This window comes from Kitasatospora sp. NPDC022785 (genome assembly GCF_055561295.1).
The window spans coordinates 1-54418 of sequence record NZ_JBVHHB010000022.1; the positions used below are offsets into that span (position 1 = coordinate 1).

General features: G+C 74.1%; 56 protein-coding genes and 1 pseudogene (1 of these 57 cut by a window edge). 28 read left to right on the forward strand and 29 right to left on the reverse strand.

Translation table 11 applies throughout. The features are described from left to right. Positions 1–355: 355 nt before the first annotated feature. Positions 356–985: a DinB family protein gene (locus ACZ3YO_RS28580; RefSeq protein WP_465574768.1), complete on the forward strand. Its 630-nt coding sequence runs from the start codon at positions 356–358 to the stop codon at positions 983–985. Positions 986–1004: 19 nt separating this feature from the next. On the opposite strand, the gene ACZ3YO_RS28585 is transcribed toward ACZ3YO_RS28580, so the two are convergent. Continuing rightward, positions 1005–1589 (reverse strand): pyridoxamine 5'-phosphate oxidase family protein, encoded by a 585-nt coding sequence (locus ACZ3YO_RS28585; RefSeq protein WP_465549565.1) that lies wholly within the window; start codon positions 1587–1589, stop codon positions 1005–1007. Between the two features lie 226 nt (positions 1590–1815). Beyond that, positions 1816–2250, reverse strand: coding sequence for a CBS domain-containing protein (locus ACZ3YO_RS28590; protein WP_396323446.1), 435 nt, complete (start codon positions 2248–2250; stop codon positions 1816–1818). Positions 2251–2389: 139 nt separating this feature from the next. On the opposite strand from ACZ3YO_RS28590, the gene ACZ3YO_RS28595 reads away from it, so the two are divergent. The 4 genes and pseudogenes from ACZ3YO_RS28595 to ACZ3YO_RS28610 all read left to right on the forward strand — a co-directional run bounded on the left by ACZ3YO_RS28595 (position 2390) and on the right by ACZ3YO_RS28610 (position 5864). Continuing rightward, complete coding sequence (locus ACZ3YO_RS28595) at positions 2390–3274, forward strand: helix-turn-helix domain-containing protein (RefSeq protein WP_465574772.1); 885 nt, start codon at positions 2390–2392, stop codon at positions 3272–3274. Positions 3275–3319: 45 nt separating this feature from the next. After that, positions 3320–3742: a VOC family protein gene (locus ACZ3YO_RS28600; protein WP_465549561.1), complete on the forward strand. Its 423-nt coding sequence runs from the start codon at positions 3320–3322 to the stop codon at positions 3740–3742. 292 nt (positions 3743–4034) lie between these two features. Continuing rightward, a pseudogene (gene ligD / locus ACZ3YO_RS28605) lies at positions 4035–4916 on the forward strand (non-homologous end-joining DNA ligase); the annotation flags it as partial. Positions 4917–5012: 96 nt separating this feature from the next. Continuing rightward, positions 5013–5864 carry an ATP-dependent DNA ligase gene (locus tag ACZ3YO_RS28610; RefSeq protein WP_465575177.1) on the forward strand — a complete coding sequence of 284 codons (852 nt, stop codon included), beginning with the start codon at positions 5013–5015 and terminating at the stop codon, positions 5862–5864. A 32-nt stretch (positions 5865–5896) separates the two neighbouring features. Here the strand turns inward: ACZ3YO_RS28610 and ACZ3YO_RS28615 are convergent, their stop codons facing one another. The 6 genes from ACZ3YO_RS28615 to ACZ3YO_RS28640 form a co-directional block, all read right to left on the reverse strand. Beyond that, on the reverse strand, positions 5897–6547 hold the full coding sequence (locus ACZ3YO_RS28615) for a type 1 glutamine amidotransferase domain-containing protein (RefSeq protein WP_465574775.1): 651 nt from the start codon (positions 6545–6547) through the stop codon (positions 5897–5899). Positions 6548–6553: 6 nt separating this feature from the next. Continuing rightward, positions 6554–6964 (reverse strand): hypothetical protein, encoded by a 411-nt coding sequence (locus ACZ3YO_RS28620; protein ID WP_465574778.1) that lies wholly within the window; start codon positions 6962–6964, stop codon positions 6554–6556. Positions 6965–6969: 5 nt separating this feature from the next. Then, positions 6970–7419, reverse strand: a complete 450-nt coding sequence (locus ACZ3YO_RS28625; protein WP_465549553.1) for a hypothetical protein — start codon at positions 7417–7419, stop codon at positions 6970–6972. Positions 7420–7488: 69 nt separating this feature from the next. Further along, the gene (locus ACZ3YO_RS28630; RefSeq protein ID WP_465574781.1) at positions 7489–7971 is read right to left on the reverse strand and encodes an HAD family hydrolase; all 483 of its coding nucleotides are present in this window, start codon (positions 7969–7971) and stop codon (positions 7489–7491) included. Between the two features lie 279 nt (positions 7972–8250). After that, positions 8251–8850, reverse strand: a complete 600-nt coding sequence (locus ACZ3YO_RS28635) for a GNAT family N-acetyltransferase (RefSeq protein ID WP_465574784.1) — start codon at positions 8848–8850, stop codon at positions 8251–8253. Between the two features lie 282 nt (positions 8851–9132). Continuing rightward, a complete protein-coding gene (locus ACZ3YO_RS28640) occupies positions 9133–9804 on the reverse strand; it encodes a TNT domain-containing protein (protein ID WP_465574787.1) in 672 nt (223 codons plus the stop codon). Between the two features lie 356 nt (positions 9805–10160). Here ACZ3YO_RS28640 and ACZ3YO_RS28645 point away from each other — a divergent pair, with 356 nt between their 5' ends. Next, positions 10161–10559 (forward strand): hypothetical protein, encoded by a 399-nt coding sequence (locus ACZ3YO_RS28645; RefSeq protein ID WP_465574790.1) that lies wholly within the window; start codon positions 10161–10163, stop codon positions 10557–10559. A gap of 15 nt (positions 10560–10574) precedes the next feature. Here the strand turns inward: ACZ3YO_RS28645 and ACZ3YO_RS28650 are convergent, their stop codons facing one another. Beyond that, positions 10575–11897 carry a geranylgeranyl reductase family protein gene (locus ACZ3YO_RS28650; RefSeq protein ID WP_465574793.1) on the reverse strand — a complete coding sequence of 441 codons (1323 nt, stop codon included), beginning with the start codon at positions 11895–11897 and terminating at the stop codon, positions 10575–10577. A gap of 170 nt (positions 11898–12067) precedes the next feature. Next, positions 12068–13081 (reverse strand): ABC transporter substrate-binding protein, encoded by a 1014-nt coding sequence (locus tag ACZ3YO_RS28655; protein ID WP_465574796.1) that lies wholly within the window; start codon positions 13079–13081, stop codon positions 12068–12070. 471 nt (positions 13082–13552) lie between these two features. Between ACZ3YO_RS28655 and ACZ3YO_RS28660 the strand changes: the two genes are divergently transcribed. Continuing rightward, on the forward strand, positions 13553–14611 hold the full coding sequence (locus tag ACZ3YO_RS28660) for an LPXTG cell wall anchor domain-containing protein (protein WP_465574799.1): 1059 nt from the start codon (positions 13553–13555) through the stop codon (positions 14609–14611). A gap of 134 nt (positions 14612–14745) precedes the next feature. On the opposite strand, the gene ACZ3YO_RS28665 is transcribed toward ACZ3YO_RS28660, so the two are convergent. From ACZ3YO_RS28665 to ACZ3YO_RS28675, 3 genes are all read right to left on the reverse strand, one after another. Continuing rightward, on the reverse strand, positions 14746–15846 hold the full coding sequence (locus ACZ3YO_RS28665; protein ID WP_465574802.1) for a calcium:cation antiporter: 1101 nt from the start codon (positions 15844–15846) through the stop codon (positions 14746–14748). A gap of 176 nt (positions 15847–16022) precedes the next feature. Further along, the gene (locus ACZ3YO_RS28670; RefSeq protein WP_465574804.1) at positions 16023–17615 is read right to left on the reverse strand and encodes a serine/threonine-protein kinase; all 1593 of its coding nucleotides are present in this window, start codon (positions 17613–17615) and stop codon (positions 16023–16025) included. A gap of 7 nt (positions 17616–17622) precedes the next feature. Continuing rightward, on the reverse strand, positions 17623–18459 hold the full coding sequence (locus ACZ3YO_RS28675; RefSeq protein WP_465574807.1) for a serine/threonine protein kinase: 837 nt from the start codon (positions 18457–18459) through the stop codon (positions 17623–17625). Between the two features lie 264 nt (positions 18460–18723). Here ACZ3YO_RS28675 and ACZ3YO_RS28680 point away from each other — a divergent pair, with 264 nt between their 5' ends. The 4 genes from ACZ3YO_RS28680 to ACZ3YO_RS28695 all read left to right on the forward strand — a co-directional run bounded on the left by ACZ3YO_RS28680 (position 18724) and on the right by ACZ3YO_RS28695 (position 23010). Further along, on the forward strand, positions 18724–19689 hold the full coding sequence (locus tag ACZ3YO_RS28680; protein ID WP_465574809.1) for an SDR family NAD(P)-dependent oxidoreductase: 966 nt from the start codon (positions 18724–18726) through the stop codon (positions 19687–19689). A gap of 217 nt (positions 19690–19906) precedes the next feature. After that, positions 19907–20317, forward strand: a complete 411-nt coding sequence (locus tag ACZ3YO_RS28685; protein WP_465574811.1) for a hypothetical protein — start codon at positions 19907–19909, stop codon at positions 20315–20317. 425 nt (positions 20318–20742) lie between these two features. After that, positions 20743–21870 (forward strand): polysaccharide deacetylase family protein, encoded by a 1128-nt coding sequence (locus tag ACZ3YO_RS28690; RefSeq protein WP_465574814.1) that lies wholly within the window; start codon positions 20743–20745, stop codon positions 21868–21870. A gap of 21 nt (positions 21871–21891) precedes the next feature. Further along, entirely contained in the window at positions 21892–23010 is a 1119-nt protein-coding gene (locus ACZ3YO_RS28695; RefSeq protein WP_465574816.1) for a GNAT family N-acetyltransferase, read from the forward strand. 19 nt (positions 23011–23029) lie between these two features. Here the strand turns inward: ACZ3YO_RS28695 and ACZ3YO_RS28700 are convergent, their stop codons facing one another. The 5 genes from ACZ3YO_RS28700 to ACZ3YO_RS28720 form a co-directional block, all read right to left on the reverse strand. After that, positions 23030–23734: a hypothetical protein gene (locus ACZ3YO_RS28700; RefSeq protein ID WP_465574819.1), complete on the reverse strand. Its 705-nt coding sequence runs from the start codon at positions 23732–23734 to the stop codon at positions 23030–23032. Positions 23735–23850: 116 nt separating this feature from the next. After that, positions 23851–24984, reverse strand: coding sequence for an aminotransferase class I/II-fold pyridoxal phosphate-dependent enzyme (locus ACZ3YO_RS28705; RefSeq protein ID WP_465574822.1), 1134 nt, complete (start codon positions 24982–24984; stop codon positions 23851–23853). After that, positions 24981–25748: a helix-turn-helix transcriptional regulator gene (locus tag ACZ3YO_RS28710; RefSeq protein ID WP_465574837.1), complete on the reverse strand. Its 768-nt coding sequence runs from the start codon at positions 25746–25748 to the stop codon at positions 24981–24983. The genes ACZ3YO_RS28705 and ACZ3YO_RS28710 overlap by 4 nt, the downstream gene beginning before the upstream one ends. Positions 25749–25836: 88 nt before the next feature. Next, a complete protein-coding gene (locus ACZ3YO_RS28715; protein WP_465574848.1) occupies positions 25837–27495 on the reverse strand; it encodes a YVTN family beta-propeller repeat protein in 1659 nt (552 codons plus the stop codon). Between the two features lie 211 nt (positions 27496–27706). Further along, entirely contained in the window at positions 27707–28648 is a 942-nt protein-coding gene (locus tag ACZ3YO_RS28720) for an NHL repeat-containing protein (RefSeq protein WP_465574851.1), read from the reverse strand. A gap of 258 nt (positions 28649–28906) precedes the next feature. On the opposite strand from ACZ3YO_RS28720, the gene ACZ3YO_RS28725 reads away from it, so the two are divergent. The 3 genes from ACZ3YO_RS28725 to ACZ3YO_RS28735 all read left to right on the forward strand — a co-directional run bounded on the left by ACZ3YO_RS28725 (position 28907) and on the right by ACZ3YO_RS28735 (position 32362). Beyond that, entirely contained in the window at positions 28907–29455 is a 549-nt protein-coding gene (locus tag ACZ3YO_RS28725) for a hypothetical protein (RefSeq protein ID WP_465574854.1), read from the forward strand. 213 nt (positions 29456–29668) lie between these two features. Continuing rightward, positions 29669–31294 carry an FAD-dependent monooxygenase gene (locus ACZ3YO_RS28730; protein WP_465574856.1) on the forward strand — a complete coding sequence of 542 codons (1626 nt, stop codon included), beginning with the start codon at positions 29669–29671 and terminating at the stop codon, positions 31292–31294. A gap of 606 nt (positions 31295–31900) precedes the next feature. Further along, entirely contained in the window at positions 31901–32362 is a 462-nt protein-coding gene (locus tag ACZ3YO_RS28735; protein WP_465574859.1) for a glycine-rich domain-containing protein, read from the forward strand. 157 nt (positions 32363–32519) lie between these two features. On the opposite strand, the gene ACZ3YO_RS28740 is transcribed toward ACZ3YO_RS28735, so the two are convergent. Both ACZ3YO_RS28740 and ACZ3YO_RS28745 read right to left on the reverse strand, forming a co-directional pair. Beyond that, positions 32520–32726 carry a DUF397 domain-containing protein gene (locus tag ACZ3YO_RS28740; protein WP_465574861.1) on the reverse strand — a complete coding sequence of 69 codons (207 nt, stop codon included), beginning with the start codon at positions 32724–32726 and terminating at the stop codon, positions 32520–32522. Then, positions 32716–33549: a helix-turn-helix domain-containing protein gene (locus ACZ3YO_RS28745; protein ID WP_465574864.1), complete on the reverse strand. Its 834-nt coding sequence runs from the start codon at positions 33547–33549 to the stop codon at positions 32716–32718. Before ACZ3YO_RS28745 ends, ACZ3YO_RS28740 begins: the two co-directional genes overlap by 11 nt. A 124-nt stretch (positions 33550–33673) precedes the next feature. Here ACZ3YO_RS28745 and ACZ3YO_RS28750 point away from each other — a divergent pair, with 124 nt between their 5' ends. Together ACZ3YO_RS28750 and ACZ3YO_RS28755 are read left to right on the forward strand one after the other, a co-directional pair. Beyond that, positions 33674–33928 carry a hypothetical protein gene (locus ACZ3YO_RS28750; protein ID WP_465574866.1) on the forward strand — a complete coding sequence of 85 codons (255 nt, stop codon included), beginning with the start codon at positions 33674–33676 and terminating at the stop codon, positions 33926–33928. Then, positions 33925–34692 (forward strand): NUDIX domain-containing protein, encoded by a 768-nt coding sequence (locus ACZ3YO_RS28755; protein ID WP_465574868.1) that lies wholly within the window; start codon positions 33925–33927, stop codon positions 34690–34692. The genes ACZ3YO_RS28750 and ACZ3YO_RS28755 overlap by 4 nt, the downstream gene beginning before the upstream one ends. Before the next feature lie 451 nt (positions 34693–35143). On the opposite strand, the gene ACZ3YO_RS28760 is transcribed toward ACZ3YO_RS28755, so the two are convergent. After that, positions 35144–35809 carry a hypothetical protein gene (locus tag ACZ3YO_RS28760; RefSeq protein ID WP_465574870.1) on the reverse strand — a complete coding sequence of 222 codons (666 nt, stop codon included), beginning with the start codon at positions 35807–35809 and terminating at the stop codon, positions 35144–35146. 408 nt (positions 35810–36217) lie between these two features. Here ACZ3YO_RS28760 and ACZ3YO_RS28765 point away from each other — a divergent pair, with 408 nt between their 5' ends. Together ACZ3YO_RS28765 and infA are read left to right on the forward strand one after the other, a co-directional pair. Beyond that, positions 36218–37015, forward strand: a complete 798-nt coding sequence (locus ACZ3YO_RS28765) for a GNAT family N-acetyltransferase (RefSeq protein WP_465574872.1) — start codon at positions 36218–36220, stop codon at positions 37013–37015. Between the two features lie 41 nt (positions 37016–37056). Next, a complete protein-coding gene (infA, locus tag ACZ3YO_RS28770; protein ID WP_396323412.1) occupies positions 37057–37281 on the forward strand; it encodes a translation initiation factor IF-1 in 225 nt (74 codons plus the stop codon). Positions 37282–37568: 287 nt separating this feature from the next. Here the strand turns inward: infA and ACZ3YO_RS28775 are convergent, their stop codons facing one another. After that, on the reverse strand, positions 37569–38525 hold the full coding sequence (locus ACZ3YO_RS28775) for a helix-turn-helix transcriptional regulator (protein ID WP_465574876.1): 957 nt from the start codon (positions 38523–38525) through the stop codon (positions 37569–37571). Between the two features lie 118 nt (positions 38526–38643). Here ACZ3YO_RS28775 and ACZ3YO_RS28780 point away from each other — a divergent pair, with 118 nt between their 5' ends. Further along, positions 38644–39714, forward strand: coding sequence for a zinc-binding dehydrogenase (locus tag ACZ3YO_RS28780; RefSeq protein ID WP_465574878.1), 1071 nt, complete (start codon positions 38644–38646; stop codon positions 39712–39714). 82 nt (positions 39715–39796) lie between these two features. Next, positions 39797–40246: a DNA glycosylase AlkZ-like family protein gene (locus ACZ3YO_RS28785; protein WP_465574880.1), complete on the forward strand. Its 450-nt coding sequence runs from the start codon at positions 39797–39799 to the stop codon at positions 40244–40246. A gap of 71 nt (positions 40247–40317) precedes the next feature. Here ACZ3YO_RS28785 and ACZ3YO_RS28790 read toward each other — a convergent pair whose 3' ends face one another. Then, the gene (locus ACZ3YO_RS28790) at positions 40318–40875 is read right to left on the reverse strand and encodes a TetR/AcrR family transcriptional regulator (protein WP_465574883.1); all 558 of its coding nucleotides are present in this window, start codon (positions 40873–40875) and stop codon (positions 40318–40320) included. Between the two features lie 127 nt (positions 40876–41002). On the opposite strand from ACZ3YO_RS28790, the gene ACZ3YO_RS28795 reads away from it, so the two are divergent. Continuing rightward, the gene (locus ACZ3YO_RS28795) at positions 41003–41614 is read left to right on the forward strand and encodes a DUF2867 domain-containing protein (protein WP_465574886.1); all 612 of its coding nucleotides are present in this window, start codon (positions 41003–41005) and stop codon (positions 41612–41614) included. Positions 41615–41725: 111 nt separating this feature from the next. On the opposite strand, the gene ACZ3YO_RS28800 is transcribed toward ACZ3YO_RS28795, so the two are convergent. Continuing rightward, positions 41726–42889: a saccharopine dehydrogenase family protein gene (locus ACZ3YO_RS28800; RefSeq protein ID WP_465574889.1), complete on the reverse strand. Its 1164-nt coding sequence runs from the start codon at positions 42887–42889 to the stop codon at positions 41726–41728. Further along, positions 42886–43956: an alpha/beta hydrolase family protein gene (locus ACZ3YO_RS28805; protein WP_465574891.1), complete on the reverse strand. Its 1071-nt coding sequence runs from the start codon at positions 43954–43956 to the stop codon at positions 42886–42888. The genes ACZ3YO_RS28800 and ACZ3YO_RS28805 overlap by 4 nt, the downstream gene beginning before the upstream one ends. 90 nt (positions 43957–44046) lie before the next feature. Here ACZ3YO_RS28805 and ACZ3YO_RS28810 point away from each other — a divergent pair, with 90 nt between their 5' ends. Further along, positions 44047–44973: a PaaX family transcriptional regulator C-terminal domain-containing protein gene (locus tag ACZ3YO_RS28810; RefSeq protein WP_465574893.1), complete on the forward strand. Its 927-nt coding sequence runs from the start codon at positions 44047–44049 to the stop codon at positions 44971–44973. 213 nt (positions 44974–45186) lie between these two features. Here ACZ3YO_RS28810 and ACZ3YO_RS28815 read toward each other — a convergent pair whose 3' ends face one another. After that, positions 45187–46305, reverse strand: coding sequence for a DUF3103 family protein (locus ACZ3YO_RS28815; protein ID WP_465574896.1), 1119 nt, complete (start codon positions 46303–46305; stop codon positions 45187–45189). A gap of 499 nt (positions 46306–46804) precedes the next feature. On the opposite strand from ACZ3YO_RS28815, the gene ACZ3YO_RS28820 reads away from it, so the two are divergent. From ACZ3YO_RS28820 to ACZ3YO_RS28830, 3 genes are read left to right on the forward strand one after another with little or no spacing between them, the layout of a single operon-like run. Further along, complete coding sequence (locus tag ACZ3YO_RS28820; protein WP_465574898.1) at positions 46805–47566, forward strand: (Fe-S)-binding protein; 762 nt, start codon at positions 46805–46807, stop codon at positions 47564–47566. A 20-nt stretch (positions 47567–47586) separates the two neighbouring features. Then, entirely contained in the window at positions 47587–48981 is a 1395-nt protein-coding gene (locus ACZ3YO_RS28825; RefSeq protein ID WP_465575180.1) for a lactate utilization protein B, read from the forward strand. Beyond that, entirely contained in the window at positions 48978–49646 is a 669-nt protein-coding gene (locus tag ACZ3YO_RS28830) for a LutC/YkgG family protein (protein ID WP_465574901.1), read from the forward strand. The genes ACZ3YO_RS28825 and ACZ3YO_RS28830 overlap by 4 nt, the downstream gene beginning before the upstream one ends. A 6-nt stretch (positions 49647–49652) precedes the next feature. Here the strand turns inward: ACZ3YO_RS28830 and ddaH are convergent, their stop codons facing one another. Continuing rightward, positions 49653–50480, reverse strand: a complete 828-nt coding sequence (gene ddaH, locus ACZ3YO_RS28835) for a dimethylargininase (protein WP_465574904.1) — start codon at positions 50478–50480, stop codon at positions 49653–49655. A gap of 317 nt (positions 50481–50797) precedes the next feature. Between ddaH and ACZ3YO_RS28840 the strand changes: the two genes are divergently transcribed. Continuing rightward, entirely contained in the window at positions 50798–51580 is a 783-nt protein-coding gene (locus ACZ3YO_RS28840) for an SGNH/GDSL hydrolase family protein (RefSeq protein WP_465574906.1), read from the forward strand. Between the two features lie 7 nt (positions 51581–51587). On the opposite strand, the gene ACZ3YO_RS28845 is transcribed toward ACZ3YO_RS28840, so the two are convergent. Then, positions 51588–52043 carry a ribosomal maturation YjgA family protein gene (locus tag ACZ3YO_RS28845; protein ID WP_465574909.1) on the reverse strand — a complete coding sequence of 152 codons (456 nt, stop codon included), beginning with the start codon at positions 52041–52043 and terminating at the stop codon, positions 51588–51590. A 146-nt stretch (positions 52044–52189) separates the two neighbouring features. Here ACZ3YO_RS28845 and ACZ3YO_RS28850 point away from each other — a divergent pair, with 146 nt between their 5' ends. Beyond that, positions 52190–52447: a LapA family protein gene (locus ACZ3YO_RS28850; RefSeq protein WP_465549457.1), complete on the forward strand. Its 258-nt coding sequence runs from the start codon at positions 52190–52192 to the stop codon at positions 52445–52447. A gap of 362 nt (positions 52448–52809) precedes the next feature. Then, complete coding sequence (locus ACZ3YO_RS28855; RefSeq protein ID WP_465574913.1) at positions 52810–54270, forward strand: DUF2252 domain-containing protein; 1461 nt, start codon at positions 52810–52812, stop codon at positions 54268–54270. 112 nt (positions 54271–54382) lie between these two features. Here the strand turns inward: ACZ3YO_RS28855 and ACZ3YO_RS28860 are convergent, their stop codons facing one another. Then, positions 54383–54418, reverse strand: the end of a protein-coding gene (locus ACZ3YO_RS28860; RefSeq protein WP_465574915.1) for an alpha/beta fold hydrolase. It continues 663 nt past the right edge of the window; only the last 36 of its 699 coding nucleotides appear in the window; its start codon lies off the right edge, out of view; it ends in the stop codon at positions 54383–54385.

Here is a 54418-nt window from a genome sequence, read left to right on the forward strand (position 1 = left end):
CCTCGCCGCCCAGGGCCCCGGCGCCTGGCCCGTCTGCTCCGTCAAGGCCGGCCTCACCAAGTAACACCCCACCGGCACCAACCAGGCGGCACCCCGGCCGGCACCCCACCAGCCAGCCCGCCACCCCGACGTCCACCCGACGTCAGCCCCACGACAACGCCGCTGCACCCGACCGAACACCCACGGTCCGGGACAGCGGCGTCGCGGCGTTCCAAGCACCTACCGGGCCGCACGGACACCGGCACCGGGCAAATAACCCGTCGCGGTGCGGCAGTTGCTGTGGCAGGGTGCGGGCGGGTCCCGGAATCGCCGGCCCCGGCCCGGAGCCGATCAGCGTCTACCGTGGGAGCGCCCGATGACGATGCCGCCACGCATGGTCCCCCTACTCCAGCAGTACGACTTCGCCCGCGGGCGCCTCGCCGACCGCCTGGCCGGACCGGTCGTGAACAGCGGCAACGGCACGGACGTCCCGGTCGGTGCGATGACGGACGACGAGTACCTGTGGGAGCCGGTCGCCGGCTGCTGGTCGGTCCGGCGCCACGCCGACGGTCCCGGGGCACGCGCGACCCTGCTCGTCGGCAAGGGCCCGTGGGGCCGCGACACCGCCCCCGCCCCGCACCCGGTGCCGCCGCCCTTCACCACCCTGGCCTGGCGGCTCAGCCACCTCACCGAGATGCTCGCCCTCCGGGCCGACCACACCGGTGGCAGCCGCGCGCTGACCCGCGAGGACCACCCGGTGGCCGGCGACGCGGCGACCGCGCTCGCGGCCTTCGCCGCGGCGGCCGACGCGTGGCGGTCGGTCCTGGTCGACGCCGACGACAAGGCGCTCGACACCATCGGCCACAGCGCCTACCCCTACGGCAGCGACCCGGAGGACCCGTTCCGCGAGACGGTGTGGTGGGTCAACCAGGAACTGCTCCATCACGGCGCCGAGATCGCCCTCCTGCGCGACCTCTACCGCGAGCGGACCCGGCCCGCGGTCTGACGCCGGCGGGCCCGACGGGCTATGCCGGACGGGGCGGGAGCGGCAGCGGAAGGGCGGGCAGGCCGTCGATGCTGGTACCGACGTACTGCTTGCCCTCGCAGTAGGTGTTGAACTCCTCCTCCGACTTGCGGTCGAAGTACTGCACGTGCAGGTCCCGGTCCGAGCGGTACTCCATCAACGGCACCGCGAATCCGCAGGAGTCGCTCACCCGGTCGGCCTTCACCAGGACGATCGCCCGCAGCGCCGAGCCGTCCGCCCCCGGGTCGAAGTGCCCCAGCAGTCCGGCGAACCTGGTGTCGTCCCGGAACACCGCCTCGCCCTGCCCGTGGACGCGCACGACGGTCGGCGGACCGTCAAAGGAGCACCACATCAGCGTGATCCGCCCGTTCTCCCGGAGATGGGCAATGGTCTCCGCCGTCGAACCGCCGAAGTCCAGGTAGGCGACGGTGAGTTCATCGATCACCGCGAGCGTGCCCGACCTCCCCTTGGGCGAGACGTTGACATGGCCGTCGGCGGCGAGTGGCGCGGTCGCGACGAAGTAGACGGGCTGGCGCTCGATGAACTCCCGCAGGCGGCCGTCGATCTTCTCGTATGTCTTCCCCATGACGGCGATTCTGCCCCATCCCGGATAGTAAGAACACGGCTCTCGTATGCCGAGACGCGAGGCGGAGCAGGCACCACCGGGACGCGGGTCGGGGCGGGGTCAGGACGCAGGTTGGGCACCCCCGGGCGCCCGGGTCGGGACCCAGGCAGCGCCGGATCGGCGCAGGAAACGGCGAGTGCCCTCGCACGCATCGGCGCGCGAGGGCACTCTCACCGAGCCCTGCCGGTCACCGCATCATGTACACGCTGTCCATGAACTCGATGATCTGCTGGTCCGTCAGGCGCTGGCCGTTGCGGTGGCCCATGGCCAGGTCGGCCTCGCTGATCATGCCGACCAGCCGTTCGCCGTCGATGACCGGGATACGGCGGATCTGGTGCTGCTCCATCTTCTTCAGCACCATGTCCATGCCGTCCTCCGCACGGACGCAGTGCAGATGGCCGGCCAGCTCCATGGCCATCATGCCGGCCGGGTCCTTGCCCTCGGCAATACATCGCACGACGATGTCACGGTCGGTGATGATGCCCTTCAGCTTCTGGTCGTCACCGCAGATCGGAAGAGCGCCGACGTTCATGTCGCGCATCATCATGGCGGCTTCGGCCAGAGTCTGGTCGGCACGGATGCACTGGGCGCCGGTGTGCATGATGTCTCGGGCAGTGGTCACTGGGACTCCTTGTCAGGTCCGCCCCCGAATACCGGGTGTTCCGGTGCGATCACCATAAGCAACACCTTCACCGCTCGCGAGCCCGCGAGCAGACGGGACGGCCGGGCCGGCGCCGTCCCGGGCGGCCGATACTGGGGAGGTGACGCAGGAACTCGCCGACACGGTCGACGAAGCCGTCCGGAGCCGGCCCGCCACGGCTCTGCGGCCGTACGTCGCCTGGTACTCCGGCTATCGCCAGCGCGGCATCGCACCCGCCGTGCACCGCGGGCTGCCCTCGCCGTACCTGACCTTCATCCTCACCCTGGACGAGCCGCTCACCGTCGCCGGGCACCCGGATCCGGCCCAGCCGGCCGACAGCTACGCGACGCTGCTGGGCGGCCTGCACACCTCCCCGGCGCTGATCACCCACGACGGCCGGCAGTCCGGCGTCCAGATCGCCGTGCACCCGCTGGCCGCCCGAGCGCTTTTCGGCCTGCCGGCCGGCGAGCTGGCCGGGGTGGACCTCCCGGCCGACGCGGTGCTCGGACGGGCGAGCGCACTGCTCCAGGAGGCGCTCCAGCAGGCCGGCGGCTGGCCGGAACGGTTCGCCGCCCTCGACGGCGCACTGCTGCGGGCCGCGCGCCCCACCGGGAACGTCCCGCCCGAGGTCGCCTGGGCCTGGCAGGCACTGCGGCGCAGCGGCGGGGCCCTACCGGTCTCGGCGCTGGCCCGGGAGACCGGGTGGAGCAGTCGGCACCTTCAGGACAGGTTCCGCCGCGAGACCGGGCTGACCCCGAAGGCCGCCGCCCGGGTGATCCGGTTCGACCGCGCCCGGCGGCTGCTCGGCGCGCCCGGGCCGGTGCCCCGGCTGGCGGAGCTGGCCGCGCGCTGCGGCTACTTCGACCAGGCCCATCTGGCCCGCGAGTTCCGTGCGCTGGCCGGCTGTGCGCCGAGCGTGTGGCTGGCGGAGGAGGGCCCGGACGCGGCGAAGTTCCGAAACGTCCAAGGCGGGGCGGATGCGGCGGCGCCAGAGTGGGAGCCGTGACAACCGCTCCGGTTCGCCACAGCCGCTCCGAGGAGGACTGCCGCCATGGACACCAAGACTCCCGCCCCGCAGGTCTGGCCCAGCCTGCGTGCCCGTGACGCCCGGGCCCTGATCCGCTTCCTGGTGGACGCCTTCGGCTTCCAGGAGGTGGTCGTGTACGGCGAGGGCGACCTCGTCGCGCACGCCGAACTGGCCTGGCCGGAGGGCGGCGGCGTGATGCTCGGCTCGGACCGCCCCGACCCCGAAGGCGCCGAACCCTGGCCGGGCCGGCCGGGCGGCTTCACGGCGTACGTGGTCACGGCGGACCCGGACGCGGTGCACGCGCGCGCCGTCGCCGCCGGGGCGCGGATCACGACGGAGCCGTACGAGACGGACTACGGCTCGCGGGACTTCGCGGCCGCCGACCCGGAGGGCAACCGCTGGTACTTCGGCACCTACCCGGGCGCCCCGCGCCCCTCGGCCGGCTGAGCCCCGTGCCCCGGCGCACGCGGGCCGGCACGCGCCCGGCGCCGCGGGAGTCGCCCGGCCACGGGGGTGTCGGCCGGCCGGCCCCGGCCCCCCGGACGGGCGCAGGCCTACCTTGCCCCGGCGAGGAGCCGCCAAGCCCCGCCCCGAGCCGCCCGGCGCTGCTCGGGCCGTCACCGCCCTGCCGGGGGACGGCCGAGGACGACCGGGAGGGCGGACTGCGGGGCAGGCGGGCAGACTGGCTGCGCGGGCCCGGCGAACAGGCGCGGCGGCCCGACGCAGCTCGGAGGCGGCCATGCCGCAGATGGTGGTGGACGGGCGCACGCTCGCGCTCTCGCACCTGGAGAAGGTGTACTACCCGGACACGGGCACGCTCAAGGGCGAGGTGCTGCGCTACTACGCGGCCGTGCACACCGCGCTGCTGCCGCACCTGCGCGACCGTCCGGTCTCCTTCCTGCGCTGCCCGGACGGGGTGGACGGCGAGGTCTTCATCGCCAAGAACCCGCCCGCCGGAACGCCCTCCTGGGTGCGCACCGTGGAGGTGCCGAGCAGCAGCGGGGACCTCCGGCAGGTGGTGCTGGACGACGGCGCGGCGCTGCTCTGGGCGGCCAACCTGGGCTGCCTGGAGCTGCACGTGCCGCAGTGGCACGCCGCCGCCCCCGCGCTGGCGGACCGGCTGGTCCTGGACCTGGACCCGGGCGAGGGCGCGTCCGTGCTGACCTGCCGGACGGTGGCGGTCCTGCTCCGCGAGCGGCTGGCGGCGGACGGGCTCGACTGCTGGGTGAAGACCTCCGGTTCCAAGGGCCTGCACCTGCTGGTGCCGCTGGAGCCGACGCCGAGCACCCGGGTCTCCGCCTACGCCAAGGCACTCGCGGCCTCGCTGGAGGTGGCGCACCCGGACCTGGTCGTGCACACCATGGCGAAGGCGCGGCGCACCGGGCGGGTGCTGGTGGACTGGTCGCAGAACTCCGCCAAGAAGACCACCGCCGCCCCCTACACCGTGCGGGCGCGTGCCCGGCCGACGGTGTCCACGCCGCTGTCGTGGGCGGAGCTGGAGCGGGCCCGTTCGGCGGAGGAGCTGGTCTTCACGATCGCCGAAGTCCCGGGGCGGCTGGCGGAGTCCGGTGACCTGTTCGCCCCGCTGCTGGACGCGGACCGGGCCCGCCCTCTCCCGGCGGCGCCGGCGCCGTCTCCCGCCGCTGCCCCGGCCCCCGCTGGCCCGGCCCCCGCGGCCGCTCGCTCGCCCCTGGTGCTGGACCCGCCCGTCGAGGTGATGCGCCCGGCCGCCGTCGCCGCCGTCCCGCCACCGGACGGGTTGGGCGGCTCGGGTGTGCTGTACGAGCTCAAGCTGGACGGTTTCCGCTGCGTGGCGTTCGCGCGCGGGGAGCGGCCCCCGTATCTCCAGTCACGGTCCGGGCGGGACCTCACCGCCGAGTTCCCGCCGATCGCCGCCGCCGTCGCGCGGCTGCCGGCCGGGCTGGTGCTGGACGCGGAGCTGGTCGCCTGGCGCGGCGGACGGTTCGCGTTCGAGGAGCTGCTGCGTACCCGGCAGGCCCGGGCGGCCGATGACACGGCGCTCGGGCTGATCGCCTTCGACGTGCTGGCGCTGCCCGGGCGGGACGTCCGGAGGCTGCCGCTCACCGACCGGCGCCGGCTGCTGCTCGCCGCCCTCGCCGACGTGCCGCCGCCGGTCCAGCCGGTGATGGCCACGACCGACCGGGCCGAGGCGCTGGCGTGGATGGAACAGCTGGCCGACACGGGGGTGGAGGGGCTGGTCTGCAAGGCCGCCGGCTCCTCGTACCGGCCGCGCGGCGCCGGCCAGGTCTGGGTCAAGTACCGGCGCAGCGACACCCTCGACGCGACCGTCCGCGCCGTCGTCGGGACGGCCGCCCGGCCACGGGCGCTGGTCCTGGAGCTGGCCGACGGCCGGGTGCTGCTGTCCTCCCCGCAGCTGACGCCGGCACAGGCCCGGCAGGTCGCCGAGGCGGCGCAGGGGCGGCTGGGCGCACCCGTCCGCGATCCGGACCACGGGACGCTGCGGCCGCTCACCGCGCTGCTACGGGCCGAGGTGACGGTCACCGGCCGGCCGCCGACGGCGGCCTTCGTCCGCCTGCGCGGGGACTGAACCGGGCCCCCTCGCGAGCGTCCTGACGCTGCTCAGGGCTCCTCTGGACCGGGGGACCCGGAAACGTGGCGCGACGGTGCGGGCTCGTGCGCCGTGGGCCACGGCGGGCGGGACTTCGCGCGCGGCGCGTGCGCGGACTCCGTGACCAGGGCGTCGTTGAAGGCCGGGAGGTCGGCCGGCTTGCGGCTGGAGATCAGGACGCCGGGGCCGTCCCGGCAGATGTGCACCTCCTCGTCCACCCAGTGGGCGCCCGCGTTGACCAGGTCGGTGCGGATGCTCGGCCAGGAGGTCAGCGTCCGTCCGCGCACCGCGTCCGCCTCCACCAGCGTCCACGGCCCGTGGCAGATCACGGCGACCGGGCGGCCGGAGGTGCAGAAGGCGCGGACGAAGGCCACCGCGGCCCGGTCCGTCCGGAGGTGGTCGGGGTTGGCGACGCCGCCCGGCAGGACGAGGGCGTCGTACCGGTCGGGGTCCGCCTCACCCACGAGGTCGTCCACCGGAAAGGTGTCGGCGCGGTCCAGGTACTTGAAGGCCTGCACCCGCCCGGGCCGGGTGGAGAGCAGCCGCGGCGTGCCGCCCGCCTCGGCCACCGCCTGCCAGGGCGAGGTCAGTTCGACCTGCTCGACGCCCTTCGGCGCGACCAGGAAGGCGACGGTGCGGCCGGTCAGGGTCACCAGTGGCATCGGCGCTCACCCCGCCGGGCGCCCGTTCCCCGCCAGGTGCCCGTTCCCTGCGTCGTGCCCGTTCCATGCCAGGTGCCCGGTCTGGGCGAAGTGCTGGTCGAGCGCCGTGCGGCCGTGCGTGCCCAGGTCGCCCGGGGTCAGCTCGACGGCGGCGGGCGGCGGCGCGGAGCGGACACGGGCGCGCGGACAGTCCAGGTGGACCACCAGCTCCAGGTGGTCGATCCGGGCCACCAGCCCCACCGGGACCAGCAGCCGGGTGCCCTGCACCCACGGCCCGGCGTCGACCAGCAGGTGGTCGCCGGCGTCCTGCTCGACCCGGCCGAGCGGGCCGTCCGTCGCCTCCACCTCGTAGCCGACCAGGTTCAGGTCGGCGGCATGGTGGGAGCCCGGCCGGTACTCCCACAGGTCGGTCGTCATGGCACTCACGCCTCCGGTTGGTCCCACGGGCGTCGTTCCCCGTGTTCACCGCGTTCGGGGCGGTCACCGCGTTCGCCCCGGTCACGGCCCCCGCCGCCGAGGAGGTCCGTGCCCTCGGCGTCCAGCAGGCGGCCCGGACGGCGTCGGCGCAGCAGGACCGCCACGGCGGCCGCGATACCCACGCTCGCCGCCCAGACCAGCGCGACGGCGGTCAGGACCGGCGCGGTCGGGGTGCGCACGCCGATGCTGAGGCAGATCGCGCTCATCACCAGCGCGGTCATCAGCACCCCCGGCGGGAGCTTGCGCGCCACGCGGCGCAGCACGACCCGGACCCGGCTCGGCTGTTTGGCCCCCATCGTGCTCAACCGTCGATCCAGGCGCGTGTCCTGGCGCAGATCGGACTCGATCTCGTCCAGGAGCCGCCGTTCCCGGCCGCTCAACGCGGGTCCGTCCATCTCGGTCACCTCCGACCCGTCCGGTGACGTCGTTCTCACATCCGGGCGGTTGCCCGGTTCGGGTGTGCCCTAACCGCTCCGGCCGGCCGGTACGGCCCGGGCCGTCGGACGGCAGCCGCCGAAGGCCCTGGGTCGGGCCAGCAGGCTGTCGTCGAGCACGTTCAGAAGGGCGGCGGTGTCGCGGTGCACCTCGGCCGCGCCGGCCGCCCGCAGTTCAGGACCGTTCGCGCCGCCGGTCTCCAGTGCGACGCACGGCACGGCGGCACTGCGGGCCGCCCGTACCTCGGCGACGCTCCCGGCGACGAACACGGCGTGTGATGCGGCACCGTCCACCAGGTCGAGGGCGGCACGGACGGGGTCGCCGCCCGGGGCGGTCACGGCGAGCACCGGCGCCCCGGCCGGACCGGGCCCGGTCAGCACCACCGTCCAGCCCCGCGCGGCGCACTCCCGCAGCAGCTCGGCCTCACCCGGCGCGGGGGCGGGACCGGTCGCGCTGCGGGGCAGCGCCCCACGCCAGTCGGTACCGAAGAGTGCCGCCGAGATGACCGTCATGGCCCACCGTTCCCGTTGCCGTGCCACGCACGGGCGCGCCCTTCCAGACTAGGCCCCCACCCCCGTCCCGCGCCCGGCCACAGCGCCCCTCCGGGGAAGTCGGCGGGGCCGGCGCCCCGGGCACGCGGGCCCCCGCCTCCGCCCCGGCCCCGCACGGAGGGGGCAGGCTGTGTCAGGGCCCGTGGTGGATGCGCCGCGCCGGCCCCCGACGGCTCGCAGCGTGGGCACCGCGTCCTCGCCGAACCGCTCCGGGAGTCCCGCCTGCCCACGGCCGGCCGGCTACGAGGGCTCGGGGTCGGTGGCGAGCCGGGCGTGCAGGTGCTCGTCGTGGTACTTGCCGTCGCCGAACCGGTGCGAGGCTCGCAGGGTGCCCTCGGCGGGGTAGCCGCAGCGATCGGCGACCCGGCAGGAGGCGTCGTTGCCCACCGCGTGGGCGATCTCGATCCGGCGGGCGCCGGCCGTGGCGATGCCCCAGCTGGTGACGGCCCTGGTCGCCCGGGTGGCGGCGCCGCGGCCGCGGGCGCCGGGCCGCAGCCAGTAGCCGATCATCGCGAGGCCGTCGGCCCGGTCGACCCAGCGCAGTGCGACGTTGCCCAGCAGTGCGTCGTCGGCGGCGTCGAGGACGGCGAAGGCGGCGGTGTTGCCGCTCTCCCAGCCCGCGTCGCAGCGGTCGAGGTACGCCTCGGCGGCGGCCTCGTCGGTGGTGCGGATCGGGTTCCACAGGGCGATGGCCGGGTCGGCCGCTGCGGCGACCAGGCCGGGCACGGCGCCGCCGCGGACGAGGGTCTTCCGCCCCCAGGGGCGCAGGACCAAGTCCCCCAGGTCGAGCGTGACGGGGACGAAGGAGCGCTGGTCGGGGGTGGAGTCAGCGGTACTCATCCGCTTTTCCTATCCCGGTTACCGGCGGGTGCGCCAGCGAATTACCCGAGCCCGGAGCGCGGCGGCGGTGGGCCCGCCTGGAAGGCGCGGCGACGGGCCTTCGGCAGGGCCGCGGCAGGCCTGCCGGGAGGCCACCGCGGCGGGCGCCGGCGCGCTCCCGTGCGTTTTCCCAGCGCGCTCCCGTGCGTGCCCGCGCCTTCCCGTGCGTTCCCCCCTGAACAGGCCGGTGGCCGGGGGCGTGCACCCCCGGCCACCGGCCGCACCCACCCGTACGAACGGGCGTCAGATCCGCGCGAGGTACCCGTTGTCGACCAGCCAGAGCACGTTCAGCCGGGCCGGGCCGTTCGGCACCAGGGCGGCGTCGAGCTGGTACTGGAAGCCGTAGCCGGGCTGGCCGAACCAGGGCGCGATCGGGCCGGCGTGCACCTTGAACGGCTTCAGCACCTTGTAGTCGTGGTAGTTGCAGCCGGCCGCCGGGTTGCTGTCGAGGCTCTGCGGCGGGATCGAGCGGCTGGCGTAGGGCAGGCCCTCGGGGGCGAGGAAGGAGCCGTACTCGCTGCCGAAGCGGTCGATGTTCTGGTTCGGGTAGAGGGTGATCTCGAACTCGATCGGGGTGCCGTCCGGCAGCGTGACGTAGCCGTTGGCCGGCGGGTAGATCCAGCCCGGGCTGCCGTTGTTGGCGGTGGGGCTGTAGTAGGTGGCGAGGAACTTGTCCTCGGAGAGGTTGCCGGTGCGCTTGTAGCCGATCAGCTCGCGGCCGACCGGGCCGGTGGTCGGCAGGTCCTCGGGGCCGAGGCGGGCGTCGCCGTGGTAGTCGGCGGCCGAGCACTCGTCGGAGGGGGTCGTGGTGGCGGCCCCGGCGGTGGCCGCGTCGGCGGCGGCAGGGAGGGCCGGGGCGAGCAGGGCGACGACCGCGGCGAGCGGTGCGAGGAACAGGCGAAGGCGAAGGCGCACGATGTCTCCGTCGTGTCAGCGTCATGGCGACCGGGGGATGATCCGTCACCCTCCGTGTCCAGGTCGGCACCCAGGCAAGCGGATCACCTGACCCCCCGTCAACAGGACGGGCCCGGAGAACCACTGCTTTCTCCCGTTTCGGCCGACCCGCCCATGCCGGATCCCGGAGGCGCACAGGGTGGAGGGCCGCGAACCCTCCGGGGCACGCGCCCGCCATCACGAGCCTCCGGCCCGACCGTAACGAAGCTGTTCCGGGTGCCACGCGCCACGTTGACACCCCGTCAGGCCGACCGGACCATCTCGGATACGGCCGGGCCGCCGGGTCACGGCCGTACCGAACCCGGGGGTGGTCAGTGATGGCGAACCAGATGCACCAGTGGAATTCCGAGCGGATGCCGAGCTCGATCAGGTGGGCGGTCGCGGGGGTCTGGGTTCATGCCGTCCTCAACGGCCTCGCCGGGCTCCTCCTCTTCGCGCTGATGAGCGGCGAGGACGGGGAGGGCGTCGGGCTGGTCCGGTTCGTCGCCGTCCTGTCGATCATGATCGCCGTCGTGCTCGGCTTCTGCGCCGCCCTGGCCCCGCGCCGGGCGGGCTGGACCAGGATCACCGTGCTGGTGATCGAGTGGCTCTCGATCATCTCCGGCGTTCTCCAGCTCTTCTCCGGCACCATCGTCGCCCTGGCCGGCCTCGCCGTCGCCCTGCTGATCGTCACGGCCTTCATGTCACACGAGGGCAGGCGGTGGTTCAACGCGTAGCGATCTGGCGCCACGTCAGGACCGGCTGCTGGGGGCCAGCTTGCCGAGGACGTGCAGCAGCCGGTCCAGCGCGTCACGGGAGTTCGGCTCGGTCAGGTTGACCATCAGCCGGAAGGCCACCTTGAGCAGTGCCGGGTGGCCGAGGCCGAGCGCTCCGGCCGCGCCGAGCAGCCGGGGGCGGCCCAGCACGTCGGCGGCCAGCCGGCCGAGCGCGAAGTAACCGTCGTAGGCGGCGCGCAGCGCCTGGGGGTAGGCGCGCAGGGCGAGTTCACGGCCGCGGTCGGTGCGCCTGGCCAGGGCCTGGACGATCGTCTCGGCGGCGTACCGGCCGGACTCCATCGCGTAGGCGATGCCCTCGCCGGTCGCCGGGCTGACCGTGCCGCCCGCGTCGCCGATCAGCAACAGGCCGTCGGCGTAGTGGGGTTGGCGGTTGAGGCCCATCGGAAGGGCGGAGCCGCGGACGGGCTCGGTGACGCCCTCGGGGGTGAAGCCGTACTCGGGCGGAAGGTCGGCGCACCAGCGGCGGAGCAGGTCCCGCCAGTCCACCTCGCGGGCCACGGCGGCGGTGTCCAGGACGCCGAGGCCGACGTTGGCGGTGCCGTCCCCCATGCCGAAGACCCAGGCGTAGCCGGGCAGCAGGCGCCGGGCCGGGTCCTTCGGGTCGCGCAGGTCGAGCCAGGCCTCCAGGTAGCGGTCCTCGTGGCGCGGGGTGGTGAAGTACGTCCGGTACGCGACGCCCATCGCCCGGTCGGTGCGGCGGTAGCGCTTCATGGCGAGGGACAGCCGGGTGGAGTTGCCGTCGGCGGCGACCACGAGCGGCGCGTGGTAGCTGACCGGCGTCCGCTCCTCACCGAGGCGGGCGGTCACCCCGGTGATCCGGCCGGTCCGCTCGTCGACCAACGGGCCCGCCACGTTGGCCCGTTCGACCAGCCGGGCGCCGGCGGAGGCGGCCCGGCGGGCGAGCAGTTCGTCGAAGTCGGCCCGCCGCCGGACCAGTCCGAACGACGGAAAGGCCGAAAGCTGCGGCCAGTCCAGCTCCAGCCGGCGCTCTCCGGCGACCAGGCGCAGCCCCCGGTTGTGCAGCCAGCCGGCCTCCTCGGAGACGTCGATGCCCAGATCGACCAGCTGCTTGACCGCACGCGGCGTCAGGCCGTCGCCGCAGACCTTCTCCCGGGGGAAGGCCGACTTCTCCAGAAGCAGCACGTCGAGCCCGGTGCGGGCGAGGTGGTAGGCGGCGGTGGAACCGGCCGGTCCCGCGCCCACCACGATCACATCGGCGTGGTCCGGCCCGCGTCCGGGCTCGACGTCGGTGGACAACTGCTGCTCTGGGCCGGGCATCAGGCAACTCCCACGGGTCGGATCGGCTGCGGACTCGCGGTCACCGACGATAGGGACCGCAGCCGCCGCGCCGCGCCCCGACACGCGGACCCCGCCCCGATGACCGGTCGATACCGGCCATCGGGGCGGCGGTCGGCACCCGTGCGGGGTGCACGGAACGCCCGAGGGGGTCAGAGGCCTCCGTTGACGACCGCGCTGGAGACCGAGCCGCGGTGCAGGTTCCACTTGGCGAGAATCCTGTCGTACTCGCCGCTGTGGATCACCTCGTCGAGCGCCTTGGCGATGATGTCGCGCAGGGCGGTGTTGTCCTTGGCGACGGTGATGCCGTACGGGCCGGCCTGCAGGAAGTTGGTACTGGCCAGCTGGAACGTTCCGGCGCGGCCCGGCTGGGTGGTGTTGTACTGGGCCACCGGGTAGTCGTTCAGATCGGCGGCCGCGGCGCCGGAGGCGACCTCGGCGAGCGCCTGCTCGTCGGTGTCGAAACGGTGGATCTGCAGCTGCTTTCCGGTTCGCAGGCAGGCCGCCGTCTGCCGGGTGGCCAGCTCGTCCTGCACGGTGCCGCGCTGGACGGCCACGACCCGACCGCAGAGGCTCTCCAGCGAGGAGAGGTTCAGCGGGTTGCCGGACTTGACCACCATCGACGTGCCGGAGCCGAAGTAGTCGACGAAGTCGACGCCCGCGTCGGCCTGGTGCCCGTCGTCGGCCGCGCCGAGCTGGCGCTGCTTGGTGTCGATCACGGCCGACATCGCCAGGTCGATCTGCTTGGACTGGACGGCCGGAATCAGCTTCTCGAACGGCATGTCGGTGAACTCGACCTTCACCCCGATCGTGGTGCCGAGCGCCTTGGCGAGCTCCGGGTCGAGGCCCTCGGGCGCGCCCGACGAGTCCTTGAAGTCCACCGGCGGGTAGTTGAGATAGGAGCCGATCTTGAGTACCCCGGCGGCCTTGACCGCTTTGGGGAGCCGGGCTTTCAGGTCGTCCTGGCTGCCGGGAGCCGGGGCGGCACCGCTGCCGCAGCCGGTGAGCAGCAGCCCTCCGGCGCCGAGCGCGGCGGCGGCGCGCAGGGGCCGGCAGGAGCGCCCGGAGGGGGGTGCGGGGGTGTGCGGGGGGACGGGTCCGGAGGCGGGTCCGGAGGCAGGTCTGGAGGCGGGTCCGGAGGCGGGGGTGATGAGGGTTCGGTGCATCGCGATGCGTCTTCTTCGCAGGTGAGGGAGTGCGTTCGGGGAGACGCCGCGCCTGAGGGCTGCCGGGGTACGCAGGGCGGACCACCTCGCCGTGTGCCCGGATGGGGCCGCCCCGGGGTGTGGGGGCGGCCGGTCGGCGGAGGTCCGCCGTCGAGGGCGGTCGGGGCCATCCTCGCACCCCTTGCCGCGGGCGGAGGAGGCGGGGCGACCAAGGGCACACTGCCATGCGGAGCGGCGCACGTCTCTCTCACATTCGGGTGATCTGATCGTTGCATGGGACTAAGTCGGACAATCACCTCGGCGGCATGGCAATCCGGCCAAATCTGCCTTGCGCCACCGTGGCGACTGCGGGACCTTAGGGCCTCTCGTGCGCCGTCACCCACCGTCACCGGCCGGGGCCCCGGCTGCCCGAGGGCTCCCCCCACCTGCCGTGCGGGCCTCCCCTGCCCGCCCTCCACGATGGACACCAGCATGCGCATCCGCTCCACCACGGCGAGATCCCTCGTCGCCGTCCCCACCGCCGCCGCCCTGCTGCTGCTCGCGCCGACCGCGCACGCGGCCGCCGGAGGCAAGCCCCCCAAGGGCAACAACGGCACCGTCAAGATCCACGACAGCGCGACGGGGCAGGAGGACAATCGCAACGAGCCCAAGGTCTGCACCTTCTACCTGGACTCCTTCGGCTTCGACCCCGGCCAGGACGTCATCTGGCTGATCGCCGACGTGCACGACAAGACCGAGACCGCGGTCGCCTTCGGCGACCTGCCGGTGGACGGCAAGGGCCACGTCCGCACCGAGGACATCAATCTGCCGGACGGCCACTACAAGCTGTACTGGGCCTCGGTCGAGCTGGTCGACGGAAAGCTGCCGGCCGAGCCCGAGCTGAACAACCCCAAGCACAAGGTGTTCAAGGTCGACTGCGGCGGCCGCACGCCCGCTCCCACCGGCAAGCCCTCGCCGAGCGCGACCCCGACCAAGACCACCTCCGCCTCGCCGAGCGCCACCACGACGCCGACCACGACGCCGTCGCAGACGCCCTCCGCGACCACCTCCCCCAGCTCCACCGGCAAGCCGTCGCCGTCCGCCACGCCCAGCACCTCGGCCTCGCCGAGTGCGAGCGCGACCGCCACCACGACCCCGTCGGCCGGCCCCTCGACGACGACCCCGGCCACCCCGTCGGCCACCGCGTCGGTCACCCCGTCGGCGACGCCGTCGGCCTCCGCGAGCACCTCGGCCACCGCCGGGACGGGCACCGAGGCCCCGGCTCCCACCGGCGGCCCGTCGACCGCCCCGACCGCGACCGTCCCGGTGCAGACCCCGCCCGCCGGCACCGTGGTCAACCCGGACAAGCCGCTCATCGTGCCCGCGAAGGCCAGCGTCCCGACCCCGATCCCCGGCACCGCCGCGGCCGGCAAGAGCCTCGCCTCCACCGGTAGCGACGGCAGCCTCCTGGTGGCCGGGGCCGGTACCGCGCTGCTGCTCGCCGGTGCGGGCGCCGTGGTCTACACCCGCCGCACCCGCCGCTCGTCCTGAACCCGCAGCGACCGGCACGGCCCGGCGCTGAGCCGGGCCTGAGCCGGGCCTGAGGGGGGCGGAGCCCGGACAGTGCGGGGGCGGGCCGGCGACCGACGGGGTCGCCGGCCCGCCCCCGCTGCCGGGCGCTCCGGTCAGGGGTTGACCGCCAGCACCACGTACGCCGCCAGCACCGCCAGGTGCACCGCGCCCTGGAGCGGGGTTGCCCGGCGTGGGATGACCGTCAGCGTGCCGACCGCGATGGTCAGCGCGAGCAGCACCAGGTGAGAGGGGCCGAGCCCGAGGACCAGCGGGCCGGAGAGCCAGGCCGAGGCGACGGCCACCGCCGGAATGGTCAGCCCGATGCTCGCCAGCGCCGAGCCGAGCGCCAGGTTGAGGCTGGTCTGCACCCGGTTGCGCAGGGCCGCGCGCAGCGCCGCGATGGTCTCCGGCAGCAGCACCATCAGCGCGATCACCACACCGACCACCGAGGACGGCAGCCCGGCCGAGTAGACGGCGGACTCGATGGTCGGCGAGACGCCCTTGGCCAGGCCCACCACCGAGACCAGTGCGACACCGAGCAGCGCCAGGCTGGTCAGGGCCGCCCGGACGGTCGGCGGCTCGGCGTGGTCCTCCTCGTCGAGGACCTTGCCCTCCGGCGTGACGGGCAGGAAGTAGTCCCGGTGCCGGAAGGTCAGGGTGGCGACGAACAGGCCGTAGAGCACGATCGAGGCGGTCGCCGCGAAGATCAGCTGGGTGGACGAGAACTGCGGGCCCGGCGAGCTGGTGGTGAACGTCGGCAGCACCAGGCTGAGCGTGGCGAGCGTCCCGATGCAGGCCAGCGCCGCGCCCGTGCCCTCGGCGTTGAACACCGCCACGCGGTACCTGAGCGCGGCGACCAGGATGGACAGGCCCAGGATGCCGTTGCAGGTGATCATCACCGCGGCGAACACGGTGTCCCGCGCCAGAGTGGCGGCCTTGTCGCCGCCGTCGGCCATCAGTGTCACGATCAGCGCCACCTCGATGACGGTCACCGCCACCGCCAGCACCAGTGAGCCGAACGGCTCCCCCACCCGGTGGGCGATCACCTCGGCGTGGTGCACCGCGGCGAGCACCGCGCCCGCCAGGAAGCAGGCCACCACGGCCACCACCCAGCCGGGCAGGTCCCGGTGCCAGGTCAGGACCAGAACGACGAAGGCCACCACCGGGACGACGGCGGTCCACTGGGTGGCGGCCGCGCGGAGCTTCGTGATCATGCGGCCGAGCATCGCATCCCGGCAGCCAGGCGGCCGGGCAACGCCGCCGGGGACCCTCGGCCGATGTGACCGGGCCGGTCAGCCGGGTGCGCGCCGGCCGGGGCGCGCCGGCCGGGGCGGCCAGCCGGGTGCGCGCCGACCGCGCCGGTCAGCCGGGTGCGCGCCGGCCACGCCGGTCAGCCTCCGTACTCGGCGAGGTAGCCGAGCACCCTGGCGACGTGCGCCTTCACCCGCTCGGGTACGCCGCCGGTGTCGGCGACGGTCTTGTCGCTGGTCCGGTACCCGGCCGTGACGAGGGCGGGCAGGTTGCCCGTCAGCCCCCGGTGCTTGAACTGCTGGTCGAGCCAGCAGACGTAGTTGCCCATCGAGGCGATCGCGTCCGCCGGGTCCATGTAGTCCTTCACGCCGTCGTGGTCGCCGTCCTGCGCCCAGGCGTTGAAGACGGCGGGCGTCCACATGGCGACGCCGTACTCGCCGGACTCGGGGTGGGCGGCCTTCGGGTCGAACCCGCTCTCCGCCTTGAGCATGGCGGCCACCAGCGCCGGGGTGATCTCCGGCTCGGGGCAGCGGCGGGCGGCGTCCTCGATCGGGCCGCGCAGCGCGGCGGGCACGTCGGCACCGGGCGGGATCGCGCCTGCCGGGACCGTACCGGCAGCCGCCGTGCCCGCCGAGACGGCCGGGACCGGCGCCGGGCGGGCGGTCCCCGTGGTGGTGGCGGGCTCCGGGGAGCCGGTGAGGGCGAGCAGGGCGGCGGCCACCACCGCCGTCCCGCCCAGTCCGCCCGCCCCGGCGAGCAGCCTGCGCCGGCGGGCCGGTCCGGTGGCAGCGTGCGACGGCCCGCCGGGACCGCCCGCTGCGGCCGTGAGCAGGGAGGCGAGGTCCGCCCGGCCCCGCGCCTCCCGGTCCGCGGCGAGGCAGGCCGTCACCACCGCCCGCCAGCGCGCGGGCAGCGCATCGTCCAGCCGCAGCGGCGCCGCGCCGCGCGCGTACGCCAGCGCGGCCAGCGAGCGGGCTCGGGCGGTGGCGCCGAGGAAGGGGTGCAGCCCGCCGGTGAGCAGCTGGTGGGCGAGGACGCCGAAGGCCCAGATGTCGGCGCTGGGCCGCAGGGCGACACCCCGGGCGCCGGTCCGCTCCGACCACCACTCGGGCGGCACGTGGTCGGGCGAGCCGAGCGGCGGGGCGTAGGCGTGGGTGCCCTCCAGTTCGGCGGTGAGGCCGAAGTCGGCGAGTTTGGCGGTGCCGTCCGCCATCAGCAGGATGTTGCCGGGCTTGAGGTCGCCGTGCACCCAGCCGGCGCCGTGCATGTGGGTGAGGCCGGCGCCGACCTCCGCGAGGATCCGCTCGGCCCCGGGGACGGGCTCGTGCGGACGGGCCGCGGCCAGGACGTCCTGGAGACTGCGGGCGGCGCGTTCCATCACCAGGGCCACCGCGCCGTCGAGCCCCGGGTGGGCGGGGTCGTCGACGGTGACGACGGCGAGGGTGCGGATCAGGTGCGGGTGGTCGGCGAGGCGGCTGAAACGCATCTCGCTGCGGGCGACCTGCGCCATGGTGCGGCGCTGGCCGGGGCTGAGCCGGGCGGGGCTGAGGAACTTGACAGCGGCGTCCGGGAGTTCGCCCTCCCCGTGGGCGGCGTAGACGCTGCCCCAGGCGCCGGCGCCGATCGGTTCGCCGGTGCGGTAGCCGGCCACGGGGTAGCCGGGCGGCACCGCGGGCGGCGGCTCCTCGGGCCCGTCCGGCCGTGGTGCGGCGGGCTGCGTGGGCGGTCGCACGGCGGGTTCAGCCGCCGCGCCGGGGCGGGAGCAGCGCCAGGTGCTCCTCCCGGACGAGGTCGAACCTCAGGGCCAGGGCCACGAGTTCCTCCCGCTTGCCGCCACCGCGCCCGGCCCCGTCCGGAGCCTCCTCCGGCGTCTCGCGCAGCCGGAGCTTGGTGGCCACCAGGTAGTCGATGTGGTAGTTGACGGCGGAGCGGGTGAGCCCGCGGCAGGACGGCAGGGCGCGCAGCCTGGTCACCACGTCGGTGGCGCCGGGGACGAGGGCGGCGGAGGGCGAGCGCAGCCGGGGTTCGCAGAGGGCCAGCAGGACGAGGAAGTACTTGGAGGTGGGGTCGAGGGCGAAAGGGCTCACCGTGCGCTCGCCTTCGCCGGCGCCGGACTCGCCGTCCAGGTAGGCGTGTTGCGGTGCGAAGACCTTGAAGGCGGCCGGTTCGCCGAGGGCGGGCAGCAGTACCCGGGAGAACTCGAACGGCACCGGCGCGCCGAGCCGGCCGGGCGCCACCTTGACGTGCTCCCCCGCGCCCTCCAGGTTCTCCACCACGTAGGTGGCGGAGGAGCTGAAGTTGGAGAGCCGCCAGTAGTCCTCGGCGGCGGTGATCTCGCCCGCGCGGCGCGAGACGCCCTGGTCGGTGAGGGGGATGGCGACGGGGCGGCCGGGCTCGCCGCGCCCGAACTCGGCCACCTCGCCCGGGCCCAGGTGCAGCAGCGCCGGCCGGGTGGAGCTCGCGGGCCGGGTGAAGCCACCGGACCGGGTGGGCGGTCCGCCGGGCGCGGGCCCCCAGGGGGGTTCGCGGCGGGCTTCGGGGCGGGGTTCGGGCAGTTGCACGATGACCGTTTCCATGCAGGCCACCTCCGTGGTTCGCGTCGATCGTAGCCGTCCGAACGGCCTCACGCCGGTCCGCCACCCGTACGAGTGAACACCCGTGGCGGAGCGGCACCGGACTGCCGCCCGGGAGGGTCAATCCGACGGTCCGGAGGAGGAGTTGGCGGCCGGTCGGACGAGCCCGGCCTCCTCCTTGAGGCGGAGGCCGCTCCTCCTCCAGGCCTGCGGGTCGGGCCGGTCGGCCGAGAGACGCGGCGGCACCCGGCTGCCAGGGTTACGGCCATGAACACCACCAACTCCCCTGACCAGGGCATGACTTCACCGACGGCCACCCCCGGGCGACGGGCCCTCCTGAGCGCCTCCGCGCTCGGACTGGCAGCCGCGGCCACGGCGGCCGGCACGCTGGGCGCCGCCGGGCGCGCCGAGGCCGCACCGCAGGAGAAGCGAGCGCCGCGCCGGTTCGAGGGCCGGACGGTCCTGATCACCGGCGCCACCTCGGGCATCGGCCGGGCCGCAGCGAGCGCCTTCGCGGCGGCGGGCGCCGAGGTCGGGTTCTGCGGACGGCGGGCCGAACTCGGCCGCCAGGTCGAGCAGGAGATCCGCCGCAGTGGCGGAGAGGCCTCCTACTTCCCGGCGGACGTCCGCGATCCGGCCCAGGTCGAACGCTTCACCGAGCAGGTCGCGGCCCGGTACGGCGGGATCGACATCGCGGTCAACAACGCCGGCATCGGCAGCGGCAAGCTGCTCCACGAGCTGACCGTCGCCGAGTGGGACGACGTGATGAACACCAACGCGCGTGGCGTCTTCCTCGCCGTCAAGTACCAGATCCCGCACATGCTGAAGGCCGGGCACGGGGTGATCGTCTGCACCGCCTCCTCGGCCGCCGAGCAGACCCGGCCGAACGGCGGCGCCTACGCGGCCAGCAAGCGGGCGATCCAGGGCATCGTCAAGGCGGCGGCCCTGGCCTACGGGCCTCGGGGCATCCGGATCAACGCGATCCTCCCGGGCACCACCGACACCGCGTTCGTCCGGCCGCCGGGCATCCCGGACGCCGACTGGGCGCGGTTCAAGCAGGCGTTCGGCCCGCTGAACGTCGAGGGGCTGGAGCGGATGGCCGAGCCCACCGAGATCGCCCGGGCGATCCTGGCGCTCGCCTCGGACGACTTCGCCTACCAGAGCGGCGCGTCCGTCCCGGTCGACGGCGGAGCGACGGCCGGGCGGCGGATGGTGCTGCCGCCGGCCGGCTGAGCGGTCGGCCACGGGCGCACAGGAGGAGCGACGCGGGGCGCACGGGAGGAGCGACGCGGGGCGGCTGGGGCGACCGGGGCGGATGGTCGTCATGGTTGCAGCATGTAGTTGAACAGTCACCTGGAGTGTGATGCAGCGCACATATGGCATGTCCACAATCTGTGCAAGACTCATCCCACCCAGTGAGATTCCCTTGATTTCCAAGGAGGTTCCTATCATGCACGCTCGGATCGCAGCTCTGATGGTCACAGTGGCAGGGATCACGGCGGCGACGGCCCTGCCGGCCGCCGCAGCCACGGTCACCGACGAGTCCGGCAAGGTGGCCTGCGCCACCGTCGTCAACCAGCCGTGCGCCTGGCAGGAGCGGGACGGCGGCGGCTTCATCGGCGTCGCGCAGGTGTCGGCCGCCGACCCGGCGCAGCTGACGCTGGTCCGGGTCGAGATCCGGACCCAGCAGGCCTGGGGCAGCCCGTGGGTCACCGTGGCTTCCGCGACCACCGTCACCCACGGGTCCGCCAAGGCCGTCACGCCGCGCGTGGTCACCAAGGACCTGCGGATGATCTGCGCCACCGGCGGCCCGGCTCTGGAGGCCGCGCAGCGGGTCACCACCTGTACCAGCCCGTTCTGATCCCGGCGGGGTTCTGAGCCCGGTGGGGTTCCGGGCCCGGTGCGGTCACTTCTCGGCGAGGTGCTGATCTCGGCGAGGTGCTCGAGGTCTGCGGGGTCCGTGGGGGATCCGTAGACCGAAGGCGGTTCGGGGGGCACGGGAGATCCGCTCCCCCCGAACCTCCCCGGCTCCGCCGGCAGCCACTCGGGAAGTTCCCAGCCCGCACTCAGGCCAAGGGCTCGCCGACAATGCGCCAACCTCCCGCCGAAACCCACCCGGAGCGTGCAACCCTCTTCGGAGCATGGGACTTTGCACTATCTTGGTAATTCGTGGAGCGGGGCGGGCCGCCCACCGGGCAGGCGCGCGCCGCACGGCGGAGTCTGACCGCGCACCGCGCTCCACCCCCGCCACGGCAGCACCGACGGGGACGAAGGGGGAGCGTGTCGATGCCCGAGGGGACCACGCGTTCGACCGGGGCCGACGGCGGCCCGACCATCAGCACGACCCGCCCGGGCACCGGCCCGGCTGGTCCCGGCACCGCCCCGGCTGCCTACCCGGCCGGCGGCCCGGCCGCCGGGAGAACCGCCCGGCCCCCCGCAGATCCGGACACCGCGGACCCGCGACCGGCCGCGGCACCACCACCGCGAGGCCGCCTGGCCGGCCGGCGCACCACCGTCGACGCCGTCCTGCGCAACTCCCCCGCGCAGCCGCTGTTCCGCCTCGCCGCCACCCGCCGGCTCGCCGTCCTCGCCTACCACGGCGTGGACGACCCGCGGACCTTCGCCCTCCAGATGGAGCGCCTCGTCCGGACCGCCCGCCCGGTCTCGCCGGCCGGGGTCGATCAGGCCGTCCGCTCCGGGCGGCCGCTGCCGCACCGCAGTGTGCTGGTCACCTTCGACGACGGCGACCGCAGCGTGCTCACCGAGGCCCTGCCCGTCCTCACCCGGCTCGGCATCCCGGCGGCCGCCTTCGTGGTCACCGAACTCATCGGCGGCGACCAGCCGTTCTGGTGGTCCGAGGCCGCCTTCCTGGCCGCCCACGGCGGCACCGCCCGCGCACTGGCCGGCTGCGCGCCCGGCGAGGTGGTGCGGCGGCTGAAGACGCTGCCCGACGCCGGCCGCCGCACCGCCCTCGCCGAGCTGCGCGAGAGCGCCCGGGCCCGTGCGCCCCGGCAGGAACAGCTCGGCCCGCAGGACCTGCTGACGCTCCGCCGGTCCGGCATCGCCATCGGCAACCACACCGCCGGCCACCCCTGCCTGGACCACTGCGACGACGACACCGTCCGGGACGAGATCACCCGCGCCCACAGCTCCCTGACCGGCTGGCTCGACGGCGAGGAGCCCACCGCCTTCGCCTACCCAAACGGCAACTTCGACCGGCGTGCCGACACCGTGCTGCGCCGGCTCGGCTACCGGGTCGGCTTCCTGTTCGACCACCGGCACGACCGGCTGCTGCCGCGCAGGCCACTGCGGATCAGCCGTCTTCGGGTGAACTCCACCACCAGCCGGGACAGGTTCGACACAATTCTCTCCGGGCTCCATCCGGCCGTGCACCGACTGCGCGGCGGAGCCTGACGAGGGCCGAGGGGGTTCTGGGTGGCACCTGGCGAAGCTACTGCGGCCGAGGCCGGGACGGTGACGCGGGCGGCCGCGCCCGTGCGGTACCGGAGCGCCGCACTCCCGGCCGACGTCCTGCACGGCTGGCGGGAGTTGGCGGCCGCCGACCCGGGCGGTTCGTGGTTCACCACGCCCGAGTGGGCGCTGGCCTGGTGGGAGACGCTCGGCTCGAAGCAGGGCGCCGGCGAGATCACGGTCTGGCGCGAGCCCGACGGCCGGGTCTCGGCCGTCGTCCCGCTGCTGCGCACCTGGCGCCGGCTCCACCCGCGCGCGCCGCTCGCCCTGCCCTGCCTGACCGTGCTCGGCTCCGGCCCCGGCGCCGCCGACCACTGCGGTTTCACCGCCGCACCCGAGCGCCGCGCCGAGGTCGCCGCCTGGCTCGGCCGGCGGGCGCGGCGCGCCACGCTGCTGCTCGGCGATCTCGACCCCGGGCAGGGCGGACTGCTGCCGCCCGGCGCGGTGGAGACCGGCCGCACCCCGTGCCCGCGCGCCGACCTCACGGCGGGGCCCGACGCGCTCGGCTCCCGGCAGTTCCGCGCCGACCTGCGCCGCTACGGCCGGAAGCTGGCCGCCGAGGGGATCACCTTCCGCTGGGTGGCACCGGCCGTCGGGGAGGACGAACTCGCCGAGCGGGTCGAGCTGTTGCACGCCGTGCTCAGGCTGCACCGGCAGCGGCGCGCCGCGCTCGGCCTGCCGACCACCTTCGACGCGGCCCGCGCACCGCTGCACCTGCGGCTGCTCGAACGCGCCGCCGCCACCGGGCGCGGCGAGGGCCCGGCCTTCCTGGTCGCCGAACGGGCCGGGGAGGTGGTCGGCGTGCTCTACGGCTTCCGGTGGCGGGACACCTTCGCCTACTACCAGATCGGCTGGGACCAGCGCTGGGCTCCGCTGCGGCTGGGCACCGCGGTGATCGCCGAGGCGATCCGGGCCGCCGCCGGCCAGGGCCTGGCCACTTTCGACTTCCTGCGCGGCACCGAGCCGTACAAGTACCGGTTCGACGCGGAGGACCGCGAGGACGTCTCCTGGCTGGTGCCCCACGGGCTCTCGGGCGCGCTGCTCGGCCTCAAGTACCGGGCGAAGGCGGCCCGTCAGGGCTGAGCACCCGCGGATCCGGTGCTCATCCCTGACGATGCGGCAGATCCGGCCACGGCCGGCTGGTGCGCGCCGCCCGCGGGGCCGGTGCGGTCCCGGCCTGCCCCGCGGCTGCGGCCCGCTCCGCCTCCTCGGCCGGCCGCCTGGTCACCGGCGCGGGGCCGGAGCTGGTGCGGACCGTCTGCGTCGCGGCCGGCACGCCCGCCCCGGCGGTGGCCGGCCGGGTGGCACGGGCGGCCTGGACGGCACCGGTGGCACGGGTTGCCTGGATGGCGGCCGCCATCGGGGCGCCGGCGCGGACTGCCGGTGACAGCAGCACTCCCGAAACGATCCCCGTCACCGCCGCGCGCCCCGTCGCCTCGGGCGCAGCACCCGCAGCCTCCCCCGCCCGGGGGGCGGTGGTCTCCAGCGAGTCCAGGCGCAGCACGAAGTTCGGATGGTCGGGGTGGCCGCCGGTCCAGTCGGCGTCCTTGCTGCGGATCTCCCGGGTGCGGGCGCCCGGGCCGAGGCTCTGCACCGGGCCGGGCCGCACGCGAACGTTGGGCCACCAGCGCCCGTCCCAGCTGTGCTCCAGCTCCAGCTCCCACTCGTCCTCCCGGACGTCCAGGAACTCGCCCACCCGACCGGACAGGATGCTGGTCCCGTACGAGGCCCGGATCACCGCCCGCTGATCGAAGGCGGCGTCCTTGCCGATGACCGTGATCCGCCACGGCCCGTCCATCCTCAGCACAGCCGGCCTCCCGAGGTCCTCCGCTGCACGGAGCCACCCGGCCCCGCACCTGCCTCAACGGGCCGGCGGCACGCACCGGTTCACCCCGTCCGCCCGCCCTCCTCCGGCGGGGACGGTCACCGCCGGCCCTTCAGCCAGCCGGCGAAGGCGTCCAGCGCGGGCTCCGGGTCCCGGCGGCCGAGACCGATCCGGAAGCGGTCGGCGGGGGTGGGGGTGAGGTCGGAGCGGTAGATGCTCGCCGGCAGCAGCAGGACGCCGGCCTCCTCGACCAGTGCGGTGCAGAACTCCTCCACCCCGTCCGGCCCGAGGTAGCGAGGGTAGGCGACGCAGCCGCCGTCCGGGGCCCGCCACTCGAAGAGGTCGCCGAAGGCGGCGAAGAACGCGTCGAAGAGCGGCAGGTTGGCGGCGATGACCGCGCGGTTGCGGGCCAGGATCGGCTCACGGTTGTTGATCGCGATCCGGGCCAGGATCTCGCTGGGCGCGGAGTTGCAGATCGTGGTGTAGTGCTTGGCACGCTCCAGGCGACTGCGCAACTCCCGGTCACGGCAGGCGATCCAGCCGATCCGCAGGCCCGGAAGGCCGAGCGACTTGGAGGTGACGTTGAGCGAGAGCGCCCGCTCGGAGAGGTCGGCGGCCTGCGGCAGGGCGCGGGCCGGGTCGCGCTCCAGGCCGCGGTAGACCTCGTCGCTGAAGAGGTGGATTCCGCGCTCGTCACAGATCCGGGCGAGCCGGGTGAAGTCGGCGGCGTCGATGACCTTGCCGGTCGGGTTGTTGGGGAAGTTGACGGAGACGACCCGGGTGTTGGGCCGCAGCGCGGCGGTCAGCTCCTCCAGGTCGAGCGCCCAGTCCCGGCCAGCGTCCAGGGCGACACCGGTGACCTCGCAGAGGGAGAGCGGAATGGTCTCCGCGGACTGGTAGTTGGGGGTCACCACGACGGCGTGGTCGGCGGGGCCCAGCAGCACCTGCATCGCGAGGTTGAGCGCCTCCTGCGCGCCGCCGAAGCAGATCACGTCGTCGGCGTCGACGTGCTCGTACATGCCCGCGACGGCCTGTCGCAACGCCGGGTCGCCGAAGGTCTCGGTGTATCCGAGGGTGAGGGTCTCCCAGGCGTGCCGGTCCTCGGGGCCTGCCAGGGCGAGCAGTTCGGACATCGCCATGGTCTGCGCGTCGGAGGCGGTGAGGTGGTGGCGGGCGGTGAACTCCCAACGGGAGAAGTAGGTTTCCAGCCGGAAGTCGGGGAGCCTGGTCATCGGTCGTTCCTCTGCGGTGCGTCGGTCGCTGTCGCGGTCGCTGTCGTGTTCTCTGTCGCGGTCGCGGTCTCTCTCGCGGTCTCTGTCACGGGCTCGTCCCCGGGTGCAGGCCCGGGTGCGACCCCTGGCTCGGCCCCGGGTTCGGCCCTGAGGTCGGCGAGAAGGCTGTAGACGGTGGAACGCGACACCTTGAGCGCGGTGGCGACGGCGGGAACGGCGCGGCGCACCGCGAGCACCCCGGCCCGGTCGAGTTCGCGCAGCACGGCGAGCCGGTCCTCACGGCCGAGGCGTTCCGGCGGGCGCCCGTGGGCACGGACGTAGCCGCCGATGACGTCGTTCATCTTCTCGGTCCAGTCGCGTTCGAAGAGCGGCGCGGGGCGGGGCACGGTCGGGGCGGCGAAGCCGGCCAGCAGGGTGGCGGCGTGCTCCAGCGGTCCGCGGTCGAGGTTGACGCAGAGCACCGCCGAGGGCCGACCGTCGGTGTCGCGCAGCACGGCGCTGACCGACGAGAGCCGCCGACCGTCGGGGAGCAGCTTCTCGTAGGGCCCGTAGACGTCGGGCGCGGAGGGGTCCAGTTCGTCCAGCTCGCCGAGCAGGGACGGGTCGCCGGGGGCGCGGCTGCTCATCGGGTTCCAGAGGGCGAGCACCTCGTCCCGCGCGACGTCGTGCAGCACCACTTCGGCGTAGGGGCCGAGCAGCAGCGCCACGGCCTGGCAGACGGGCGCCCAGGCCTGGACACGCGGGTCGGGAGTCTCTGCGGTCATATTTGGACTGTACGTCCAGCCTGGACTGTTCGTCCAGTGATGCCGGCACGAGGCCCCCGCCCCGGGCGTCGGGACGGGGGCCGGGGGCTCAGCGGCAGCTGATCAGCAGCGCCAGAGTGGCGGAGCAGGTGCGGGAGGCCCGGTCGTTGGCCGGCACCGGGTCGGCGGGCGTGCTCGCGGTGCGAACGGCCGCCACGGTGAAGTTGCGGCCGAGGTTGAGCAGGCCGACCTGGAGCGTCAGATGCCGGGTGGTGCTCGCCTTGGCGGCGAGCGGGCCGGCGACGGTGCAGGTCAGCTTGGAGGCCGCGATGGTGCAGTCGGTGGACGAGGCGGTGAAGCCGGCGGGCAGATCGGCGGTGACGGTGGCCGAGTCCACCGCGGCCGGGCCCTGGTTGGTGAGGGTCAGCGTGTAGTCGACCCGGCCGGAGAACAGCCCGCCCACCGGGTTGGCGCCGAGCGCGACGGCGAGGTCGGCGGTGGGCGCGGTGTAGCCGAAGCGGTCGGCAGGGGTCACGGCACTGGTGCCGCCCGGGGTGGTGACCCGGACGTCCACGACGCCGGCGGCGGAGGCGGCGGGCGCGGTGGCGGTGCAGGCGGTCGCGGTGCACGAGAAGGTGGTGGCGTTCCCGGCGGCGCCGAAGCTGACCGCCGTCGCGCCGGCCAGGTCCGTCCCCGCGATGGTGACGACCGTCCCGCCGGCCTGCGGCCCGGACGCGGGGCTGACCCCGGTCACCACCGGCACCGGCAGCGGGAACCCGAGAAGGGTCACGGCGTCGCCGGTGAAGTCGGCCAGGTAGCCGCGCCGGCCGTCGGGGCTGAGCGCCAGCGTGAACGGACTCGCGCCGACCGGCACCGTCGCGCTGACCGCCCGGTCGGCGGTGGTGATCACGCTCAGCGTGTCGTCGGCGTAGTTGGACGCGTACGCGTACCGGCCGTCCGGCGACAACGCGACGGCGAACGGGTTGGTGCCCACCGTCACGGTGCCGGCCACAGTCCTGCCCGCCGTGTCCACCACGCTGACGGTGTCGTCGCCCCCGTTGGCCGTCCAGAGGCGGGAGCCGTCGGCGCTGAGCGCCAGGCCGAAGACGCCGTGCCCGACCGGGACGCTCGCGCTCACCGTGTTGCTCGCGGTGTCGATGACGTCCACCGCCTGGGCGCCCGAGGCGGCGACGTAGACGTGAGCGCCGTCCGGGGCGACGGCCACGCCGTGCGGTTCGGCGCCCACCGGGACGGTGGCGGTGACGGTGTTGGTCGCGGTGTCGACCACGCTCACGGTGGCGTCGCCCGTGTTGCTGACGTACGCGTGCGCGCCGTCGGGCGCGACCGCGACGCCGAAGGCCCCGACACCGACCGGGACGGTGGCCGTGACGGTGTTGCCCGTCGTGTCCAGCACGCTGACCGTGCCGTCGAGGTGGTGGGTCAGGTAGGCGTGCCCCCCGTCCGGCGTCCAGGCGGCGGCGTACGAGCCGGTGCCGGCCGTGAAGGTGCCGGTGACGGCGTTGGTCGCGGTGTCGAGCACGCTGACGGCGCCGGTGCTCTGGCTGGTCACGTACGCCCGGCTCCCGTCCGGCGCGAGCGCGACTCCCGCCGGGTAGGCCGCCACCGCGACGGTGCCGGTCACGGCGGGCGGCGGCGCGGCCTGCGCGGCCGCCTCGGCGGTGGCGGGCTGCGACAACAGCGCGGCCGTGGCCGCACCGGTGGCGACCACGGCCGTCCAGGAGCGGCGCGGGGAACGACGTATTCTCACGGGGGTCTTCTCCAGACTCGTCGGACCATCGGGTCACGCGGGGCACCGGCGCCTGCCGGGGCCGGACGAAGCGTAGGAGATGACGTGACGGAACGTCAGGAGCTGACCGGGATTGTCTCCAACTGTTCAGAACCGGTCACGCCTTGACAGTGACCTCCAGGAGAACGCCGCCGGGTGGCCACGCCACCCGCCCCAGCCGGGCCTCCCGGCGTCAGGGCTGCTGCGGCGGGCCGATCAGCGGGGCGCAGACCGGGGCGGCGAGGCCGATGAACACCACCAGTTCGCGGCCGCCCGGGTTGGTCTGCAGCGGGACGGTCTGCCAGTTGTTGGCGAGCCAGACGTTTCCCGAAGGGTCGATCTGCACGGCGGTGTTCCGGGACAGGCCGTCGAAGGTGTAGCCGGTGCCGGGCGGCGAGATCGGCTGCCCCGTCCGGTGGCCGGGCGGGCAGGCCGAGAGCCGGGTGCCACAGAGCCGGGCGACCCGGTGGCCGCCGAAGTTGGCGACCCAGACGGTGTCGTCGCCGTCCACCGCGATGCCCCACGGCAGGAAGAGCCCGTCGTTCACGAAGGGCTGGTCCGGGGTGCTCCCGTCCGGGCCGACCATGGTCACGGACGCGCCCGGCACCCGCTGCACCACGTCGCGGACGGTGTCGGCCAGGCCGGCGGGCGTGCCGTCCTCGCACGGGAGCGGAACGACACCGCTGTTGGCCACCCAGGCGTTGCCCCGGCTGTCGGTGGCGACGCCCAGCGGGTGGTCGATGCCGCCGCCGGTGACGGTGCGGACCGGCTCGCCCTCCGGTGACAGCTGGAGGACGCTGTCGCTGCCGTTGCCCGTCACCGACACCTGTCCGTGCCCGTCGACGGCGACGTCGAAGGGCTTGACCAGGGCGCCGTCCGGCGGCGCGATCCGGCGCGCGGCCTGCGGGTCGCCGTGCGGCAGGACGGTGACGCTCCGGCCGCCGCAGTCGGCGATCCAGATGTTGCCCTCCCGGTCCGAGACCGTGCCCTGCGGCTGGACGATGTCGCCGGGAGAGTGGCTGCGAGCGGGAGCAGGCTCCTGCGTCGGCGCATGGGATGGCTCCGATGGGGACGGTGGCGGAGGAGGGTGCGACCGCCGGCGGGTCGACGGCCCCCGGCCGGGCAGTAGCGCCAAGGTGGCACGCGGCCCCACCCGGCCGGCGTACGGCGGCGGGGCGGATCGCCCGAGTCGCACCCATCGGGTGAGGGCGTACCGCCTCCCGGCCTCGTACCGCTCCGGCCTCCCTGCCCTCCCTGCCCTCCCGGCGGCCGCCCGTGGGCTCCGCCCCTCCCCCGCACTGGGACTGACCCGCCGTGAGCCCAGGGTCCGATGGTCCACCCGCATCGGGCCCCGGAGGCCGCAGGCCGTGCCCGCGGTGCGATGATCCACCGCATGGACTTCACGGAGGAACTGGCCGTACTGGCGACGACGGGGAAGCTGGGAGCCCTGTCCTACGGTGCCACCCTTCCCGGACTGGCCGCCGCCCACGGTGCGCCCGTGACCGGTGGGCGCGTCTACGAGCAGAGCCGCTGGCCGCGCTGGTTCCGTTACGGCAGCGTGCAGTTGGTCGTCTGCCGGTGCCACCGACTGGACTCCATGATCATTCCGGCCTGGCACGAGGAGCTGGAGCTCCCCGGCCCCCGCCCGGGTGGCCTGCGCACGGTCGACTCACGCGTCACCGAGTCGGAGCTGACCGCCGCGCTCGTCCGGGCCGGCTGCCGATGGGAGACCGTGGAGTACGAGAACCTCACCGACCAGCGGAGTCTGCAGACCGAGCCGGACGACGACGTGCGGGTGAGCTTCACCTTCGTCAGCCGGGAGAGCTACGACTCCCCGCTGCTGGAGGACTGGATCCTGGACAAGGTCAACCTGTGGGGCCTCTCCCACGGCGAGTGCCCGGAGCCCGACCGCAGCCCGCCCGACGACGGCTACGGCAGTTAGCCTGCGGACCCGGCCGGGCGGGAGCGGGCGGACCAGGCCGGGTCGGGTCGCCGAGGCCGGGCCGGGCCGCGGCGGTCAGGCCCACCGGGCCCCGGGTCTGACCGCAGAGGCGGGCCGGGCACCCCGGGTGGCGGCCCCGAGCCGGTCGGGCGCAGCCTGGAAGAGGCCGCCGCGCACGCCCGGGAAGCGGTCGGGGCCCGTCGAGGAGCAGTCATGGACGAGATCGACGTACTGGTCGTGGGCGCGGGCCCGGTGGGCCTGACCGCCGCGGCCGAGCTGCGCCGCCACGGGGTCGGCTGCCGGATCGTGGACAGGCTGGCCGTTCCGCAGCACTACGCCAAGGCCGTCGGGGTGCAGCCGCGCACGATGGAGCTGTGGGACCTGATGGGCATGGTCCGCGCGGCGCTCGACGAGGCCGTCCCGATGCGCGGTCAACTCCTCTTCGCCGACGGCCGGCCCGGCCCGCAGATCGACCTCACCCTGCCGCCCGACATCCCGTACGGCTTCGCCGCGCTGCCCCAGTACACGACGGAACGCCTGCTCACCGAGCACCTCGCCGGGTACGGCACCCGGGTCGAGCGGGGCACCGAGCTGCTCTCCGTCCAGCAGGACGCCGACGCCGTCGGGGCTCTGCTCCGGACCACGTCCGGGCCACAGGAGGTGCGCGCACGCTACGTGATCGGCTGCGACGGCGCGCACAGCCTCGCCCGGAAGGCGGCTGGCCTGCGGTTCGAGGGCGACGCCTTTCCCGAGCAGTACATGCTCGGCGACGTCGAGGTCGACTGGGACCTCCCCGAGGGCTACGGCATCCGGGCCATGCACCACGACGAGGCCGGCCGGGTGGACGACATCCTGGTCTGCATCCCGCTGCCGGGGCGGGGCCGGTACCGGATGTCGATGCTCGTGCCGGACGATCTGTCCGGCGACGGTGGCGCGGGGGACGCTGTCGCCCACGGATTGGAGGGCGACCGGGTACCCGAGCTGCGGCACATCCAGGCGGTGCTCGACCGGCTCTCGCCCCGGCCGGCGCAGGCCTCGGCGCTGCGCTGGTCGTCCACCTTCCGGATCAGCCACCGCCTGGTGGACCGCTACCGGGCGGGGCGTCTCTTCGTGGCCGGGGACGCCGCCCACATCCACCCGCCGACCGGGGCGCAGGGCATGAACACGGGCATCCAGGACGCCGTCAACCTGGCCTGGAAGCTGGCCCTCGCGGTGCGGGGCATCGGCGCGGCCGGGCTGCTCGACAGCTACCACGCCGAGCGGCACCCGGTCGGCGAGGAGGTCGTCGGCCGGACGGTGCGGCACGCGCGGGACGGCGTGCCCGGCGATGACGGGGACCTCGACACGGTGCTGCGGCGGGAGGCACAGCTGCTGGTCGGGTATCCGGACAGCCCCCTGGTGGAGCCGGTCCCCGCTGCCGACGGCACGACCGGCGGGCCCGCCCCCGGTGAGCGGGCTCCGGACTGCCGGGGGCTGGAGCGTGACCTCGCGAACTACCCCGTCCGCCTCTTCGACCTGCTGCGGAGCCCGCGCCACACGCTGCTGTTCCACGTGGGCACCGGCACCCCGGACGAGCAGGTGACCACGTGCGCGATGGCCGCGCTGTCCGCCGCGCACGGCCTGCTGGACGTGTACGCGGTGCTCGCCCCGAACGCGCCGTCACCCCGGTGGCGCCTGCCGTCCGTGCGGGACACCGAGGGTGGGTTCGCCGCCGCCTACGCGGCCCGCCCCGGTGAGGCCTTCCTCATCCGCCCCGACGGCTACCTCGCCGGGCGGTTCCACCCGCCCACCCCGGACGGCCTGGTGGGCGGCCTGCGCCGGACGTTCGACGCGGGGTGAGGTCCGCCGTCGGGCTGCCGTCGGCTGCCGCCGGGGCCGGTTCGACCGGTTGCGGCAGGTACGACGAGCGCGGCAGGTGCGACAGGTGACGGATTGCGGTTCCGTCACCGTCCGCGCAAACGCCTCGACCACCGGGTCAGCGTTCTTCCGCAGGCAATCTGACGGCGTTTCAGTGTCAGTGCCTGGGAGCATAATGAAGTATCGCCGCTGACGAGGGGACGTCTTGGCGCGGCTGATCCCCGATCCCGCGCAATCGTCGCGACCGGCTCGCGGAAGCCATCCGGTCACATTCCGCGATGCGCCTCGTCCGGCGCTACTGGGGGGAGTAGAGAGATGAGCTTCATAGGCTTGATCATCATCGGCGGAGTCATCCTGGTCGTCGTCAAGATCATCGCCCGGGCCGCGGGCAGGGACGGCGACAGCAGGAGGTCCCGTTACACGGGCGGGGACACCGGCGGCAGCGGCGACTCCGGCGGGAGTTGCGGCGGAGGGGGAGGCGGCTGCGGCGGGGGCGGTTGTGGCGGAGGCGGCGGCTGCGGCGGGGGTTGCGGCGGCGGCAGCTGAGCCCCCCGGCTCGGCCACCCACCACCCAGAACGGAGAGCGGCGTGCTTTCACGAACGTTTTCACGACGCGTCGACCGCGTGCAGTCGGCGGTCGACGCGCTCGAACTTCCCCCCGCCGTCTACAAGACCTGCCCGTTCCAGCCGCGGGAGCTGGTCGAAACCGGGCTCCGGCAGTGGCTGAGGTGCTGCGGAGCGGCGATGCTGGACCAGCAGATCATCGGCATGCCCTCGTTCGCCGTAGACGAGGCATGGCACGGGCTGATCCTCTGTACCGAACGCTACGCGGCCTTCTGCCAGGCGGCCTACGGACGGTTCCTGCACCACCACCCCCAGGGCGGCGAGCTCCCGGGCAGCGCGCGACGCGCGGGGTCGATGCACGAACAGTTGCATCGCACCGCTGTGGCATGGTCGTTCGTGGCCCGGCCCGACGAGGAATGCGTCCTGTGGGACCTGGACGTCAGGGTGGGCGTGCCCGAACCCTGGGGCACGGACGTGCACCGGTAGTCGCCCCCGCCGGAGACGGTGCCGATGGCTTCACAGGCGTGATCGTCGGCTTCGTGCGGATCCCGGCGGGCGAGCAAGGCTGCGGTACGCCGGCGGACAGGACCCGCGAGAGCCCCGACCGGGATTCCGGCCGGGGCTCTCGGGCTCACGGGTGGGATCAGACCGCGCCGAACTCGCCGGTCCGCACGCCGGCGATGAACGACTGCCAGGCCTCGACGGGGAAGACGAGCGCGGGCCCAGAGGGATCCTTGGAGTCACGCACGGGCACGGCTCCAAGGAATCCGTCCGCGACCTCAATGCAGCCACCCCCGCCGTTGCTGTGCGAGCTCTTGCGCCACTTGGCGCCCGATAGGTCAACGTGCATGGCGTTCAAGTCCCTTCCGAACCTTACGGATCATGGCCAGGCTGTCCGCCCTGGGAAGTGCGTCCACCTGTAGCCGATCGTACTTTCCAGCCCAAGCGCCGACCGTATCGGCGTCCTGCTCCAGGTAGCCGCGCTGAAGCGTTTCGGTGTACCCGACCATCGTTCGATTGGGAAGGGTGAGGAGGGTCACCGAGTGTGACAAAGGTCGATCCTCGGCGAGGGCGTATGGGGCGACTTGAATGACGACGTTGGGCCGACCGGACAGATACTCGAGGTGGGACAGCTGCCGCAGCATGACGCTCGGGCCGCCGATCGGACGGCGCAGCACTCCCTCGTCCAGGACAGCATGGATAGCCGGGGTCCGGTCAAGCAACTTCTGCCGCGCGGTCAGGAGGCTCAGCCGCTCATCGGCTTGCGTCCGACTGGCTTCGCCTCGCCGCACGATGGCGGCTTCGTAGGCGGCGGAGTATTCGTGGTGCTGCAGGATCCCTGGCACCATGCCAGTTTCAAACAGTCGCAGGCCGACGGCTTCGCGCTCCTTGACGGTGTACTCGGGGAAGCCAGGGATCAGAGCCCCGTTCTTCCAGCTCCACCACAACAGCTCAAGAGATCCGCCGGCCACCAACACCTCGTCGGCCCGCTGCACGAACTTTAAGCTCGGAGCCTGCTTTGCCGTCTCCACGTTGGAGATGTACACGCTGGAGTACTGGACCAGTGCGCCGAATTGGACCTGTGTCAGCCCGTTCCCCTCGCGTGACCTGCGGAGCTGAACCGCGAAGGCAGCCAGCGGAGATGACGTTGGATCAAGCGTGCGACGATTCAAGGTCGTTCCAACTTAAAGTCTGGCGAACTAGAGAGTTGAAGTACTTCCGATGGTAGCCCCGCCCGCTCCACCATGAATACGGGTCGCGATGACCCGGACGCACAGAGCAACCACTGGAGCCGACATGCCCAGCTGCCCCCGCATGCCCGCCTACAGGCCCGAGGTCGGAGAAGTCGTCCGCGACCTCGCCCACCGCGCAGCCACCGGCGAACCCACCGAAGGCGTCTACATGGACACCCTCGCCGGCCTCGCCTACCTGCGCCCCGCCGGCGGCGGCTGCGAGTGGACCACCAAACCCGAGCACCTCCAACGGCTCGACCACCCCCGCCACCTCACCGTCCAGCACCCCAGCAGGCCCCGCGCGCACGACGCCGCGTGAACCCGACCCTCAGACTCCTCGCCGCCGTCACGGCCGTGCCCGCCGCCAGCGCCGGCGCAGGCGTCCTCGCCTGCTGGCCGATCCGCGACGGACCCTGCGGGCCGCGCCTGCTCATCGTCGGCCTGCTGCTCGCGACCGGCATCGTCGCCGGCCTCCCCGCCTGCTCCCCCTGGCTCCCGGCGGCGACCGGACCCGACCGAGCCACCCCCCAACTCCCGCCCGGTTCACGGACCGGACGGGCGCATCACCACCAACTCGACCCCAAGGAGCCCGACTTGCTGTACCCACTCCCCGAGATCCTCACCAACCCGCCCCGTCGCCGGCTCGGCCACCAGGCCCTCGTCCTCAACCCGGACGGCGCCGTCCTCCTCCTCGAAACCACCTACAAGAACGGCCTCACCCTCCCCGGCGGCAACGCCGAACGCGACGAACTCCCCCACCTCGCCGCCCGCCGCCACACCGAGACCCAGACCGGCCTCGTCCTCCCCCTCCGCACCCTCCTCGCCACCGACTACACCGACACCCAACTCCTGCCCGAAGCCGTCCACTTCGTCTACTGGGGCGGCCGCCTCACCCGCGCCCAGGAGGTGACCCTCGCGCGCCACCTGCCACCCCCGCACGTCATCGGCCTGCACTGGGTCCCCGAGGCCCGGCTCCCCGACGTCATGGCCACCCACCAGCACCGCCGCACCACCCAGGCCCTCACCGCCCTCGCCCGCGGCGCCCACCTCCCCTTCCTCCTCCGCGGAATCCCCGCCGAGTAGGGCGGGGCGTTGCGGCAGGTGGCGGGGCCACCGGCAGGAGACCGATGACAGGTGCGCCTCGGCGCACCTGTATCGCAACCGTACCGACCAGGACGAACGGGCCGGTGGGAGGCCGCGGGGGCCCGGCGCCTGGGAGCATCCGCGTCCGGGCTGGTGCCTGCTGGACCGGCTTGATCCGCTCGGCCTGGAGCACGGTGAACCGGAGAGGACGGCAGGCTGCGGCGGCCGCACAGGACGCCAGTCACCGGCAATCGCCGCGGCCGGACCCGGGGTCTGAAATACGTGGTGGATGGCCGCCTGGAGCGCGCGGTCAGCCTCCAGGGGTTCTACCGTCCGGCCTCCGAGTCGGCCGACGCCTTGGCCGAGGTCACGGGCAACGCCGGCCCCTGACGCCGATCCAGGGCGCCGGTCGGTCAGTCGTGCGTCATGCTCGTCCGGTAACGGCCCGGACTCAGGCGTCCGGGTTGGTGCCCTGCTGGACCCGCTTGATCCGCTCCGCCTGGAGAGCGGTGAACTGCTGGAGCGTCTTGTGGTCGCGCTCGTCCTCGTCGAGCTCGATCAGGACCACGACGGTGCCGACGCGCATGACCATGGCCGAGGCGACGACCCCACTCGCGGAGTCACTCGAATCGGCCGGCCGCTCGAAGCCCTGCGACTGCTCGGCGGCCGCCTTCAGGTTGATCCGGCGCACCTTGTCGTCGTCCTTCTCCAGCGACGTCACCATCGCCTCGAAGGCCGGGCCCGCGTTCTCCACGGCGTCGAAGGCCAGCAGGGTGAAGCGGATGTCGTTGTCGGTGTTGGAAGCCAACTCGTAGCGCACGGTCCCGCCCTGCTGGAGACCGGAGCAGCTGATCGACAGCTTCTTCCGACAGGTGCTGGACGCCTCGGCCTGCGCGATGACCTGTGGCGGCTTCGCACCGGAGGCGAGCCGCCAGCCCGACGGGAGCGAGGCCGGGCTCGGCAGCGCGTCCTGCACCTGGTCCGGATGCGACAGCGCGACCCCGGCCCTGAACGCCGCTCCGCCGCCGTCGGAGCTGCACGCGCCCACCCCCAGGGCGAGCGCGGCGGCCGTCCCCGCCAGGGCGAGCGTGCGCCCGTGCCGCTTCAGCTTGTCCACCGTGGTGCCCCCGTTTCGTTCTTCACCTCGAAGATCAGCAGCGGACATCAAACCACATGATCAGCTGGTGGTTCTGACTGTCCATCCGTGCCCGACCGGGGCCTGATCGGTGCTGAACGGCCTCCCGGGAACGGCCACCGCACCACCGCGGGGAGAGAGGGAACGCGGAGCGACCCCGGCCATCCGTGCCCCGCCTCCGGCGGCCTGCCGACAGGGCGCCAAAAAAGTGGTTGGGCGGGGACGATCCCGGCTGGTAGCGTTCGGGCGACCGTGAAGCCGTCATCAGGAGGTGAGACCCGTGAACGCTGTGTCCCATGGGTGCTCCCCCTTTTCCTTCATGGTCGGGCGACTGACGTAGGTGTCGCCGGGAGCGCCTGAACACAAGGCTTTCCCGAAAGGCAGACACCTATGAATTCTGTGCACTTCACTGCGGGCACCGACGAACCCCCGGCAGTGGTCACGCGAGTCGCGGAACAGCAGTGGCACGCTCTTGCCGACGACCGGGTGGTCGGCAGCGGTGACGTTTCACACAGGCCCGACGGACGGATCTTCCTGAGCATCGACTCGTGGCACGGCGCGGTCTTCGACCGACTCGCCGAGGCGATGCTCGCCGACCTGCCGAGGCCGCTGTACACGGTGGTCGACGAGGCCGACGGCGACTTGACGTCCGCCTGGGAGCGGGTCGGTTTCACGGTCCGACGCCGCGAGTGGGAGTACGTCGTGCCCACCGACCCGCAGATCACGGGGCTCGACGCGGTGCAACCGCCGTCGGGCGTGACGATCGTGCCCGCCGGCGAGGCGGAGGAGAGCCCTCTGCGCGCGTTGGACCGCGCCGTTCGCGAGGAGGTCGAGGCCACCGTCGGCTGGCAGGCGATGCCGGCCGAGGTGTTGCCCCGCCCGCACGGGACCACCGTGCTGGATCCGTCGACGTACGCGGTGGCAGCGCGGTCGGGCCAGTACGTCGGCCTGCTCAGGCTGGCGACGGTGACCCGACGGCCACGGATCGGGCTGATCGCCGTCCGGGCCGATCAGCACCGCGTCGGCATCGCCCGGGCGTTGCTGGCCCACGTGCTCGGTTCGCTGCACCGCTCCGGGGTCGAAACGGCGTCGGCCGAGGTGAACGAGTCCAACGGGGCGGCGGCGGCGCTCTTCGAGGGCGTCGGCGCCCGGCGCGCGGGCAGCAACCTGGAATTGGTGTGCCGCTGACGCCCCACCACATCACCACCGACCGAAGAACTGGGAGAACCATGGCAAGAACAGCAGGGGGCCTCGAAGTCGAAGGCACCGTCGTCGAGTGTCTGCGCAACGCCACCTTCAGGGTGGAGCTCCAGAACGGGCACAAGGTGCTCGCGCACATCAGCGGGAAGATCCGGAAGAACTACATCAAGATCCTCCCGTACGACCGGGTACTCGTGGAGCTCAGCTCGTACGACCTCACCCGTGGCCGGATCCTCTACCGCTACCGGACGTGATGGCGCGTGGGCACCGGTCAAGGTGAGCCCGAAGGCCGCCACGGGATGTCCCCGGAGGCCTGTGAGCTGATGGTGCATCCGATGACCCGGGTGCCGGCCGGACCCCGGTAGGACGGCCGTCTTCAACCAAGGCTCACCCGGCGGCCTCCCCCTCCACAGGGCAGGCCCGGCCGAGATTCACCCGGGGGCCGGCCGCCGACCTCGCCGCGGGGCGCGGGCGGCGGCCAGGCCTCGCGGGCGCGGACGGCGGCCAGGCCCTCGCGGGCGCGGGCCTCCGCCACCCGGCATCACGGGCGGGTGGCACGGGTGAAGCGGGCCGCCCACTCCCGGACCAAGTCGACGAACTCGGGAGGGCCCAGCACCTCGAACTCCGCACCCACATTGCCCAGTGCCTGAGTCGGCCAGTCCAGGGTCTGCGAGGTCATCCGCACCCGGCACCGCTGCTCGTCGACCTCCTCGACCGTCGCCCACGGGCCGACGCGCACGCGAACAGCCGCTGCGGGGGCGTGCACAAGCGCTTCGACGGTGTGCGGAACGGCGACGCCGCCGCTGCCCGCACGGACGAAGGCCGCGGCGTCGTCGGCGGGCAGCTCGCGCGGGCGAAAGCGCTCTCCCGTCCCGCGCGGATCGTCGAGGCGGTCGAGGCGGAAGCTGCGCCAGTCCTGCCGGGTCAGGTCGTAGGCCACCAGGTACCAGCGGTACCCGAGCGAGACCAGCCCGTGGGGCTCGACATGGCGGGCGCTGCGCTCGCCACCGCGGGCGGTGTAGGAGAAGCGAAGCCGCTCCTCGTCCCGGCATGCCTGCGCGATGGCGGTCAGCACTCCGGCCTCGACGGTCTCCCCACCGCTCTCGACCGAGGGCACGGTCACCACCCGCAGGGCGTCGACCCGTCGACGCAGTCGCGCCGGCATGACCTGCACGACCTTGGTGAACGCGCGGATCGACGACTCCTCGATTCCGGTGACCGCGCCCTGGGCGGCCGCACGCAACCCGATGGCGAGCGCGACCGCCTCCTCGTCGTCGAGCACCAACGGCGGCAGGGCGGCGCCTGCCGTGAGCTGGTAGCCGCCGTCGACACCGCGACTGGCCTCGACCGGGTAGCCCAACTCACGCAGCCGGTCGACGTCGCGCCGCAGGGTACGCGCAGAGACCCCGAGCCTGTCGGCCAGCTCGCCGCCCGGCCAGTGCCGGTGGGTCTGGAGCAGGGACAGCAGCCGCAGCGTCCGTGAGCTTGTGTTCGCCATGCCCTCCAGGATGGCGGCAATTGAGGCCGGAAAGTGACCGCTATGGCTCCTAGCGTGGTCTCACGAGAACGGGACGTGCCCGGGCCGGGTGCGCCGACCGATCGAAACGAGGAGACCCATGACCGACGGCACGACGTCGACGATCCCCGCCACGATGGCGACCTCCGACACGACGACGACCCCCGCCACGATGGGGGAGGTGCGGCTGGCCAAGCACCTGGAGGGAGACCTCGGGACCGACACCTTCGAGCTGGTACGAGTGCCCACGCCCGAGCCGGCCACGGGAGAGGTGCTGGTCCGCACGGACTACCTGGGTCTGTCGGTGGCCTACCTGGAGATGCTGCGGGCCGACTCCCGTCTGCCGATCCCGCCGTGGGAGGTCGGCCGGCGCATCGGCGGCGCCGCGGTGGGCACGGTCGTGCGGTCCACCAGTGCGGACCTGGCCGTCGGCGACCGGGTACGCACGATGGCCGGCTGGTGCGAGTACTCGGCCGGGTCCCCCGACCAGTACCCCAAGCTGGACCCCGACCTGTTCCCGAGCCCGGTGCACCACCTCAGCCAGGGGCCCACCGCCTACTACGGGATGTCCGAGATCGCCAAGGCCGGTGCCGGCGATGTCGTCTTCGTCTCCGGCGCCGCGGGCGGCGTCGGGTCGCTGGCCGGACAGATCGCCAGGTGCCGGGGCGCCGCGAAGGTGATCGGCAGCGCGGGCAGCCAGGCGAAGATCGACTACCTGGTTGACGAGCTCGGCTTCGACGCGGCGTTCGACTACCGCGACGGACCCGTCCTCGACCATCTGCGGGAGCTGGCGCCCGAGGGCATCACCGTCTTCTTCGACAACGTCGGCGGGGAGCAGTTCCATGCGGCCGTCGAGGCTGCGGCGCCGGGGGCCCGCTTCGCGCTGTGCGGCGCGCTGGCCACGCAGATCGGCGACCACGAGGACCGGTTCCCCGAGCCGGACCTCACCGCGGCGGCCGCCAAGGGGATCGAGGTCCTGCCGTTCTCCACCCATCACACCCCCGAGCAGATCGCGGCGTGGACCGAGCACTTCAGCACCTGGTTGAGCGAGGACCGCTTCGTGTTCCCCCACACGATCGTGGAAGGCGGCCTCCCGGTAGCTCCCCAGGCGCTCGTCTCCCTGCTGAAGGGCACCTACCGGGGCAACGTCTCCGTCAGGGTCGCCGGCTGAGGCACGAAGAGCGCCGCCCGTCACCCCCGGGACGGGCGGCCCGCTCCCGGTGACGCCCCCACCATCCAAGGAGAACCGGCACATGGCCGACGCCCCCGTGCTGTCCACCCGCACCCTGAACCGGACACTGCTCCAGCGGCAGTTCCTGACCGCCCGAACCTCCCGCCCGGCGCTCGACGTCGTCGAACACCTGGTCGCCCTGCAGGGGCAGGAGCCCAACTGGCCGGACCTGCCCGTCCCCGTGCGATTTCTGCCCGCCTTCGACAATCTGCTCCTCGGGCACGCGGACCGCACGCGAGTGATCAGCGAGGCAGACCGCAAGCTGGTGATGCCGGGTCAGGCCATGGTGCGGCCCACCTTCCTCGTGGACGGCTTCGTCCACGGCACATGGGCGGTGAAGGGCTCCGTCCTGCGCATCTCCCCCTTCCGGCCGCTGTCGCGCGCGGGCACACAGGCCGTGCTGGACGAGGCCGAGCGCCTTCTCGCCTTCGTCGCACCCGACGCGGCGAAGCGGGGGGTCACGTTCACCTGAGAACGGGGACGCCTCCGCCGCCGGTCACGGGAGCTCTGGCCACGGATCCCGGCGGGAGGGACCGCCCGGCTCTACCGCGGCGGGTCGAACACCAGGTCGGCCGCGCGGGCGAGCACGTCGGCGCGGGTGCGGCCCTCGTGGTCGGCGGCGAGGGAGTGGTGGCCGATCGCCACGCAGAAGGCGATCAGGCTGCGGGCCTCGACTTCGTCGGGATCGGGGCAGAAGGTGCCGATCGTCTCTCGCAGCAGGGCCATGCGCCGGTTGTCCACCCGGCGCAGGCGCTCGGCGACGGCCTCGTCGCGCCGGGCCCAGTCGCGGACGGCGAGGTCGATGGGGAGCAGGCGGTCGTCGGAGAAGGTGAGCATGCCCGCGCGCCGCGCCCTGGTCTTCGGGTCGCCGCCCTCGCGCTCGACGCGGTCGATCACCTCGTCGGTGGCCTCCCGTTCCCAGGTGTCCAGCATCGCCTCCAGCAGCGCGTCACGGTCGGCGAAGTACCCGTAGAAGCCGCCCTTGGTGACGCCGAGCCGCTTCGCCAGCGCCTCGATCCTGACGGCGTCGGGGCCGCCGTCGGCCAGGGCCCGCAGGCCTTCCTCGACCCATCGGTCGCGCGGTGTGCGAGCAGCGCCCACGGTGTGTCCCACCTCACTCGTCGCCCGGATATACGCAACCGTATATCCGGGTCTAGCCTCGTCTTGTACGCAAGCGTATAAAACGGGGCGGCACACGGCGCCCCGAGCGGGAAAGGCGGCAGCAGCCATGAAACTTCCTCTCACAGCCCACACCCACCGGCCGTGGCGGAGCCACGAGTTCACCCGCGACTTCCGGACCGAGGACGTGTGGTCCTTCCGCACCCCCGGAGCCGGGCCGGACGACTTTCCCGTGATGCTCGCCGCGATACGGGCCGCCATCGGAAGCGCCGAGCAGAGCCCGCCGGCCCGGTTCCTGTTCGCGGTGCGGTGGAAGCTCGGCGCCCTGCTCGGCTGGGACAGGACCGACGCGGGGCTCGGGTCGCGAGTCCGGTCGCTGCGCGACCGCCTGCCGGACGACCTCCGCGAGAGCGCGGACGGCTTCGACTTCGACGGAATGCCGCTCACCCCCGTGTACCGGCTCGCCGACGAGGCCGTCCTCGAACTGGCGAACAAGACCGTCCACGCCCTCATGCACCTGGGCTGGGTGCCGACCGGCGACGGCGGTCACGAGCTGCGGATGGCGGTCCTGGTCAAGCCCAACGGCCGGTTCGGCCGGCTCTACATGGCCCTCATCGCACCCTTCCGCCACCTGGTCGTCTACCCGGCGCTGACCCGCCAGTGGGAAGGCGCCTGGCGGGACCGCGCGCTCCTGCTCGGGGGCACCGGCCCTCGGCGGTGAGCACCGGCCGGGGCGGCCCACCCCCTCCGGCGCGAGCCTCCCAGCCGGCCGGCGTCGCCGGGCGGTGGAAGCGCGCCGGTCAGCCCTCCACCGTGGACTCCGAGGCCGGCCTCACCGTGCCGCGGCCTCCTCGACCACCACGCCCGGGGAGTACGGCTCCAGGTCGCGGAAGAACCGCGCCGCGTCGATGACGGCCTCCGGCGGGTGCACGCCCGGGCGGCGGGCCGTCCCGTCCAGCACCTGGGCGAGGCCGAGGGCCAGCGGGACACCGGTGGCGAGGGCCATGTCGGCGAGCAGGCGCGGCGGGTCCTCGGCGGGGCGGGCGAGGACGGTGAGCGGGCGGCCGGCGCGCCGGCCGGTGGCGACGGCGAAGAACGGCGGCAGGCTGCCCGGGCCGCGGAACCCCGCCGCCCGGACGCCCGCGGTCAGGGCACGGCCGAACGGGGGGCCGGTCAGCAGGGAAGCGGCGGACTCGTTGTCCAGCCGGCCGCGGTCGAGGTCACGACGGAGCCCGTCCAGGAAGGCGACGGTGCCCCGGGTGACCACCATCAGGCAGGCCGCGTTCCCGGTGGGGGCGAGGCAGCGGCTCAGGGTGACCGGCTCGGGGTGGCCGACGGTGTAGGCCGTCCCGGCGCGGCCGCCCGGCAGGGCGAGCGCGACCGGCCGCAGCGGGGGCCGCCGCACCAGCTCGCCGTGCTCGACCACGGCGACGGTGCCGCGGATCTGCTCCATCCAGTGGACGACGGCGGCCCCCACGCCTGCCGGCTCCTCGCCGGCGTCCGGGACGTCCACCGGCCAGGCCGTGTGGACGTCGTGGACGGTGTCGAGCCGCTCCGCCGCCAGTGCGGCGAGCAGGTTGGAGATGCCGGGGCTCGCACCCATGCCGAGCACTGCCGTGACGCCAGACCGCCTTGCCTCGCCGTCCAGTCCGAGCATCCGGACGGTCGGCTCCCAGTCGTCGCAGAGGTCCAGGTAGTGGGTGCGGGTACGGATCGCCGCCGCGAGCACGGCCGGGCCGAACCGGTAGTAGGGACCCACCGTGTTGAGCACCACGTCGGCGGCGCCGAGCGCTTCGTCGAGCCCCACCTCGTCCGTGACGTCGATCCGGCGTGCGGACACCCGCACCGCTCTGACGTCGAGCTCGGCGACGAGTCGGCGCGCCGCATCCATGTCACGGTCGCCGACGACGATGTCGCGGACGCCGGGCAGCGCGACGGCCGCACGGACGGCGGCGGCGCCCATGGCTCCGGCACCTCCCAGCGCGAGGATCCTCATCGGCGCCCCCCGGTCCCGGTCGGAGGAACGGCCGCGACGTAGCGCCGGAGGTCGTCGAGATAGCCGTCGACGTAGATCGACCGGGGCGCGGCGAGCATGGTGAGCAGGCCCCGGGTCTCGTCGTCCTCGACCTCGGGCCGCACCAGGTTGTGATTGGCGTCCGCGTGCCGGACGACGGTCAACTGATTCGGCCCGGTGAGGAGTCGGCGGTAGCCGGCCTCGGTGTCGGCCACGTCGACGTTGCGGTCCCGGCCGCCGAGCACCAGCAGGACGGGCACGTTGCGGGCGGCCAGCGCGGTCAGGTCGGCGGTGGCGTCGGCGGTGCGGTTCTTGCCGATGAACCGCCACCGCGCGGGCGTCAGGTCGCCGAGGTCGGGGCCGAGCGCGGCCCGCGCCTGCTCGTAGGTCGCACCCTGGCGCAGTTGCTCGTCGACCCGCTCGCTGCGGGCGACTTCCGCGTCGACGCGACTCTGCGGGGCATGGTCGTGGGCGAGTTCGGCGAGCAGGTTGTAGCGGCCCTGCCGGAGCCAGTTGACGGCCGGGGAGACGGCGATCACGAACCGGACCCCGGGCACCCGGTTGGCCACCTTTGGCAGCACCCAACCGGCCTGGCTGATGCCCCAGAGGCCGATCCGGCCGGGGTCGACCCCGGGCTGCGACCTGGCCCAGGCGATGGCCGCGGCGGCTTCGGCGGCCCGGTCGTCCATGCTCTGGTCGAGCCAGTCGCCGGGGGCGCCGCCGACACCAGGCTTGTTCCAGGAGAGCGAGGCGTAGCCGGCCTTGGCGAGGGCCTCCCAGATCGGGCGGTAGAAGGTGTCGCGGGTGGCGTCGGCAGGCCCGTCGCCGTGGACGAAGACGATCAGGCCGAACGGCCCGTCACCGCCCTCGGGCCGGGCGAGCACGCCGTCCAGCGGTTGGGCGCCACCGGTGATGGTGACGCGTTGTTCGCGCAGGTCGTAGCTGTGCTGGTAGGCCACCCAGCCGCCCGCGGCACCGGCCGACAGGGCCAGTGCGAGCAGGGAGCCGAGCAGGCACCGGAGCCAGGTGCGGGGTGTCCCTCGTGCCATCTCGCCACCATATCTATCGCAATCGAAACTATCGTTCTTCTATCGATAGTTTTGAGCGTACTACACTCCCCGGAGGAAGGGAGCGGCACGATGACGGAGGAACTGCGGACCGAAGTCCCCACCAGGACGCTGGTGGAGGGGCTCGTCCGGGCGGACGGCACGGTGGACGCGGGCGAGCTGTACGAGGTGGCGGGCGCGCTCGGGATGTCCGACCAGCAGGTGCGGCTCTGCATCAAGCGGATGGCGGCGGACGGCCTGCTGGTCCAGGAGGGCCGCGGGCGGCGCGCCGTGCTGCGGGAGACGGCCGAGGCGCAGCGGGTGGCCGACCCCGAGGTCGACTTCGTCCGGCACATGTACGCCCAGGACGCCGGACTCGCCCCCTGGGACGGCAGCTGGCACCTCGCCGCCTTCGCCGTGCCCGAGCCCGCCCGTCAGGCCCGGGACGCACTGCGCGAGACGCTGGTCCGGCTGGGTGGAGCGGCTGTCCAGGGTGGTGTCTACGCCTGCGCCAACGCGTGGGAACCGTACGTCGAGGCGGAGGCCGACCGGCTCGGCGTCCGCGGCCGTCTCACCCTCCTGACCAGCACCGATCTGCGGATCGGCGGCGAGTCGGACCCGATCGCCCTGGCCCGTCGGCTCTGGCCGCTGGACGAACTCGCCGACGGGCACCGCCGGTTGGCGGCCGTCGCACGCGCGCGGCTGGCCCGGCTGACCGCTGCCACTCCCCCGGGGCTCCCGGGCCGGACCGAACGCCTCGCCATCACGGTCGAGTTGGCCGCCGAGTTCACCCGGGCGACGACCCTCGACCCGCTGCTGCCTCCGGAGCTGCTGCCCCGGCCCTGGCCCGGCGCCGAGGCCCGCGCCCTGACCGCGGACTGCTGGCGGCTGCTGCTCCACGCCGAACGGTCCGACCCCGCACCCGGGCCCCGCCTGTTCCACCGCTACGACGAGGTGGTTCGCGAGATCACCGGGGCCGGAGGTGAGGCCGGGGGTGAGGCCGGGCGCGGAGCCGGCTGATCCCGGGCCGCCCCGACGCCCGGCGGTGCACAACGGCGGCCGCCCCCGCGCCATTGCGGGCGCGGGGGCGGCCGTCATACCCGCGCCGGGCCGGCCGTGCGTCCTGTGCCGGGTCGGCGGGGCGGTCCACGCCGCGGGCCCGCAGACCGGCCGGGGCGTGGGATCACCCGGCCGGGAGGTCGACGCCTCAGCCGGTGGGCGGGATCAACCGGCTCAGAACTGCTCCACCCAGTACGGCGCGACGGTCATCCAGCCGTTGCCCGTGGCCCCGTTGAGCCGGCCGGAGCTGGTCCGGGCCAGGGTGTACCAGGACTCCACGTAGTCCGGGTCGTCGGTCCACCAGGAGGTGGGCAGGGCGGCGAGCACCGCGTTGACGAGCGGTATGTAGGCGCCCTGGTCGGCGATGGTGAGCAGGACGGCGGCGACGGCCTGGGCCAGGGCCAGGTAGTTGGTGTCGCCGTCGTCCTCCATCAGGACCACGTCGGCCAGGTTGTACTTGTAGTTCGACCAGTTCACCAGGATCTGGTTCGGGTTGTACACCGTGCCGTCGTAGCGCAGGTAGGGCATGGCGACCGAGTCCACCCGGACCTTGCCGTCCTGCCCGAACCCGGTGACCAGGCCGAACATCTCGGCCGCGCCCTTGAACCAGGGCTCCTGGTCGTCGGACACCTCGATGCTGTCGATCTTCGTGGCCCACCAGCCGCCCGCGGCCTGCGCACCGGCGAGGCCCTGCGCGGCGAACTCCCGGCGCAGCACCTCGGATCCGGCCGCCATCGCCTTCGCGGTGTCGATGTCGACCAGGTAGACCGGCTGCCCCGGCACCCGGGTGGCGTCGAGCGTGTGGACGTGCCCCGCGGTGTCGTAGGCGCGGACGGTGCGGGCGCGGTCGTCGGCCACGGCGGTGGCCACCAGCGGCGTGGCGCCGGCGTCGAGGGCCGCCCGCATCGACGGATCGGCCAACTGGACGCGCAGCAGCGGGCCGAGACCGGCGTCGAGGCCCTTCGCCGTGGCGATCTTCCGGTCGGCGGCGACCGCGGTCTCGGCGAGGGTGTGAGCGGCGGGCGTGCCGGAGGCGGCGGCGAGCGGGGCGAGCTCGGCGCCGGCGGACCCGGCCGCGGACTGCACCCGGGAGCGCCAGGCGGCGTCGGCGAGGGATCTGGCCAGGTCGCGGGCGACCTGGTCCTCGATCGTGGCGACCCGGCCCGCGGATTGCGGGGCCGGGGTGGGAGCGGGGGCGGGCGCCGGAGCGGCCGCGGCCTGGCCGGCCGCCAGGGCGGCGAGCGACAGGGCCGCGACCGCCACGGTGGCGCGGCGGAAACGGGAGAGCGCCATGCGGGTGTCCTCCTGAAGCGGAAGGTGCAGGGAACCATGCGGAACCTTGCAGGGAACCGGCCCCGCCTACGACGGAGCCATGTCAAGTAAAGTCAGCAAGTGACTCACCATCAAGAAGTGCTCCGGAAAACACTTTCCATCGCCCGACGGGCCGGCGGGGGTCCGGCCGCGGGCCGGACGGCCGCCGAACCGCCCGACGAACCGCCTGCCGCGCCACCCGCCGAACCACCTACCGGACCGCCTACCGTGCCACTCCGGAAGAAATTGGATTCGCGGCCACCGGCTCCACCCGGACGGTGATCTCCGTCCACGGCGACCGGCCAGGACGCCTGAACGGCCACGCCGCGCCGGCCCCGGAGCCCCACCCGGGCCCGACGCGGCATCCTCCCGCCCGGCGCGGCACTCTCCCGCCCGGCAGGCCCGCTCGGTAGCATCGCTGCCGCACGATCACCGGCGGGCCGGCCGACGGCTCCCCCGACCACCGGCGAAGGGAGGGACGATGCGGGTCGCGCTCTTCGCCACCTGTGTGAACGACGCGCTGTATCCGTCGACGGCGGTCGCCACCGTCCGCCTGCTGGAGCGCCTCGGGGTGGACGTCGACTTCCCCGCCGGGCAGAGCTGCTGCGGGCAGCCACAGTTCAACACCGGCTACCGGCGCGCCTGCGAGCCGCTGATGCGCCGGACGGCCCGGGTGTTCGCCGGGTACGACCACGTGGTGACGCCGTCCGGGTCCTGCGTGGCGATGATCCGCGACAACTACCCGCGGATCGGGGCCCGGGCCGCCGCCGAGGGCCGAGGCACCCGACTGGCCGACGTCGCCGCGCAACTCGGGCCGCGGGTTTACGAGTTGACCGAGTTCCTGACCGACGTGCTGGGCGTCGAGGACGTCGGCGCCCACTTCCCGTACCGGGTGACCTACCACCCGTCCTGTCACGGGCTGCGGGTGCTGGGCCTCGGCGATCGGCCCCGGCGGCTGCTCCGGGCGGTCCGCGGGCTGGAGTTGGTCGAGCTGCCGGGCGCCGAGGAGTGCTGCGGCTTCGGCGGCACCTTCGCCCTGAAGAACCCGGCGGTCTCGGCGGCGATGGGCGAGGACAAGCTGCGCAGCGCCCTCGCCACCGGCGCCCGGGTGCTCTGCGGCGCCGACAACTCCTGCCTGCTGCACCTCGGCGGAATGCTGCGCCGCCGGGGCGGCGCGTTGCGTCCGCTGCACCTCGCCGAGATCCTGGCGAGCACCGAGGCCGAACCCTGGAGGGCGAGTTGAGCGGTAGCACCTTTCTCGGCATGCCCGCCTTCCCGGAGGCCGCCGCCCGCGCCACCCAGGACGCGACGCTGCGCGCCAACCTGCGGCACGCCACCCACACCATCCGCGACAAGCGGGCCCGTGCGGTGGCCGAGCTCGCGGACTGGGCCGAGCTGCGCGCCGCCGGCAAGGCGATCAAGGACCACACGCTGCGCCATCTCGACGGCTACCTCGTCCGGTTGGAGGAGGCCGTGACGGCGGCGGGCGGCACCGTGCACTGGGCCGCCGACGCGGACGAGGCCAACGCGATCGTGACCCGCCTGGTCCGCGCGACCGGCGAGCGTGAAGTCGTCAAGGTCAAGTCGATGGCCACCCAGGAGATCGGGCTGAACGAGGCGCTCGCCGCCGCGGGCATCACGGCGTACGAGACCGATCTCGCCGAGCTGATCGTGCAGTTGGGTGACGACCGGCCCTCGCACATCCTCGTCCCGGCGATCCACCGCAACCGTGCCGAGATCCGGGAGATCTTCGCCGGGCGGATGGCCTCCTGGGGGCGCCCGGCGCCCGAGGGGCTGACCGACACGCCCGCGGATCTCGCCGAGGCGGCCCGGCTGCACCTGCGCGAGAAGTTCCTCAGGGCCCGGGTGGCCGTCTCCGGAGCCAACTTCATGGTGGCCGAGACCGGCACGCTGGTGGTCGTGGAGTCCGAGGGCAACGGCCGGATGTGCCTGACCCTGCCGGACACCCTGATCTCGGTGGTCGGCATCGAGAAGGTGGTGCCGACCTGGCGCGACCTGGAGGTCTTCCTGCAACTGCTGCCGCGCTCCTCCACCGCCGAGCGGATGAACCCGTACACCTCGCTCTGGACCGGCACCACCCCGGGCGACGGACCGTCGGAGTTCCACCTCGTCCTGCTCGACAACGGGCGCACTGCCGCCCTCGCCGACGAGGTCGGCCGCCAGGCGCTGCGGTGCATCCGCTGCTCGGCCTGCCTCAACGTCTGCCCGGTCTACGAGCGGGCCGGCGGCCACGCGTACGGCTCGGTGTACCCGGGGCCGATCGGCGCCATCCTCACGCCCCAACTGCACGGCATCACCGGCAGGGTGGAGGCCTCGCTGCCGTTCGCCTCCTCGCTCTGCGGAGCCTGCTACGAGGTCTGCCCGGTGGCGATCGACATCCCCGAGGTCCTGGTCCACCTGCGCGAGCGGGTCGCCGGGCAGCGCGGCCACCCGCTGGAGCGGGCGGCCATGGCGGCGGCCGGATACGTGCTCGATCACCCGGGGCTGCTCCGCGCGGCCGAGCGGGCGGCGGCCCGGGCCAGGCGGTTCCTTCCGCGCCGGCTGCCCGGGCCGGGCCGGGCCTGGACCGACACCCGGGACCTCCCGGAACCACCCGCCGAACCGTTCCGCGACTGGTGGCGGAGGAACCGCCGATGACCACTCACCGCCCGCCCGGATCCCGCGAGCTGATCCTCGGCCGGATCCGCGCCGCGTTCCACGGCCGCACCGCTCACGACTCCGACGAACGGCCGCTCCCCCGGGGCTACTCGGCGAGCCACGCACCGGCGGACGACCCGGCCGCCCTGCTCGACCTGCTGCACCACAACCTGGCCGACTACCGCGCCGAGGTCCACCGCTGCACGGCCGCCGGACTGCCCGCACTCGTCGCCGCACTCCTCACGGCGCGCGGCTCCCGAAGCGTCGCCGTCCCGGCCGGCCTGCCACCGGCCTGGCTCTCCGCCGCCACCACCGTCGAACGGCGAGCGGACGACGGCACTCTCACCGCCGACCGGCTGGACCGGACGGACAGCGTGCTGACCGGGTGCGCGCTGGCGATCGCGGAGACCGGCACCCTGGTCCTGGACGCCGGCCCGGCCCAGGGCCGCCGCCTGCTCAGCCTCGTCCCCGACCACCACCTCTGCGTCGTCCTGGCACCCGGACAGGTGGTCGCCTCCGTCCCGCTCGCCCTCCCCCGGCTCGACCCCACCCGTCCGCAGACCTGGATCTCCGGCCCCTCGGCCACCAGCGACATCGAACTCGACCGCGTCGAGGGCGTCCACGGCCCGCGCACCCTGGAGGTCCTGCTCGTCACGGAGCACTGACCGCGGTCAGACCGGCCGCAGCTCCAGCGTGCAGCACTTCGCCCCGCCACCCCCCTTGAGCAGCTCGGAGACGTCCACCGGCACCGGCTCGTACCCGTGCTCGGCGAGCCGGCCGGCCAGCGCCTTGGCGGCCTCCGGCAGCAGGACGTGCCGGCCGTCCGAGACGGCGTTGAGGCCGAACACCTCGGCGTCGGCGCGGTCGGCGAGGATCGCGTCCGGGTAGAGGCTGCGCAGCAGTGCCTGGCTGTCCGGCGAGAAGGCCGCGGGGTAGTACATGACGTGGTCGTCGTCGAGGACGGCGAGCGCGGTGTCCAGGTGGTAGAAGCGCGGGTCGACCAGGGTGAGGCTGAGCACCTGGACGCCGAACAGCGCCCGGGCCTCGGCGTGCGCGGCCGCGTCGGTGCGGAACCCCGTCCCGGCGAGCACCCGGCGGCCGGCCACCAGGTGGTCGCCCTCCCCCTCGTTGACGTGGCCGGCCCGGTGGACCTCGCGGTACCCGTGGGCGCGGAACCACTCCTGGTACGCCTCCGACTCCCCCGACCGCTCCGGGTGCCGGAAGGTGGCGACCAGCGCCCTGCCGTTCAGCACCGTCGCACCGTTGGCGGTGTAGACCATGTCGGGCAGGCCGGGCAGCGGGTCGATCAGCTCGACGGTGTGGCCGAGCCGCCGGTACAGCGTGCGGAGGCGCTCCCACTGGAGGAGGGCGAGCGCGGTGTCCGTCGGGCGCCCCGGGTCCATCCAGGGGTTGATCGCGTAGTCGACGGTGAAGTGCGTCGGCCGGCACATCAGGTAGCGCCGTGGCCTGGCCGTGCGCTCCGGGGTTCGGTTCGGCATGCGGCAACCTCCGCCGTCCGGTTGTTCGGGGGATCGGGATCACGGGCGTACGGGCCGCGGTCGCACGCGAGCACGGCCCAGAGGGCGGCTGCCCCGCCCGCGCCGTTCGCACACACGCGCGGACGTCCCCGGCCGACGCACCACCCCGCGCACCCGGCGCGGCCCCCGGCGCACGACGGCACCCCGCGCGCCCCGCGGCCTCTCCCCCTCGCCCGCGCACCTTCTCCTCGCCCACTCCCCCACGTGGCCGATCTCACGTACCGGCACGGGCCACCTACGGTGGCGTAAGTCACTTCAGACAGTGAACTATCTCCTACATGCCGAACCTCCAGGAGACCCTTGACCTCAGTTCGTACGCCGCCCTCGGGGACAGCTTCACCGAGGGCCTGAACGACCCCGGCGCGGCCGGTGCATTCGCCGGCTGGGCGGACCGGCTGGCCGGGCTGCTCGCCGACGGACAGCCGCCGGGCGGATTCCGGTACGCCAACCTCGCGGTACGCGGCCGGCTGCTCGACCAGATCGCGGCCGAGCAGGTGCCGCAGGTCCGACGCATCCAGCCCGACCTCGTCACCTTCTGTGCCGGCGGCAACGACATCCTGCGCCCGGGCAGCGACCCGGACGAGGTGGCCGAGCGCTTCGAGGCGGCGATCACCCAACTCACCGACTCCGCCGGGACGGTGCTCATCTGCACCGGCTTCGACACCAGGGGCGTGCCGCTGCTGAAGCACCTGCGCGGCAAGATCGCCACCTACAACGGCCACATGCGCGCCGTCGCCGACCGCAACGGCTGCAAGGTCGCCGACCTCTGGTCGCTGCGCGCCGTGCAGGACCGCCGGGCCTGGAGCGACGACCGGCTCCACCTCTCCCCCGAGGGGCACCAGCGTGTCGCCCTGCTGGCCGCCCGCTCGCTGGGCCTGCGCACCGAGCAGGACCCGGAGGCGCCGTGGCCGGCCCTCCCCGTCCAGTCGGCCGCCGACCACCGCCGGGAGAACCTGCAGTGGGCGCGCGAGTACCTGCTCCCGTGGGTCGGCCGGCGGCTGCGCGGCGAGTCCTCCGGCGACCACGTCGAGGCCAAGCGCCCGGAGCTCATGCCGCTCTGACGACACGTCAGCGGTCCGACGGCGCGGGCCCCCCGGGAGAACCGAAGGGGCCCGCACCGGGCCGGCGGGCCGGGCGCACGGCGCCCGCGTGCAGCACGGCGGCCAGTGCGGCGCCGACCAGGTACCAGAACAGGTCCGGCGGGTTGAAGGTGGAGCCGAGGACCAACCGGGCGAGCGTGCTCCGGCGGCCCAGCTCGTCGGGCACACCGGTGAGCTGGAACAGCTCCACCGCCCAGCTCAGCGCGGCGGCCAGGCCCGCGGCGGGCAGCGGGCGCAGCCGCGGCGCGGCCAGCAGCACCAGCGTGTACACCAGCACCGTGTACAGCGCGTCCCCCGCGTACTTGGCGAACTCCCCGCCGCCCACCGCCCGCACGCCCAGCCCGGCCACCACCGTCAGGACCGCGGCCGCCAGGGCCGCCGCCCGAACGGCCCGGCCGGCCCGCCTCCCCCGAAGATCTTCCATGCCGGCCAGCCTAGGGGGTGCCCGACACCCACCCCGGCGATCACCCACGGCCCGGATCACGGGCACGCACGCCGTCCCGGGGGGCGAGAACCCCGCGCCCGCCCTTCGGACAGGCCCCGGCCCGCGGAACGCACCATACTGGGGAGATGGCGAAGAAAAATCCCCCGCCGCAGCGTCCGCCGACCGTCACGGTCAAGGGGCGCGACGTGCGGATGCGTACCATCGGGGTCGCCGTCCTCGCGGTGCTCGCCGTGTGGTTCATCGCGGCCAACACCGGATCGGTGTCCATCACCCTGTGGGTCGCCACCGTCACACTGCCGCTCTGGGCCGTCCTCACCGTGACGCTGGCGACGGGCCTGGTCATCGGCTACGTCGTCGGCCTCCGCCGCCGGGCCAGGAGCTGAGCACGGGCAGAGGCCAGGGGCTGAGCGCGGGCAGGGAGGAGGGCAGCGGCCGCCTCGACGAGTCGGCCCGATCCATCGATTCACCGGTCACGGTGCCGGACATCCCGGTCGCACGGTGCTGAACGTCCTGGTCGGCGCCGCCGTCCCGCTCGCCCTGCCCCGGGGCGGCCGCCCACCCGCCTCCGGAACCGCCGCCATCCGATCGGCGTCCCTCCCTCCCGACGGACCCCGCCCACAGGCCGTGCCGGCAGGCCGGTCCGAACACCGGCCCCCTGGCCGGGTAGCCTGCTGCCCGGCCCGCCGAGGGGCCGGGTCCGCGCAGGTCGCGGGCGGGAACGACGGACAGACGGGGGCGGGGCGCAGTGACGCAGCTGACCGAAGCGGTGGAGGGGTCCGGCCTGCGGGCGGACGCGGAGGGGCACGGCCGGGGGCCGGGGCGGCGGTTCGCCGTGGACGGGTTCGCGCCGCGCCACGACGGCCGCGCCCGCGAGCGCGGCAAGGCACTGCGCGAGCGCACCCCTCGCGAGCGGCACGCCGAGTTCGCGCTCGGCGCCGACCGGCCGGGCGCCGTCGAGGCGATCGAGGCCTCCAACGCCGGCCGCCTCACCGACCTGGTGCCGATCCGGCTGGGCCGGATGGCGGCCACGCCGTTCGCCTTCCTGCGCGGCTCGGCCGGCCTGATGGCCGCCGACCTCGCCGCCACCCCGGCCACCGGGATCACCGCCCAGCTCTGCGGCGACGCGCACGCCGCCAACTTCGGTCTCTACGGCGACGCCCGCGGCCGGCTGGTCATGGACATCAACGACTTCGACGAGACCGTGCCCGGCCCGTGGGAGTGGGACCTCAAGCGGCTCGCCGCCAGCCTGGTGCTGGCCGGCCGTGAGATCGGCGCCGACGAGACGACCGCCCGCCGGGCCGCGTTCGACGCGGCGGGCTCCTACCGCCGGACCATGCGCACGCTGGCCAAGCTGCCCGCGCTGGACGCCTGGAACGCCGTCGCCGACGACCAGTTGGTCTCCTTCGCCCAGGCGCACGACCTGGCCGAGGCGCTGCAGAAGGTCGGTGCCAAGGCGCTCGGCAACACCAGCGCCAAGTTCGCCGCCAAGTCCACCGTCCGGACGGAGGAAGGGGGTTGGCGGTTCACCGCCGCTCCCCCGGTCCTCAGCGAGGTGTCGGACTCGACCGCCGGCGCGGTCGCCGCGTCGCTCGGCCCCTACGTGCAGACCGTGCCCGCCGAGTTGCACCCACTGCTCTCCCGCCACCACGTGCAGGACGTGGCGTTCCGCGTGGTCGGCACCGGCAGCGTCGGCACCCGCTCGTACGTCGTCCTGCTCACCGACCACCGCGAACAGCCGCTGGTGCTCCAGGTGAAGGAGGCGCGCCCGTCGGTCCTGCTGCCCCACCTGGCCCGCGCGGGCTTCGCGGTGGCGGCGCCGGCCTCCGACGCGCACGAGGGCCGCCGGGTGGTGCTCGGCCAGAAGCGCATGCAGGTGGTCAGCGACACCCTGCTCGGCTGGACCACCGTGGACGGCCTGCCCTACCAGGTCCGGCAGTTCCGCAACCGCAAGGGCAGCGTGGACCCGGCGGCGCTGCTCCCCGGCCAGCTCGACGACTACGCCCGGATCACCGGCGCCCTGCTGGCCCGGGCCCACGCGCACACCGCCGACCCGGGCGTGATCACCGGCTACTGCGGCAAGAACGAGGCGCTGGACGAGGCGGTCTCCACCTTCGCGGTGGCGTACGCCGACCGCACCGAGGCCGACCACGCCGACCTGCTCGCGGCCATACGGGCGGGCCGGCTCCCGGCCGAGCACGGCATCTGACGGCCCACCACCCCAGGACGAGCACGGCGTCCGAGGGGTCGCCACCCCGGGCCGGGCACGGCCTCCGAGGGGTCGCCCCCCGGGCCGAGCACGGCCTCCGAGGGCCGGCCCGTCACTCCCGGCCGGCGGGATTCAGGAACGGCGCGAC

Excerpts from the sequence above, each read along its gene's own strand:
- ACZ3YO_RS28580 (WP_465574768.1), top strand. The coding sequence starts at position 356 with ATGACGATGCCGCCACGCATGGTCCCCCTACTCCAGCAGTACGACTTC.
- ACZ3YO_RS28585 (WP_465549565.1), bottom strand. The coding sequence starts at position 1,589 with ATGGGGAAGACATACGAGAAGATCGACGGCCGCCTGCGGGAGTTCATC.
- ACZ3YO_RS28600 (WP_465549561.1), top strand. The coding sequence starts at position 3,320 with ATGGACACCAAGACTCCCGCCCCGCAGGTCTGGCCCAGCCTGCGTGCC.
- ACZ3YO_RS28610 (WP_465575177.1), top strand. The coding sequence starts at position 5,013 with ATGCGCCCGGCCGCCGTCGCCGCCGTCCCGCCACCGGACGGGTTGGGC.
- ACZ3YO_RS28615 (WP_465574775.1), bottom strand. The coding sequence starts at position 6,547 with ATGCCACTGGTGACCCTGACCGGCCGCACCGTCGCCTTCCTGGTCGCG.
- ACZ3YO_RS28620 (WP_465574778.1), bottom strand. The coding sequence starts at position 6,964 with ATGACGACCGACCTGTGGGAGTACCGGCCGGGCTCCCACCATGCCGCC.
- ACZ3YO_RS28625 (WP_465549553.1), bottom strand. The coding sequence starts at position 7,419 with ATGGACGGACCCGCGTTGAGCGGCCGGGAACGGCGGCTCCTGGACGAG.
- ACZ3YO_RS28630 (WP_465574781.1), bottom strand. The coding sequence starts at position 7,971 with ATGACGGTCATCTCGGCGGCACTCTTCGGTACCGACTGGCGTGGGGCG.
- ACZ3YO_RS28635 (WP_465574784.1), bottom strand. The coding sequence starts at position 8,850 with ATGAGTACCGCTGACTCCACCCCCGACCAGCGCTCCTTCGTCCCCGTC.
- ACZ3YO_RS28645 (WP_465574790.1), top strand. The coding sequence starts at position 10,161 with ATGGCGAACCAGATGCACCAGTGGAATTCCGAGCGGATGCCGAGCTCG.
- ACZ3YO_RS28650 (WP_465574793.1), bottom strand. The coding sequence starts at position 11,897 with ATGCCCGGCCCAGAGCAGCAGTTGTCCACCGACGTCGAGCCCGGACGC.
- ACZ3YO_RS28655 (WP_465574796.1), bottom strand. The coding sequence starts at position 13,081 with ATGCACCGAACCCTCATCACCCCCGCCTCCGGACCCGCCTCCAGACCT.
- ACZ3YO_RS28660 (WP_465574799.1), top strand. The coding sequence starts at position 13,553 with ATGCGCATCCGCTCCACCACGGCGAGATCCCTCGTCGCCGTCCCCACC.
- ACZ3YO_RS28665 (WP_465574802.1), bottom strand. The coding sequence starts at position 15,846 with ATGATCACGAAGCTCCGCGCGGCCGCCACCCAGTGGACCGCCGTCGTC.
- ACZ3YO_RS28675 (WP_465574807.1), bottom strand. The coding sequence starts at position 18,459 with ATGGAAACGGTCATCGTGCAACTGCCCGAACCCCGCCCCGAAGCCCGC.
- ACZ3YO_RS28680 (WP_465574809.1), top strand. The coding sequence starts at position 18,724 with ATGAACACCACCAACTCCCCTGACCAGGGCATGACTTCACCGACGGCC.
- ACZ3YO_RS28685 (WP_465574811.1), top strand. The coding sequence starts at position 19,907 with ATGCACGCTCGGATCGCAGCTCTGATGGTCACAGTGGCAGGGATCACG.
- ACZ3YO_RS28690 (WP_465574814.1), top strand. The coding sequence starts at position 20,743 with ATGCCCGAGGGGACCACGCGTTCGACCGGGGCCGACGGCGGCCCGACC.
- ACZ3YO_RS28705 (WP_465574822.1), bottom strand. The coding sequence starts at position 24,984 with ATGACCAGGCTCCCCGACTTCCGGCTGGAAACCTACTTCTCCCGTTGG.
- ACZ3YO_RS28710 (WP_465574837.1), bottom strand. The coding sequence starts at position 25,748 with ATGACCGCAGAGACTCCCGACCCGCGTGTCCAGGCCTGGGCGCCCGTC.
- ACZ3YO_RS28725 (WP_465574854.1), top strand. The coding sequence starts at position 28,907 with ATGGACTTCACGGAGGAACTGGCCGTACTGGCGACGACGGGGAAGCTG.
- ACZ3YO_RS28730 (WP_465574856.1), top strand. The coding sequence starts at position 29,669 with ATGGACGAGATCGACGTACTGGTCGTGGGCGCGGGCCCGGTGGGCCTG.
- ACZ3YO_RS28740 (WP_465574861.1), bottom strand. The coding sequence starts at position 32,726 with ATGCACGTTGACCTATCGGGCGCCAAGTGGCGCAAGAGCTCGCACAGC.
- ACZ3YO_RS28750 (WP_465574866.1), top strand. The coding sequence starts at position 33,674 with ATGCCCAGCTGCCCCCGCATGCCCGCCTACAGGCCCGAGGTCGGAGAA.
- ACZ3YO_RS28765 (WP_465574872.1), top strand. The coding sequence starts at position 36,218 with ATGAATTCTGTGCACTTCACTGCGGGCACCGACGAACCCCCGGCAGTG.
- infA (WP_396323412.1), top strand. The coding sequence starts at position 37,057 with ATGGCAAGAACAGCAGGGGGCCTCGAAGTCGAAGGCACCGTCGTCGAG.
- ACZ3YO_RS28775 (WP_465574876.1), bottom strand. The coding sequence starts at position 38,525 with ATGGCGAACACAAGCTCACGGACGCTGCGGCTGCTGTCCCTGCTCCAG.
- ACZ3YO_RS28780 (WP_465574878.1), top strand. The coding sequence starts at position 38,644 with ATGACCGACGGCACGACGTCGACGATCCCCGCCACGATGGCGACCTCC.
- ACZ3YO_RS28785 (WP_465574880.1), top strand. The coding sequence starts at position 39,797 with ATGGCCGACGCCCCCGTGCTGTCCACCCGCACCCTGAACCGGACACTG.
- ACZ3YO_RS28795 (WP_465574886.1), top strand. The coding sequence starts at position 41,003 with ATGAAACTTCCTCTCACAGCCCACACCCACCGGCCGTGGCGGAGCCAC.
- ACZ3YO_RS28800 (WP_465574889.1), bottom strand. The coding sequence starts at position 42,889 with ATGAGGATCCTCGCGCTGGGAGGTGCCGGAGCCATGGGCGCCGCCGCC.
- ACZ3YO_RS28805 (WP_465574891.1), bottom strand. The coding sequence starts at position 43,956 with ATGGCACGAGGGACACCCCGCACCTGGCTCCGGTGCCTGCTCGGCTCC.
- ACZ3YO_RS28810 (WP_465574893.1), top strand. The coding sequence starts at position 44,047 with ATGACGGAGGAACTGCGGACCGAAGTCCCCACCAGGACGCTGGTGGAG.
- ACZ3YO_RS28815 (WP_465574896.1), bottom strand. The coding sequence starts at position 46,305 with ATGGCGCTCTCCCGTTTCCGCCGCGCCACCGTGGCGGTCGCGGCCCTG.
- ACZ3YO_RS28820 (WP_465574898.1), top strand. The coding sequence starts at position 46,805 with ATGCGGGTCGCGCTCTTCGCCACCTGTGTGAACGACGCGCTGTATCCG.
- ACZ3YO_RS28825 (WP_465575180.1), top strand. The coding sequence starts at position 47,587 with ATGCCCGCCTTCCCGGAGGCCGCCGCCCGCGCCACCCAGGACGCGACG.
- ACZ3YO_RS28830 (WP_465574901.1), top strand. The coding sequence starts at position 48,978 with ATGACCACTCACCGCCCGCCCGGATCCCGCGAGCTGATCCTCGGCCGG.
- ddaH (WP_465574904.1), bottom strand. The coding sequence starts at position 50,480 with ATGCCGAACCGAACCCCGGAGCGCACGGCCAGGCCACGGCGCTACCTG.
- ACZ3YO_RS28840 (WP_465574906.1), top strand. The coding sequence starts at position 50,798 with ATGCCGAACCTCCAGGAGACCCTTGACCTCAGTTCGTACGCCGCCCTC.
- ACZ3YO_RS28845 (WP_465574909.1), bottom strand. The coding sequence starts at position 52,043 with ATGGAAGATCTTCGGGGGAGGCGGGCCGGCCGGGCCGTTCGGGCGGCG.
- ACZ3YO_RS28850 (WP_465549457.1), top strand. The coding sequence starts at position 52,190 with ATGGCGAAGAAAAATCCCCCGCCGCAGCGTCCGCCGACCGTCACGGTC.